We start from the raw sequence: 56,179 nt of genomic DNA on the forward strand, positions 1-56,179 counted from the left end.
CTGGGGCGCAGCGCTTGACGGGCATCCATGCCCGTCACCTCCCTCCGCAAGACCTGCGTTCGGCCTCCTGAAGTCGCAGTTGGCGTTGCCTGAACTACCGTGCGCTTAGAAGCAAAAGCAAAAGCAACGGCAAGGGCAAGGGCAAGGGCAAGGGCAAGGGCAAGGGCAAGATGCCGCAAGGCCGTTTGCGAACCACCACCGCCATACATTGTCCCTATACTCCGAAGCGCCGCTTCACACCACGACCTTCGCAGGTGGGTTTGCCATCGCGCTTGTGTCATCATGCTCCGACCGCCGGTTTAGCCTCTTTATAAGCCCCTATGAACAAATCCTACGCATTGCTGCTTGCCCTCGCCCTGCTTCAAGGCTGCCAGAGCCTGGCCCCGAAGACGGACGTCCAGACGCCCGCCGCCGACGCCGGCAAGAGCGCGGAAAAGCCCGTGGTGTACGGATCGTTCAAGCAGGACACCCTGTACAGCCTGCTAGTGGCGGAGCTGGCCGGCCAGCGCAACCGCTTCGACATCGCCCTGGCCAACTACGTGGACCAGGCCGAGAAGACCCAGGACCCGGCTGTCTCCGAACGCGCCTATCGCATCGCCGAGTACCTGGGCGCCGACGAACCGGCCCTGGACACCGCGCTGATCTGGGCCCGCAACGACCCGCAGAACCTCGACGCCCAGCGCGCCGCCGCCATCCAGCTGGCCCGCGCCGGGCGTTACGACGACTCCATGACCTACATGGAGAAGGTGTTGCAAGGCCAGGGCGATACCCATTTCGACTTCCTCGCCCTGTCGGCCGCCGAGACCGACCAGCATACCCGCGACGGTTTGATGCAAAGCTTCGACCGCCTGCTGGTGAAGTACCCCGAGAACAGCCAGCTGGTGTTTGGCAAGGCCTTGCTGCTGAACCAGGATGACAAGCCGCAACAAGCCCTCGACCTGCTCGAGGCCCACCCGCCACAGAATGGCGAGATCGCCCCGGTGCTGCTGCGTGCCCGCCTGCTGCAGGCCCTGGACCGCGGTCCGGAGGCCCTGCCGCTGCTGCGCGGCGCGATCCGCGACAACCCCGAAGACAAGCGCCTGCGCCTGACCTACGCGCGCACCTTGGTCGAACAGGACCGCATCGACGACGCCAAGGCCGAGTTCGAGAGCCTGCTCCAGCAATACCCGGAAGACGACGAGATCCGCTACTCGCTGGCCCTGGTGTGCCTGGAAACCAAGCACTGGAACGAGGCCGAAGGCTACTTGCAGGAGCTGGTCGAACGTGACGCCAACGTCGATGCCGCCCACCTCAACCTCGGCCGCATCCGCGAAGAACGCAGCCAGCCGGCAGCCGCCCTGCGCGAGTACGCCCTGGTCGGCCCCGGCCCGGACTACCTGCCGGCGCAACTGCGCCAGGCCGATATCCTGATTGCCAACGGTCGCAGCGCCGAGGCCTCGAAACTGCTCGCCGAGGCCCGCGAGGCGCAGCCGGACTACGCTATCCAGCTGTACCTGATCGAGGCCGAAAGCCTGGGCAACAACGGCAAGGAAACCCAGGCCGGCCAGGTACTGGAGCAGGCGATAAAACGCTACCCGGACGACCTCAACCTGCTCTACACCCGGGCCATGCTCGCCGAAAAACGCAACGATCTGGCGCAGATGGAAAAAGACCTGCGCGCCATCATTGCCCGCGAACCGGAAAACGCCATGGCCCTCAACGCCCTGGGCTACACCCTGGCCGACCGCACCACCCGCTACGGCGAAGCCAAGGCGCTGATCGAAAAAGCCCACCAGCTCACTCCCGACGACCCGGCCGTGCTCGACAGCCTGGGCTGGATCGCCTATCGCACGGGCAACCTCGAGGAAGCCGAGCGCCAACTGCGCCTGGCCTTCGAACGCTTTCCCGACCATGAAGTCGCCGCCCACCTGGGCGAAGTCCTCTGGGCCAACGGCAAACGCCGCGAAGCCCGCCAAGTCTGGGCCAAGGGCTTCGAAGCCCAGGCCGACAGCCCCATCCTGCGCAAGACACTGTTGCGCCTGACCGGATCCGAGAGCCTGTAAACCATGTTCCTGCGTCATTGCATCACCTTCACCCTCATCGCCCTGCTCGCCGGCTGCGCCGGTTTCGGCAGCAAGGAAGCCGTGCAGGGCCAGGGCAACCCGCAGCTGTGGCGCGAGCACAAGCAGCAGCTGGGCAATCTCGACGGCTGGCAGATCAACGGCAAGGTCGGCATCCGCGCCCCGCGTGATTCGGGCAGCGGCACGCTGTTCTGGCTGCAGCGCCAGGACTACTACGACATCCGCCTGGCCGGCCCCCTGGGCCGCGGCGCGGCACGCTTGACCGGGCGCCCCGGCGGCGTAGTGCTGGAAGTCGCCAACCAAGGTCGCTACGAGGCGGCTAACCCCGAGGCGCTGCTGGAAGAACAACTGGGCTGGCGCCTGCCGGTGTCGCACCTGGTCTGGTGGGTGCGCGGCCTGCCCGCCCCGGACAGCAAGAGCCAGCTGACCCTCGACGGCGACAGCCGCCTGGCCAGCCTCGCCCAGGACGGCTGGAAGGTCGAATACCTGAGCTATGTGGAGCAGAACGGCTACTGGCTGCCCGAGCGCCTGAAGCTGCACGGCGAGAACATCGACGTGACCCTGGTGGTCAAGGACTGGCAGCCACGCCAGCTGGGGCACTGATTCGATGCAAAAGCTGACACTGCCGGCCCCGGCCAAGCTCAACCTGTGGCTGCACATTACTGGGCGCCGCGCCGATGGCTATCACGAGCTGGAAACCGTGTTCCAGTTTCTCGAGCACGGCGACGAACTGAGCTTCGCCCTGCGCGACGACGGCCAGATCCGCCTGCAGACTGAAATTGACGGCGTGCCCCACGACAGCAACCTGATCGTCCGCGCGGCGCGGATGCTACAGGCACAGTCCGGCACAGCGCTCGGCGCCGACATCTGGCTGCGCAAGGTGCTGCCCATGGGCGGCGGCATCGGGGGCGGCAGCTCCGACGCGGCGACTACCCTGCTGGGACTCGCGCACCTGTGGCAGCTGGACTGGAACGAAGATCGCCTGGCGGCCCTGGGCCTTTCGCTCGGCGCCGATGTGCCGGTGTTCGTCCACGGACATGCTGCCTTCGCACAGGGTGTCGGCGAGCAACTGACCCCGGTCGACCCCGCCGAACCCTGGTATGTCGTGCTGGTGCCGCAAGTGTCTGTCAGCACAGCGGAAATTTTTTCGCATCCAGAGTTGACACGTGATTCCCTCCCCCTTAAGATGCGCCCCGTTCCCGAGGGAAACAGTCGAAATGACTGCCAACCGGTAGTAGAGCAACGGTATCCTGAAGTTCGCAATGCGCTGATTTCACTGGGTAAATTCACTGAAGCTCGAATGACCGGCACTGGAAGTTGTGTGTTTGGGGCCTTCCCAAGCAAAGCCGAAGCTGATAGAGTTCTGGCCCTTCTTTCAGAGACCCAAACAGGGTTTGTGGCGAAAGGAAGCAATATTTCGATGTTGCATCGCAAGCTGCAAAGTCTGATCAAGAAGTCGAGTTCATAAGAATTCGCAGCAACAGATACAGGGGCGTCGCCAAGCGGTAAGGCAGCAGGTTTTGATCCTGCCATGCGTTGGTTCGAATCCAGCCGCCCCTGCCATTTCTTATACTCATCCAGGTTACCCTCAGCCTTCAGGTACTGCGCGTGTCCAAGATGATGGTCTTCACGGGGAATGCAAACCCCGATCTGGCTCGGCGTGTCGTACGTCAGCTGCATATTCCACTGGGTGATGTTTCTGTCGGCAAGTTCTCCGACGGCGAAATCAGTGCTGAAATCAATGAAAATGTCCGCGGTAAGGATGTCTTCATCATTCAGCCCACCTGTGCCCCTACCAACGACAATCTGATGGAACTGGTAGTGATGGCCGACGCCTTCCGCCGCTCCTCAGCGTCGCGAATCACCGCCGTGATTCCTTACTTCGGATACGCCCGCCAGGACCGCCGTCCGCGTTCGGCACGTGTAGCCATCAGCGCCAAAGTCGTCGCTGACATGCTCACTGTCGTGGGTATCGACCGTGTACTCACCGTCGACCTGCACGCTGACCAGATCCAGGGTTTCTTCGATATCCCCGTCGACAACATCTACGGCTCGCCCGTACTGGTCGACGACATCGAAGACCAGCGTTTCGAGAACCTGATGATCGTTTCCCCGGACATCGGTGGTGTGGTGCGTGCTCGCGCCGTCGCCAAGTCCCTGGGCGTCGATCTCGGGATCATCGACAAGCGCCGCGAAAAGGCTAACCACTCCGAGGTTATGCACATCATCGGCGACGTCGAAGGACGCACCTGCATCCTGGTAGACGACATGGTCGACACCGCCGGCACCCTGTGCCACGCGGCCAAGGCCCTGAAAGAACACGGCGCTGCCAAGGTTTACGCCTACTGCACGCACCCTGTCCTGTCGGGCCGCGCGATCGAGAACATCGAGAAGTCGGTACTGGACGAGCTGGTGGTGACCAACACCGTTCCGCTGTCCGCCGCTGCTCAAGCCTGTGACCGTATCCGCCAGCTGGATATCGCACCGGTTGTCGCTGAAGCGGTACGCCGCATCAGCAACGAAGAATCGATCAGCGCGATGTTCCGCTAAGCGGAACACGTGTTGATATGAAGCGCCCCGCCCCAGCATTCGTTGGGGCGGGGCTTTTTTGCCATCCCCGTTGGCGCTGGTCGCAAACGCCCTCGGGGGGCTATTTTGGAGAAGCAAAATGACTGATTTCATCCTGAACGCCCAAGCGCGTACTGACCTGGGGAAAGGTGCGAGCCGCCGCCTGCGTCACTCCGCCAACATCCCTGCCGTTGTCTACGGTGGCGATAAAGAAGCCCAGTCCCTGACCATCGTGGCCAAGGAAATCGCCAAGCTGTTCGAAAACGAAGCTGCCTTCAGCCACGTTATCGAACTGAATGTCGACGGCGCCAAGCAGAACGTCGTGGTCAAGGCCATGCAGCGTCACCCGGCCAAAGGCTTCATCATGCACGCCGACTTCGTTCGCGTCGTTGCTGGCCAGAAGCTGACCGCCAAGGTCCCGGTTCACTTCGTCGGCGAAGAAGCCCCGATCAAGAAAGGCGGCGAGATCTCGCACGTCGTTTCCGAGATCGAAGTTTCCTGCGAAGCCAAAGACCTGCCTGAGTTCATCGAAGTCGACCTGGCCAACGCCGAAGTCGGCACCATCATCCACCTGTCGGACCTGAAAGCTCCGAAAGGCGTAGAGTTCGTTGCTCTGGCCCACGGTGATGACAAAGCTGTTGCCAACGTCCACGCCCCGCGCGTTGCCGCTGAAGCTGCTGAAGGCGCTGCCGAGTAATCCACTCGCACGCCGGCGTTGATCGGGTTACAGTGCCGCGCGCACCGTAACCCACCAACTCCAAGGAAGAGCCCCTGACGTGACCGCCATCCAGTTGATCGTCGGCCTGGGTAACCCCGGCCCCGAATACGAACAGACCCGGCATAACGCAGGGGCTCTTTTCGTTGAACGCCTCGCCAGCGCCCAGCGCGTCTCGCTGTCCGCTGACAAGAAGTATTTCGGCCTGACGGCTAAATTCAGCCATCAGGGCAACGATGTTCGCTTGCTGATCCCCACCACCTACATGAACCGTAGCGGCCAATCCGTGGCGGCTCTGGCCAATTTCTTCCGCATCAAGCCGGAAGCGATCCTGGTGGCCCACGACGAACTCGACCTGCCCCCCGGCGTCGCCAAGCTCAAGAGAGGCGGCGGCCATGGTGGGCACAACGGCCTGCGCGACATCATCGCGCAGCTCGGCAACCAGAACGACTTCCACCGCCTGCGGCTTGGCATCGGCCACCCGGGTGACGCCAAACTGGTCTCCAACTTCGTCCTGGGCCGCGCGCCGCGCGCCGAGCAGGAGAAGCTCGACGCCAGCATCGATTTTGCCCTCGGCGTGATGCCCGACGTGCTTGCCGGCGACTTTGCCAAGGCGATGCGCGAACTGCACAGCCAGAAGGCCTGACACTTTTAGATAGGGGAATACCCATGGGTTTCAATTGCGGCATCGTCGGCCTGCCCAACGTCGGCAAGTCCACCCTGTTCAACGCCCTGACCAAGTCCGGCATCGCGGCGGAGAACTTCCCCTTCTGCACCATCGAGCCGAACAGCGGCATCGTGCCGATGCCCGACGCACGCCTGGCCGCGCTGGCCGAGATCGTCAAGCCGAACCGCATCCTGCCGACCACCATGGAATTCGTCGACATCGCCGGCCTGGTCGCTGGCGCCTCGAAGGGTGAAGGCCTGGGCAACAAGTTCCTCGCCAACATCCGCGAGACCGACGCCATCGCCCACGTGGTGCGCTGCTTCGAAGACGAGAACGTGATCCACGTTTCCAACAGCGTCGACCCCAAGCGCGACATCGAGATCATCGACCTCGAACTGATCTTTGCCGACCTCGACAGCTGCGAGAAGCAACTGCAGAAGGTCGCCCGCAACGCCAAGGGCGGCGACAAGGATGCCCTGGCACAGAAGGCCATCCTGGAAAAACTGATCCCGCACTTCACCGAAGGCAAGCCGGCACGCAGCCTGATGAAGAACATGGCTGACGACGAGAAAGCCGTCATCCGCGGTTTCCACCTGCTGACCAGCAAGCCGGTGATGTACATCGCCAACGTTGCCGAAGATGGCTTCGACAACAACCCGCACCTGGATGTGGTCAAGGCCATCGCCGAGGAAGAAGGCGCGGTCGTGGTACCGGTGTGCAACAAGATCGAAGCCGAGATCGCCGAGCTCGACGACGGTGAGGAGAAGGACATGTTCCTCGAGGCCCTGGGCCTGGAAGAGCCTGGCCTGAACCGCGTGATCCGCGCCGGCTACGAGCTGCTCAACCTGCAGACCTACTTCACTGCCGGCGTGCAGGAAGTGCGTGCCTGGACCGTGCGCGTGGGCGCCACCGCGCCGCAGGCGGCCGGCGTGATCCACACCGACTTCGAGAAAGGCTTCATCCGCGCCGAAGTGGTGGCCTATGACGACTTCATCCAGTTCAAGGGTGAGAGCGGCGCCAAGGAAGCCGGCAAATGGCGCCTTGAGGGCAAGGACTACATCGTCAAGGATGGCGACGTGATGCACTTCCGCTTCAACGTCTGAGTACCGCTCGGTGCCCCGCGATGCATTTGTGCAGGGAAAAAATGAGTGTCAACGCGACTGACTGCCAGCACCTGTAGGCCGACGTGCTTCACTCACTTCCTGCAACCGGCTACACTCCCCCTTGCTTGAACCGGGATAACCGAAGCACTGCCTCGAAACCCGATGGACCTGACCCTTGCCGGTCAACCGTCGGGACAAATGGGTCCGGACCTTGGCCGGCCTGTTTATCGGAGGCAACACAATGAGCCCGCGTATCTGGCTGCTGGCCCTGGCGACGTTCGTCACGGGCATGGCAGAAAACATCACGGTCGGCATCCTGCCGGCCCTGGCCGATGGCCTGCAAGTCCCGCTCGGTATCGCCGGGCAGCTGACCACGGTGTTCTCCCTGAGCTTCGCCCTCGCCGCGCCCTTCTCTCCCCTGCTGACCACACGCCTGCCCTTGCGCCGCCTGCTGTGCGCCACCCTGGCGATCTTTGCCCTGTGCAACCTGGCAGCAGCCCTGGCGCCTGGCTATACCGCGTTGCTGGTGGCGCGCATAGGCATGGCCGCGACCAGCGCCCTGACCTGCCTGACTTGCACCCTGATGGCCACGCGCATGGTGCCCGAGGCCCTGCGTGGCCGCGCCATTGGGGTGACCTTCATGGGCATCTGCAGCTCGCTGGTGCTGGGGGTGCCGGCCGGAATGCTGCTGTGCGACGTGCTGGGCTGGCGTGGCGTCTTCACCGGGCTGAGCGTGCTGGCAATGGCAGTGCTGCTGATGGCCTGGCAAGGGTTGCCGCAGTTGCAGAGCAGCGAACGCATCGCCCTGCACAGCTATGTCCGCCATCTGCGCGACAGCCGCCTGATGGCAGCTCAGGGCGTGTCGTTGCTGATGATTGCCGGGCACTTCACAGTCTTTGCCTACCTGGCCCCCTATGCCCACCAGGTCGCCGACATTCCGCTGCAATGGCTGGCGGCAGTGTTCGCCGCCTTCGGCATCGCCGGTGTTTCGGGCGGCTATGTCGGCGGCTGGATGGCGGATCGGCTCGGCGCAGGCCGCTCCATCGCGCTGGCGCCGCTGCTCTATCTCGCCAGCTTGCTGGTACTGCCGTTGAGCGTGGGCACGCCAGGGTTGTTCCTGGCGACCATGATGCTCTGGGGCGGGCTGAGCTGGACCACCTCACCGGTGGTGCAGAGCTACCTGGCGACCCGTGGCCCGGACACCTTCCCGGCCGGCATGAGCCTGAACATGTCGGCCATGCACCTGGGCGTCGGGCTGGGTTCGGCCATCGGCGGCGTGGTGATCACCGGGGCGACGCTGGCGGCCACCCCCTGGGCCGGCGCCGCGCTGACCGCCTTGGCGGCGGGCCTGGCGTTCTGGTCGGCCCGCCCTCCTGCCGAGCCAGGCTTCAGCGAGCGCGAACCGGCGTAGCGGCCTGCTGCTCCTGCTCGAAGGCGTCGGCCAGGTAGTCGATCAGCTTGCGCACCGCGGGCATCAACCCGCGCCGGGAAGGGAACAGCGCCACCACCTCCCCTTCCCGTGGCGCCCAGTCGTCGAGAACATGCACCAGCCGCCCGTCAGCCAGGTCGGCGCGCACCGCCTCCTCGGGCAGCAGCACCGCGCCCACAGCGGCCAGGGCGGCCTCGCGCAGTACCGCGAGGTCGTCCGACACCACACGGGGGCGATGGCGCACGGCAGCCTCGGCGCCCGCAGGCCCGATCAGCATCCAGGTGGCGTCCTGCACATTGGCGCCCCAGTTCAGGCTCGGCAGAAGCTGGAGCCCTTCCGGCGACACGGGCCGCCCGTGTTCGGCCAGCAGGCCCGGCGCAGCCACCAGGCACTGACGGCTCGGGGCCAGGCGACGCATCACCAGCTCGCTGCTTTCCAGTGGCTGGTGTTGCACGCTCAGCACCAGGTCAAAGCCCTCGCCGATCACATCCACCCGGCGGTTGTAGCTCTTGACCAACAACTCGACCACCGGGCATTGCGCCATGAAGCGCGCCAGCATCGGCGCCAGGCGCGAATCGAGCAGCGCGGTGCTGCTGGCCAGGCGCACGATGCCACGGGGCTCGGCGCGGTTGCGCTCGACGGCATCCTCGGCGGCGACGGCCTGCTCGAGCATGCCCAGGCAATGGCGGTAATACTCCAGGCCTACCTCGGTCACCTGGAACTGCCGCGTGGAGCGCTGGATCAGGCGCACGCCCAGGCGCTCCTCGAGCTTGGCAACACGCCGGCTGAGGCGTGACTTGGGCAGGCCAAGGATGCGCCCGGCGGGCGCGAAGCCGCCGTGCTCCACCACCTTGGCATAGAGATAAAGGTCGTTCAGGTCGAACATCGGCAACACTCGTCCACGGCTCACCGCTGCATCATCCGCCATTCTCCAGGGATCGTCACAGGGGCCGTGGGCGTCACCAGGCCCAGGCCCCGGCAACGGGGCCCGGGCTGGCGGTCACTTGGCCAGCTTGCTGTAGCTGGTCATCAGGTTGCGGTAGTCGGGAATGTGGTTGGAGAACAGCGTGCCCAGCCCTTCGATGTCGTTGCGCCAGTCACGGTGCAGCTCGCAGGCCACGCCGAACCAGGTCATCAGCTGGGCGCCGGCGGCTTCCATGCGGCGCCAGGCCGAGTCGCGGGTCAGTTCGTTGAAGGTGCCGGAAGCGTCGGTGACCACGAACACCTCGAAGCCCTCCTCCAGCGCCGACAGCGCCGGGAAGGCCACGCACACCTCGGTGACCACGCCGGCGATGATCAGTTGCTTCTTGCCGGTGGCCTTCACCGCCTTGACGAAGTCCTCGTTGTCCCAGGCGTTGATGTTGCCGGGGCGGGCGACGTAGGGCGCCTCGGGGAACTGCTCCTTGAGCTCGGGTACCAGCGGGCCGTTGGGGCCGGTCTCGAAGCTGGTGGTGAGGATGGTCGGCAACTTGAAGTACTTGGCCAGGTCGGCCAGCGCCAGCACATTGTTCTTGAACCGGTCCGGGTCGATGTCGCGCACCAGCGACAGCAGCCCGGTCTGGTGATCGACCAGCAGTACCGCGGCGTTGTTCTTGTCCAGACGCTTGTATTGGAATGCCATGGTGGATCTCCTTGCTTGGATGGGAAACAGCCAGGTTCAGTTGCGTTGCGAGTCCAGTTGCTCATGGCCGGTGACGACGGCCTGGGCCTTGGCGTAGCTCTCGATCAACAGTTGATAGTGCGGGAACACCGCGCTGTAGGCCTCGGCCCACTGCGCGGCATCCGGGCGGTTCCAGGTGCGCTGCACCTCGGAGCAGACGGCGGCGGTGTCCATCGGCACCACGCCGGCCTGGACCACCCGCGCCAAGGTCACTTCCTGGGCCATCTTGGAGTAGGTGCCTGACGCGTCGATGACCGCGAACACCTGGTAGCCGGCTGCCACCGCGCTGATGCTGGGGAAGGCCATGCACACGCTGGTGATGGTGCCGGCGATGATCAGTTGCTTGCGCCCAGTGGCCTTCACCGCAGCGACGAACTCGGGGTTGTCCCAGGCGTTGATCTCACCTTTGCGGGCCACGTATTGCGCGTGTGGCGCAGCCTCGTGGATTTCCGGGATCAACGGGCCGTTGGGACCCTGGGGTACCGAGGCGGTGGTGATGACCGGGATCTTCGCCAGACTGGCGACCTTGGCCAGGGTGATGGCGTTGGCCCGCAGTTCGGTCATGGGCATGTCCTTGACCGTCTGGAACAGGCCACTCTGGTGGTCGATCAGCAGCATCGTGGCGTTGTCGGGGTCGATGCGTGGCACTTGGCCTTCGAAGTTGGCGGCTTGCGAGAAATTGCTCATCGTTCTCTCCTCTTGGTGTGAGAACAGGCCATCCTGGCCGCTGCGGTCGGACCGCGCCCCACACATCCACAGTGGGGACTATGAGAGTAGGCAACGCAGGCTGAACGAAGCGACCGTCAGTCGGCGGGCCGTGGCAAATGCCCGTGCGGCCTGTGGCCAGGCGGGCGGCAGGGCTAACGGTAGAGAGGCGAGATGCGGCCCGGTAGGCCCATGGGTGAACCCTCAGAGTTGCGCTGGGAGAACGATGATGAAATGCCAGCGCGCAATCACTGATCCGATGGATCGGCAATTTTCAGCAGCGCTTGGTCGATAACTTGGTCGGTTACTTGGTCGGTCAGCCCATTGGTTCACGATTTCCTGAACTGATTATTTGTCCACAGCGATTTTTCCCCCCGCCGGCCCCCACCAGAATCGCTTCACCAACAATCACAATAAACCGTGAGGCCACTCCCGTGGACCAGACACTCCAGGTACGGCAGGCCGCCGCCGACCTCGTCGCCGCCTTCGCCAGCAACGACACCGCCCGCTACTTCGCCTGCTTCAGCGAAGACGCCACCTTCCTCTTCCACACCTTGCCGCAACCGCTGCTGTCGCGCCGTGCCTATGAAGATCTCTGGGCCAGCTGGCAGGCGGACGGTTTCGCCGTGCTCGGCTGCGAGTCGAGCAATGCCCAGGTGAGCCTGCAGGGCGACGTGGCGATCTTCATGCACGACGTGGCCACGCGCCTGCGCGTCGCCGGCGAGACCCTCGACCTGAACGAGCGCGAAACCATCGTCTTGCGTCTGCACGGCGACCGCTGGTTGGCCTGTCACGAGCACCTGTCGGTCGTCTCGCCGGCCTGATCCCCTTTCAAGCGGCCCTGCCGCACTGCCATCGCACCCACAACAAGGCCGCCCGACGGCCGACAACATTCGCGCTGGAGCATTACCATGAGTCACTCGACCGGTATCGAGACCAATGGCGTCGAACAGATCCCCGACGATCAACGCGACGCCGCCCCGCTGGACCTGTTCCGCCTGATCTTCGGCGGTGCCAATACCTTCGCCACCGCCGTGCTGGGCAGCTTCCCGGTGCTATTCGGGCTGTCGTTCCAGGCCGGGGCCTGGGCGATCCTGCTCGGCGTCGGCGTGGGCGCGCTGATCCTCGCGCCGATGGGCCTGTTCGGCGCGCTCAACGGCACCAACAACGCGGTATCGTCCGGCGCGCACTTCGGTGTGCACGGGCGTATCGTCGGCTCGTTCCTGTCACTGCTGACCGCCGTCGCGTTCTTCTCGCTATCGGTATGGAGCTCCGGCGATGCCCTGGTCGGCGGCGCCAAGCGCCTGGTCGGCCTGCCGGAAACCGACCTGACCCTCGGCCTGGCCTATGGCCTGTTCGCGATACTGGTGCTGGTGGTGTGCATCTTTGGTTTTCGCTTCATGCTGTGGGTCAACAAGATTGCGGTGTGGGCCTCGAGCCTGCTGTTCCTGCTGGGCATCTTCGCTTTCGCCGGGCCCTTCGATGCGGGCTACGCCGGCAGCGTCAACCTCGGCCAGGCCGGCTTCTGGGCGGCGTTCGTCGGCGCGGCGATCCTGGCCATGAGCAACCCGGTGTCGTTCGGCGCCTTCCTCGGCGACTGGTCGCGCTACATCCCGCGGCAAACGCCCAAGTCGCGCATCATGCTGGCGGTGATCCTCGCCCAGGCCGCCACGCTGATCCCGTTCCTGTTCGGCCTGTGCACCGCCACCCTGGTAGCCAGCCAGGCACCGGACTACATCGCCGCCAACAACTACGTCGGCGGCCTGCTGGCGATCTCGCCGGGCTGGTTCTTCCTGCCGGTGTGCCTGATCGCGGTGATCGGCGGCATGTCCACCGGCACCACGGCGCTGTACGGCACCGGCCTGGACATGTCCAGCGTGTTCCCGCGCCTGCTCAGCCGCGCCGCCGCTACCCTGTTGATCGGCGTGCTGGCCATCGGCTTCATCTTCGTCGGCCGCTTCACCTTCAACCTGGTGCAGAGCGTGTCGACCTTCGCCGTGCTGATCATCACCTGCACCAGCCCGTGGATGGTGATCATGATCCTCGGCCTGATCACCCGCCGCGGCTTCTACCATGCCGACGACCTGCAAGTGTTCACCCGTGGCCAGCAAGGCGGCCATTATTGGTTCAACCACGGCTGGAACTGGCGCGGCATGGGCGCGTGGATCCCCAGCGCGGTGGTTGGCCTGTGCTTCGTCAACCTGCCCGGGCAGTTCGTCGGCCCACTGGGCGAGCTCGCCGGCGGCATCGACCTGAGCCTGCCGGTGACCCTCGGCATCGCCGCCGTGCTGTACCTGATCCTGCTCAACCTGTTCCCTGAACCTGCTGGCGTGTATGGCCCCCTGGGCCCGCGCTGGGTGCGTTGCAAAAGCACGCCGGTAAAGCCCGTGACCACTGCCGAAATGGCCTGACTGGAATCCGACCATGACCACTCCTCACTACATCGACGGCCGCTGGGTCGAAGGCCAGGGCAGCGACTGTATCGTTGTCCACAACCCGTCCGACGGCCAGGCGTTCGCCGAACTGATGGCCGCCAGCAGCGCCCAGGTCGACCAGGCCGTTGCCGCCGCGCGCCGGGCCCTGGCGGCCTGGAAGACGGTCAGCGCCACCGAGCGTGCCAACTACCTGCGCGGCTTCGCCGAACAGCTGGGCCAGCGCCGCGACGAATTGATCGCCCTGCAGATGCGCAACAACGGCAAGCCGCGCCACGAGGCCGAGATCGATCTCGACGACGCCATCGCCACCTTCGCCTACTACGCCGACCTGGCCGAGCAGTTACCGGCGAAGAACCGCGACGTACCCCTGGCCGCGCCGGGCTTCACCGCCCGCACCCGCCTGGAGCCGGTGGGCGTGGTCGGCCTGATCGTGCCGTGGAACTTCCCGCTGGTGACCAGCGCCTGGAAGCTCGCCCCGGCCCTCGCGGCCGGCTGCACCGTGGTGCTCAAGCCCTCCGAAATCACCCCGCTGATCGAGCAGGCCTACGGCCAGATCGCCGAGGTGCTTGGCCTGCCGGCCGGCGTGCTGAACATCGTGGGCGGCAAGGCCGAGACCGGCGCTGCGCTGAGCGGCCACAATGGCCTGGACAAGCTGTCATTCACCGGCAGCAACGGCGTCGGCAGCCAGGTGATGCGCGCCGCCGCGGCCCAGTGCCGGCCGGTAACGCTGGAGCTGGGCGGCAAGTCGGCCATCGTGGTGTTCGACGATTGCGATGTCGACCAGGCGGTGGAGTGGATCGTCGCCGGCATCACCTGGAACGCCGGGCAGATGTGCTCGGCCACCTCGCGCCTGCTGGTGCAGGATGGCATCGCCGATGCCCTGCTGCCGCGCTTGCAGGCGGCGCTGGCGGCGTTGCGCGTGGGCAACCCGCTCACTGAAGAAGTGGACATGGGGCCGCTGACCAGCCAGGCGCAGTGGCTCAAGGTCGCCGGCTATTTCGCCACCGCCCGCGAAGAGGGCCTGAAGTGCCTGGCCGGCGGCACCGCGCTGGACCGCGACGGCTGGTTCGTCAGCCCGACGTTGTATGTGGATGTACCGGTAAGCAGTCGCCTGTGGGGCGAAGAAATCTTCGGCCCGGTGCTGTGCGCGCGGCGCTTCGGCAGCGAGGCCGAGGCCATCGCCCAAGCCAACGACAGCCGCTTCGGGTTGGTCGCCACCGTGTGCTCCACCGACCTGGAGCGCGCCGAGCGCGTGGCCGATGCGCTGGAGGTGGGGCATGTATGGATCAACTCTGTGCAGGCGGTGTTTGTCGAAACCTCGTGGGGCGGCACCAAGGGCAGCGGGATCGGGCGTGAGCTCGGGCCTTGGGGGCTTTCGGGGTATCAGTCGGTGAAGCATGTGACGCGGTGTTTGGGGTGACTTTTAGGCGTCCCATTTAAGGGAATGGGTAGGCTGGCAGGTGTTCTGCGAGTTTTTCAGCGCCAATCGGCGAACACCTGCCCACCTTCACGCAATTGCATACAGAACCCCATCGCGGGGCAAGCCCGCTCCCACTCCGACATGTGCAAGCGGTAGGAGCGCACTGGCCCCGCGATTGGCCTTATGCCGGTTCGTCGGCCTGGCGCCCGTTCTCCTGCACCAGCACCATGCTCGCCGGCGACGACAGGGCGATGCCTTCCTCACGCAAGCGCCCGAGGATAGTGAACAACAGGTCGCTGCGCGTGCCCGATACCTGTCGAGGCGAAGCGACATAGCCGCTCACCCCGATGACCATGCCACTGCTGGTCAGATCCTTGAAGGTCACCGAGGTGGCCGGCGCGTCGAGGATCGACTCATGCTCCTTGTACGCCGCCAGCAGTACCTCGCGCACTTTCGCAGGGTCGGTCTCCAGCGGCAGCGTCAGGGTGATGCCCACCACCCCCAGGGCATTGGCCATGGTCACGTTGCGCACGTTCTGCGAAATGAACTGCGAATTGGGCACGATCACCGTCGAGCGGTCGGACATCTGGATTTCCGTGGCGCGCACGTTGATCCGGCGAATATCACCCTCGACACCGGCCAGGCTCACCCAGTCTCCCACTTTCACCGGGCGCTCGGTGAGCAGGATCAGGCCGGAGATGAAGTTCTGCACGATCTGTTGCAAGCCGAAACCGATACCCACCGACAGCGCACTGACTACCCAGGTCAGGCTGGTCAGGTTGATGTGCAGGGTGGACATCACCAGCATGGCCAGGAACAGGAAGCCCAGGTAGCCCACCAAGGTCACCAGCGAGGCGCGCATGCCGGCGTCCATGTCGGTTTCCGGCAGCAGGCGTTCGCTCAGCCAGCGCTTGACCACGCGAATGGCGAACCAGCCACCGAGGAAGATCGCCACGGCCAGGAAGATGTCCTGGGGCACGATGTTCAGGTTGCCCAGCACTTTGCCACCGGTGCCGTCCCAGTCCGCCAGGCTCAGCAGCAGCTCGCCCGGGCTGGTGCCCGATGGCATGAATATCAGCAACGCGGCGGCGAACAGCAGCAGTGTGCGGCCGATGCCAGCCAGCACCGTGCTGGCCTGGGCCTGGTGGCGTTGCTGCAGACCGAGCGCCGAGGCCAGCGCCAGGCCACCTGGCTGACGCGGCGACAGCAAGGTTTCGCACAGGTCGCCGAACACGGTCACCAGCAGGTAGGCGCAGGTCACCACCACACTGACCCACAGCAGCTTGGCGGTGAGGAAGTAGGCCAGCGTCAGGTAGCCAGCGAGCAGGGTCAGCAGGATAGCCGCCACCCAGACCACGATCACGAACGGGATCAACCCGGCCAGGCCCTTGGGACGCTCAAGGTCGTGCAAGCGATGGGCACGGCGATAGCGCAGCAGGGCCACGACGAACAGCAGCGACACCACCAGCGCGGTCAGGCCATTGGTGGCCAGGGTCAGCGCCAGGCTGGTGCCGATCACGCTGTTGATGCGTTCCTGGGTCAGCAGCACCATCAGCGCCAGGGCCAGCACTTTGGGGAACCAGCCCAAGGCGCTGGCCACCTCGTCGGCGATCGGCGGCAGGCGCCAGGACGGGCGCTGCAGCATCAGCATGGCGCGGCCCAGCCCCGAGATGAAGGCACTGAAGATCACCAGCGCAAGAATATGGTTAGTCAGGCTGGCCAGGTCGGCGCCAAGCTCCGCGCTGCTCTCCAGGCCCCAGCGCAGCAACGACACGGAGCCGGAGATAGTGCCCAGCGTAGCCAGGCTGACGCTCAGGGCCAGGGCGCTGCGGCGCAGACGGCCTTCGGGCAGCCAGCGGATCATGGCATCGGCCAGCAGGCGCTCCAGCAGCCGCCGCACCAGGGTCCAGACCAGCACCGCCGCCACCAGCGCGGTGATGAACAACCAGCGGTGTTCGGCACTGAAGGCGCTGGCCATGGCGTCCGACACCTCGCCGCGCAGGTCGCGCAGGCGCGCCACGTCGTCATCGGTGGGGCGGATCAGGCTCGACCAGAACGCCGGGCTCAACGGGCTGGCGGCGCGGCTGGTGATCTGCGAGTTGAACAGGCTGCGGCGCAGGTTGACGATCTGCGTGGACAGGTCACGGGCCGACTGCGTCAGCGTGGTGGCGTCCTTCTGCTCGGCGACCACCTTGTTCTTTTCGTCAGTGAGCTGCTTGCGCTGGCGGGTCAGGCTCTCGGCCTCCTCGGCCACGGGTGGGCCGAGCACGTTGAGCTGGTCGTCCAGGCGCTGCACGTCGGCGGTGCGCTGGGTGGCCAGCACATCGGCCTGGCGCTGCACCTGCAGGGCCGACTGGCGCAACTGCGCGAGCAGATCGTCGTTGGCGTTGCTGGTAACGCCCTGGCGGATCTGGTCGAGCCGCTCGCTCAACTCGTCCAGGCTGGCGTTCTCGTCCAGCACCTGCTGCTCGGCCACGGCCAGGCGCGATGCCGGCGTGGCCGGGGCAGCCCAGGCCGGGACGGCCAGGCATAACAACAGGGCGAAAATCCCCGCACAGAATCGGTCAAGGCTGACACGCCTCATCGAATGTTCCTCTACGCAACTCGACAGGGCGTGAATTCTACTCGGTCCGCGCGCTCAGGAGAGTGCCGTCTCTCGGTCCAGCAGTTGGCGCTTGCGCTCGATACCCCAGCGGTAGCCACTGAGGTCGCCGTCACGGCGCACCACCCGGTGGCAAGGAATCGCCACGGCGATCGCGTTGGCCGCGCAGGCCTGGGCCACCGCCCGCACCGCCTTGGGCGCGCCGATGCGCTCGGCGATGTCGGTGTAGCTGACCGTGGTCCCGGGCGGCACCTCGCGCAGCGCTTGCCAGACCCGCTCCTGGAACGCCGTGCCCTGCACATCCAGGGGCAACGCCAGGCCCAGCGCCGGCGCCTCGACAAAGCCGATCACCTCGGCCACCAGCCGCTCGAAAGTGTCATCGCCGCCGATCAGCCGGGCCTTGGGGAACTTGTCCTGCAGGTCCTTGAGCAAGGGCTCGGGCTCGTCACCCAGCAGGATCGCGCAAATGCCCCGCTCGCTCTGGGCGACCAGGATCGCCCCCAGCGAGCACTGGGCCACGGCAAAGTGGATGGTGGCACCCTGGCCGCCGGCACGGTACTCCCTCGGGCGCATGCCCAGCCGTTCGGCGGCGCTCTCGTAGAAGCGGCTGTTGGAGTTGTAACCCGCGTCGTAGATGGCCTCGGTGACGCTGTCGGCGGCATCCAGGCGCTCGCGTAGACGCTGGGCGCGAAAGGCCGAGGCGTAGGCCTTGGGGGTCAGGCCGGTCTCGGCCTTGAACAGCCGATGCAGATGGAAGGGGCTGACGTTCAGCTCGCTGCCGAGCTGGTCGAGGTTGGGCGCGGTTTCACTGGCCTCGATCAGGCGGCAGGCGCGGGCTACCAGGTCGGTGCGCCGACTGCCCTGCGCGGCCTTGCAGCGTTTGCAGGCGCGGTAGCCAGCTGCCTCGGCCTGGCCGGGGTCGGCAAAGTACTCGACATTCTCGCGCTTGGCCAGGCGCGACTTGCAGGCGGGCTGGCAGTAGACGCCGGTGGTGCGCACGGCATAGACGAAATGGCCGGTCGCGGCGGTGTCGCGGGACTGCACGGCGTGCCAGCGTTCAGCGTCGGTGGTGTAGGTGGTCGGGGCGTGGTTCATGGCGCCTCTCCTTGGTTCGATGCGCTGAGCTTGGCGGCTTGGCCGACAGTGAACACTCCGAATCTTGCGTTATCTTCAACGAACCCGCGATAGGGCCGTGCAGGCGGATGACACTTCAAGCCCGCCACAGGTACCAGGCCGCCACGGTCCGGTACGGGCTCCACGCCCCGCCCAAAACCCGCATCTGCGCGGGCGTCGGCGCCTTGTCCAGCCCCTTCATGCGCCGATACCCCTCGCGCACGCCGAAGTCGTCCACCGGCAGGATATCCGATCGCTCCAGGCTATAGATCAACAGCATTTCCACCGTCCAGCGCCCCACTCCGCGCAACGCTACCAGACGCTCGACCAGTGCGGCATCCGACATATGCAGCGCCTCTTCCCGGCTGGGCACCACACCCTCCACACGCGCCTGGGCGATGCCGTGAACCGTGGCAATCTTGCTCGCGGATAGCCCACAGGCGCGCATCGCCTCCGGCGTCACCGCCAGCAACTGTTTGGGCGAGGGAAACGCTCCTTCCGGGAACAGCGCCAGCAATCGCCCGAGGATCGCCTCGGCGGCCCGCGCGTGCAACTGCTGGTAGGCGATGGCCCGCACCAGCGCTTCGTAAGGCTCGCGCCCGGGGGTAGCCCGATGCAGACAGGGCCCCACGGCGGCAATATGCCGCGCCCAGTGCGCATCCTGCCCGGCCAGCCAGGCAACGGCAGCGTCAAAGGCCTGCGGGGAAAGATCTGCAAGGATCATCGTTGGCATTCGCATGGATACGATCTCCCAGCCTAGCCCAACCGTTCATCGGTGAAACGCTCAATCTTGCGCATCTAATCGCTGGCATACCATTGATCCGCCAGTAGCGCCGCGCATAGAATTGAGAACCATTAACAATCACATTATCCGGGCAGGCTCTCCAGACGATGCAGATCGAAGACACGCTGAAACCGGCCGAGGTCGATCTGCTCTATCAGGCCCATCATCGCTGGCTGCGCGGCTGGCTCGGGGCCCGGGTGGGTTGCCGGGAGAACGCCGCGGACCTGGCCCAGGACACCTTCGTGCGCCTGCTCAAGGCGCGCCAGGCCTCGCCACTCAAAGAGCCACGCGCCTACCTGAGCAGCATCGCCCGTGGCCTGATGATCGACCAGTTCCGCCGTCGCGCCCTGGAAAAGGCCTACCTGGAAAGCCTGGCCAACCTGCCGGAACAAGAGGCGCCCAGCGAGGAGCAACGCCTGTTGATCCTCGATACCCTCGAACGCCTCGACCTTGCCCTGCAACGCCTCAAGCCCCGGGCCCGCCAAGCCTTCCTGCTGGCCCAGCTCGACGGCCTCAGCCTGGCACAGATCGCCCAGCGCCTGGACGTTTCCCGGGCCACCGTGGAACGCGACCTGGCCAAGGCCCTGGGCGTCTGCTACCGGATGCGCCATGCCGACGCCTGACCAGATACCGACCCAGGCCCAGGTCGACCAGGCCATCGAATGGCTGGTCAAACTGCGCTACGACAGCCCCGGCCCACGTACCGAACAGCAGTTCCAGCGCTGGCTGGCCAGCCACCCGCAGCATGCCCAGGCCTGGCAGCGGGTCAGCAGCCTCGGTGACGAACTGGCCAGCCTGCCAGCCGAGCTGAGTCGGCAGACCCTCGCCGGTACCGAGCGCCGACGCATGAGCCGGCGCGACCATCTCAAGCTGCTGTCGGTATTGGCACTGGGCGGCGCCGCTGGCTGGGCGGCGCGTGAACCGCTGGGCCTGTCCGGCTGGATGGCCGACAGCCGCACCGCCACCGGCGAGCGCCGTGAACTGCTCGGCAGCGACGGCAGCCTGATCCGCCTGAACACCGCCAGTGCCATCGACCTGCGCTACAGCGCCGACCAACGCCGGCTGACCCTGCTGCGCGGCGAAGTCAGCCTGGACAGCAACGTCAATGACAACCGTCCGTTCAGCATCGACACCCCGGTTGGCACCCTCGGCACCCAAGGCGGCCAGCTGCTGCTGCGCGAGAACGACCAGGGCCTGCTGGTGGCCGTGCGCCGAGGCGAGGTGACGTTGTTCCCCGCCTCCAGCGCCGCACATTCGGTCAAGCCTGGCGAGGTGCTGCAGGTGTTCGCCCAGGGCGACTATCGGCCCGCCACCGTGCATGGCGACCCCTGGGGCTGGACCGACGGCGTACTGAGCGTGCAGCAGATGCCCCTGGGCGAGTTCATCGACGAGCTGTCGCGCTACCGCCCCGGCTTATTGCGCTGTGCGCCGGAGGTGGCCGGGCTGAAGGTTTCCGGCACCTACCAGCTGGCCGACACCGATCAGGTCCTGCTGCTGGTCGCCCGCAGCCTGCCGGTGCGCGTCGACTACCGCACACGCTATTGGGTAAGCATCGGCGCCGCCTGAACAATTGATGAAAATAAATGAGGTGGAATCTCATTCTCGTCCGGCCTGAAGGAAAACAAGCCCGAACAGTGGTCTGACAACCTTCAGGAGCGCTTCATGATTCACCCGTGTTCCCCTCGCAATGCCACCCTGCGCCATGCCATCCACGCTGCCGCCCTCGGCCTGGGCATGGCCTGCGCTGGCGTGCTGCCGACAGTCGCCGTCGCCGCGCCCGCCAGCCAGAGCCAGCAGCGCGACTGGAACATCCCGGCCGGCCCGTTGGCTGCCGCGCTGGACCAGCTGGCGCGCCAGGGTGGGCTGAACCTGTCGTTCGACGCCGGCAGCCTGCAGGGCAAGGCCACTCAAGGCGTGCAGGGCCGGCATGACAGTGCGCAGGCATTGCAGATTCTGCTGCAGGGCAGCGATGTGCAAGTCCAGCAGGAAAGCGACAAAAGCTTCCTGCTGATACCTGCCCTGGAGGTGGGCGATGCCCTGCAACTGGGCGCCACCAGCATCTCCAGCAACCGCCTGGGCGAGACCACCGAGCACAGCGGCTCCTATACCACTGGTGCGGTGACCATCGGCAAGACGCCGCAGAGCATCCGCCACACCCCGCAATCGGTGACCGTGGTCACCCGCCAGCGCATCGACGACCAGAACATCACCAACCTCACCAACCTGCTCGAGCAGACCCCTGGGGTGGTGGTCAACCTGACCGACAGCGAGCGGGTGCAGTACTACTCACGCGGCTACCAGATCGACGCCATCCAGTACGACGGCGCCACCGTGGTGCAGAGCAGCGGCGGTGGTTCGTTCATCCAGAGCGATTCGGCGATCCTCGACCGCGCCGAGGTGTTGCGCGGCGCCACCGGCATGCTGCGCGGCGCCGGCAACCCCTCCGGCACCGTCAACCTGGTGCGCAAGCGCCCCACCTATGAGTTCCAGGGCGAAGGCAGCGTCACCCTCGGCACCTGGGATGCCCAGCGCTACGTCGCCGACCTTTCCGGCCCCTTGACCGAAACTGGCAACGTGCGTGGCCGGGTGATCGCGGTGCATGACGAGAAGGACCACTTCCAGCAATCGCGCCAGGAGCGCAAGGATGTGCTGTACGGGGTCATGGCCTTCGATCTCGACGACAGCACCACCCTGACCACTGGCCTTGAGTGGACCCAGCTCGACGCCACCGGCGCCTGGGGCAACCTGCCGGCTGACTACGACGGCTCGCCATTGCCGTTCGGCCGCAGCACCTACCTGGGCGCCGACTGGAACCGCTGGAACCGCAGCAACCTGCAGACCTTCGCCGAGCTCGAGCACCGTTTCGACAACGACTGGACGCTCAAGCTGATGGCCCAGCGCACCCACTTCGAGCTGGACGACAACGGCTTCAAGCAGACCTACTTCAGCCGTGCCACCGGCACCGCCAACCCGACCCGCAACCCTTACCTGATGAGCTACCAGGTCACCGAAGGCGATGGCGGCGAGAGCCTGCAGAACAACCTCAGTGCCACCCTCAACGGCCCGTTCGACCTGCTCGGTCGCAGTCACGAGCTGATGCTGGGCGTCGAACGCATCCGCAACGACTCCTACGCCTCGGCCACCAACAATGTGCAATCGGGCGTGTTCGACATCCGCACCTGGGACCCGAAGACCAGCCTGGCCAACCCGAGCATCGACATCACCGCCCACCCGGTGCGCACCCGCACCACCCAGGAAGGCGCCTATGCCACCTGGCGCATCTCCCTGGCCGATCCGCTCACCGCGATCATCGGCGCCCGCGCCAACTGGTACGACTACGAGCAGGAAAACAACACCAAGGCCAACGGCAAGTTCAGCGTCGACAACGAGATCGTGCCGTACGCCGCGCTGATCTACGACCTCAACGAGAACTTCAGCACCTACGCCAGCTACACCGAGATCTTCAACCCGCAGACCAACACCGATGCCGCAGGCTCCGTGCTCGAGCCGGTCACCGGCGAAGCCTACGAGACCGGGATCAAGGGTGAGTTCTACGAGGGCCGGCTGAACACCTCGCTGGCGTTCTTCCGCATCTACCAGGTCGGCAACGCACTGGACGACCTCAGCGGGCCGAACCCGTGCCTGCCCAACTACACCAGCGGCTATTGCAAGGTCGCCGCGGGCAAGAACCGCAGCCAGGGCTTCGAGCTGGAGATTTCCGGCGAAGTGCTGCCGGGCTGGAACATGACCGGCGGCTACACCTACAACACCACCGAATACCTAAAGGACACCACCGGCAACAACGGCAACCCGATCCGCACCACCGACCCCAAGCGCATGCTGCGTCTGTTCACCAGCTATCGCCTGCCGGGTGAGCTGCAGGCCTGGACCGTGGGCGGCGGCGTGCAGGCGCAGAGCGCCATCTACAACCGCAGCGGCACAGCCGAAGCTTCGCAGTCGGGGTATGCGGTGTACAACGCGATGGTGAACTACCGCTTCAACGACAACTATTCGTTGCAGTTGAACGCCAACAACCTGTTCGACAAGAAGTACTACCGCCAGGTGGCGCCAACGCCGACCGGGTACTACTGGGGCGACCCGCGCAATGTGTCGGTGACCTTGCGCGGAACGTTCTGAGCTGCCGCGCGATGGCTGGGGTCAGTCCGCCACCGCCTGAAGCTTGCCCGCCCGGCGATAGGCCTGGCGGGCGAAGCACACGAACAGCCCCGCCATCAGCGCCAGCGCCATGGGCAAGCCATGGGGCGCCACGTCCATCGCCGCGCCGCTGACCAGCGGCCCAACCAGGCTGCCGACGCCCCACAGCAAGCCGACGCTGGCGTTCGCCGTGACCAGGTCCTGGCCTTTGAAGCGCTGCCCGATCAGTACCAGCGCCAAGGTATAGATGCCCCCCGCCACCGCGCCGAGCACCACCAGCAGCGGCCATAGCAGCCAGGTCATCTGCAGCAGCCAGGGCAAGGCGATGCCGATACTCATCGCCACCAGCCCGCACACCAGGTGCAGCCCGGTACGCTCGACCCGGTCGGCGAGCCAGCCCAGCGGCAGCTGGAAGAGCATGTCGCCGGCGAACACCACGGTCACCATCAGCGCCGCCACGCCCACGGCGAAACCATGGCTGGTGGCGTACACCGGCAGCAGCGACAGCACCACGGCATCGAAGAACGAGAAGAACAGCACCGCCACGCACAAGGCCGGGGCCACACGGAAGAAACCGGCCAGGCCGAAGCTCTTGGCGTCTTCCTCATGCTCGACATGATCGTTGGGCACGGTGAACAGGATGCACAGCAAGGCCAGGCCATAACAGAGGGTGACCACGCCGGTCAGCCATGGGCTATTGGCGCCCAGCAGCGCCAGCAACGCTGGGCCAAGTACCTGGAAGCCGGTGAAGCTGGTGGCATACAGCGCCATGATCTTGCCGCGGTTGTGCTCCGGGCACAGCTCGTTGACCCACGACTCGCCAAGGATGATCGCGATGCCCATGCCGATGCCCAGCCCAAGGCGCAGCAGCGCCAACCACAGCATCGAGTCGAAGGCCCACTCGAGCAAGGCGATGCTCAGGGTGCACAGGCTGAAGCTGAGCAGGTAGATGACGCGGCGGGTCAGGTACTTGCAGCAGGCATCGACCATGAACGCCGAGAGCATCATGCCCGCCGCCGGGATCGCCGAGATGATGCCGATCTCCAGCGTCCCCGCCCCCGCCTCGTGCAGGCGCAACGACACCAGCGGCAGGCTCGCCCCGAGGCTGAAACCCACCACCGACACGGCGAACAACAGGCCCGCCAGCAAACGCATGTTCATGTACCACTCCTTGCAAGCCGGCGCGCAGGGGCTCTGGCCCTGGCCGACTGGAAAATCCGCTGAAAGATGTTCGAACGCAGACGCCCGCCGTCACGCCGGGAAGGCGCGCTACGCAGGGGCGCGGATCAGTTCAGGGCAAGGTGTGGCGAGAAGGTGAAGGCGAACAGCACGCTGCGTCGACGCTTGAGCACCGTGTCGCTCGGCCACGCGCGGCGCGCTGTCGGGGCGACAGGCTGGCGGTGTGGGCGAAAACTACGGGTACGGCGCATTGCATCGGCTACGCAGGAATTGAGGAGGCGGCACTCTAGGCCAAGGTGATCCGGACCGTCAATCGCCACAGTGGCTTCGCCCTCTCTGTGGATGCCGCCGCGCTACAACGCCCGCTGAAAGTCTTGAGCGGAGAAGTGGTGATTTTTTAAGACTTTCCCCATTCCCTGTAGTCCATTTCCCAAACATACTCCCAAGCCCTTTCAAGCCATTGCGGTGCTCTGGGTTGGCCTCTAGTCTCGGGCGGTCGCTGCACATTCAGCGATCGACTTTGACAGGTCGACTAGTCAAACCAAACGGCTTTGCCTTCTATGGCTGCTGTGCATGGGGCACTTCATGTGCGCCGGGTTTTGGTTTGCCTACCGGTCTGTCAACCCATGTACAGCTGCCACCCTCTTGTTTGACAGCAAGCGTGTAGTGGCCCACTTAATAGGCTAACCAACATGCTAAAGATCGTCCCCGATCCACCCCACAACCCTCACTCTCTCGAAGACACCCTCATCCAGGCCACCGAGTACGCCCTGTGCGCCTTGACCGTGGCCCATCATGCCGTGCAGCTCAAGCCCAAGTCGCCGGCCGCCGTGTTGATGATGGCGTCGATGCATGAAATGGAGTCGCTGCGTGTGTTGCTCGAAGCGGCATTGATCCAGGTGCAGATGCCGGCACAGGCGCCGACGCTGCATTAGGCACCGACCATTTCAGGGAGAACAATCATGACCACAGACGACATCCACACCACCGTCGGCAAGACCAAGTTCTACCAGGGCGAAGGCATGACCGAACCGCTGTTCTGCATCGAACCCGGCATCCCTTGCCAGCACGCCCGCGATCAGGCCTCGGAGTTGATGGGCTGCGTGCGCGACCTGACCATCACCGGGATCATGGAAGAAAAGCCCCAGCTGCTCTGGGCGTCGTATTACCTGAGCGCGTTGGCCAAGGCGCTGATGGATGATGCCGAGCTAGGCATGAAGCGCTGACACCTCAAAAGCATCGCGCAGGCAAGACGCCTGAGCGCACACGTCTGGGCGCCGGCTTGTCGCGGCGGCGAAAGGGGCGCACAGCGCCCCTACCCTCTCAGCGCTTGCCGGTGGAAGGCAAGAACACCGCCAGCAATCCAAACAACGGCAGGAACGAGCAAACCCCGTACACATACTCGATCCCACGCAGGTCGGCCACATACCCCAGCAGCGCCGCGCCGATCCCGCCAAACCCGAACATCAGCCCGAAGAAGATCCCGGCGATCATCCCGACATTGCCCGGCACCAGCTCCTGGGCATACACCACGATGGCCGAGAACGCCGAAGCCAGGACGAAACCGATCACCACGCTGAGCACGGTGGTCCAGAACAGGTCGGCATAGGGCAGCGCCAGGGTGAACGGTGCCACGCCCAGGATCGAGAACCAGATCACCGCCTTGCGCCCGATGCGGTCGCCGATGGGCCCGCCAAAGAAGGTGCCCGCCGCCACCGCGCCGAGGAACAGGAACAGATGCAGCTGCGAACTGGCCACCGACAGCTGGAACTTCTCGATCAGGTAGAAGGTGAAGTAGCTGGTGAAGCTGGCCATGTAGAAGTACTTGGAAAACACCAGCAGGCCCAGCACCACCAAGGCCATGATCACCCGCTGGCGCGAGATGCCGTGGGTGGCCTGCACCGCCTTGCGCGCCTTGGCCTGGTTCAGGTGCTCCTTGTACCAGCGGCGCAGCATCAGGGTCACGGCAAAGAACAACAGCCCGGCCACGCCGAACCAGGCCACGTGGGTCTGACCGAAGGGAATGACGATTGCCGCCGCCAGCAAGGGGCCAAGGGCGGAGCCTGCGTTGCCGCCAACCTGGAAGCTCGACTGGGCCAGGCCGAAGCGCCCGCCCGAGGCCAGGCGGGCAATGCGCGAGGTCTCCGGGTGGAAGGTCGAGGAGCCGATGCCCACCAGCGCCGAGGCCAGCAGGATCATCGGGAAGCTGCCAACGAAGGCCAGCATCACGATGCCCACCAGGGTGCACAGGGTGCCCAGCGGCAACAGGTTCGGTGTGGGCCGCTTGTCGGTGAAGAAGCCCACCCACGGCTGCAATAACGAGGCAGTGATCTGGAAGGTCAGGGTGATCAGGCCGATCTGGGCGAAGCTCAGGTTGTAGTTGGCCTTGAGCATCGGGTAGATCGCCGGCAGAACCGCCTGGATCAGGTCGTTGATCAGGTGCGCCAGGGCGCAGAAACCAATGATGCTCATCACCAGCGGCGTGGCCGGGTTTGCCGGGCTACTCGCGCTGGAAGTCGGTGTGCTGCTGATGGCCATGGGCTGGATGTCCGTCTGCGGGTTGGGATCCGATTATCGTGAAACAAATAGATACGAAGCTACCTTTTTATTTACGCGAGCCTTCCATCCGACACGTACTTGTAAATAATTCTCAATATATTTAGCATCCTTTCTCCTCTTCCCTGTGAACGCTGGGCAAAACCGCCCGCCCTCTGCGAGCAGACCGATCCCATGAGCCCGATGCCCGCCTTGCAGCCCACGCCCGACCCCGAGCAGGAAGCCCTGGGCTGGTTCTCACGCCTGCGCCAACCCGGCTGTGACGAGGCCCTGCGCCAGGCGTTCGCCAGCTGGTGCCAGGACCCGCTCAACGCCAGGGCCTATGCCCAGCTCGAAGCTTACTGGCAGCAGTTGCAGGTGCCGGCAGCCCGGCCACGACCACGGGTCGCCAAGGTGCGCCGCAGCCGTGCCGGGCTGTGCCTGGCGCTGCTGTTCCTGATGCTGGTGGCGGCACTCGCCTGGATTTACTGGCCGCTGATGCAGCGCCTGGGCAGCGAATTGCACACCGACAGCGGCGAACGCCGCAGCGTGCGCCTGGCCGACGGCTCGACCCTGCACCTGGACAGCGCCAGCGCGATGAATGTCGACCTGCGTGGCCGCACCCGCCAACTGCACCTGGTGCAGGGCCAGGTCTACCTGGAGGTGAGGCTCGATGGCCGGGCCATGGAGGTGCAGGTCGATGACACCCGGATCCAGGTGTTCGGCACTCGCCTGCAGATCGCCCGCCATGCCGAGTACGACGAACTGGTGGTGCTCAGCGGCAAGGCCGCGGTCCTGCAGGGCGGTGACCAGCGCATGGTCAGCGCCGGCGAACGGGTGACGTTCAGTGAATCCCGCATCAATTCCGTCGAGAAGATCGACGCCAAGCTGGTCGATGCCTGGCGCAACGGTCAGTTGAAGGCCCGGAACCTGCCGCTGGGCGAAATATTGGAGCGCCTGGCCAACTACCGTGGCCAGCGTGTCTGGATGATGAACGAGCCAACGGCCTACCAGCGGGTCAGCGGTGATTTCGACCTCGACCACCCGGCGCAGAGCCTCGAGCGCCTGGCCGCCGATCAGCAATTGCGCCTGCACAACCTGTTTGGCCACTGGCTGATCGTGCGCTGAAGCGCCCTTCTCGGCTAAGCGTTTGAAAGGTTGGAAAATTTTTTTGAAAACGTTGTTGACAGGATCGCGATTCGAGCTAATAATGCGCGCCAAGTTGGCTACATAGCTCAGTTGGTTAGAGCATAGCATTCATAATGCTGGGGTCCGGGGTTCAAGTCCCTGTGTAGCCACCACCTTTTAAAAGGGCTTATCGAAAGATAAGCCCTTTTTCTTTGCCCGCGAAAACGTTACTTCACTCCCGCCACCACCACGGCCAACCCCAGGCCGATCAAGGCCACCCCGATTACCCGGTCAACCGTGCGCTGACGCTCGATCATCGCCGCACGCAATCGCGCACTGGAGAAGAACACCGCCACCAGGCTGAACCAGGCCCAATGGGCGAACGACATGAACGCACCATAGGCGAAGTCCAGCGCCAGCGGGCTGCCCGGCCGCACTACCTGGGTATAGGCGCTGACCACGAACAGCATGGTCTTGGGGTTCAAGGCGTTGGTCAGAAAGCCCGTGCGCAACGCGCTCGCCACGCTGGACGCACCTCGCGACAGGCCGTCTAGCTCAATGCGCGTGGTATTGGTCAGCGACTTGTAGCCCAGGTAGAGCAGGTAGCCCGCCCCTACCACCTTCATGGCCAGGAACAGTGTGGGGGTTTGGCTGATGATCACGGCAATGCCAAGCACGGTGTACAGCACATGCACCTGCACACCCAGGGCGATGCCCGCCGCAGCGGCGAGACCGGCCGTGCGGCCTTGCGCGTAACTGCTGCGGGTAACCATGGCGAAGTCGGCACCAGGACTGATGACGGCCAGGATGGTGAACAGGGCAACGGCGATGAGTTCGTTCACAAACAGGGATCCTCGATGAAAATTCACGGAAGATGGGATTATCCTGTTACCTGGAACGAGTAAAAATCGATTTATAGTCTGGCTGATCTGCTAGTTTTACTCACCTATCTGCATTGAATCGACTGGCCTATCGCGGGGCAAGCCCGCTCCCACGCGTGGGAGTGGGCTCGCCCCGCGATAAAGCCGGAACAGGCCAGCCCATGAAACTGCCTCCCCTTACCGCCTTTCGCTACTTCGACATCGCCGCCCGCACTGAAAGCTTCGTGCGCGCCGCCGAGCACCTGCACGTCACCCACGGCGCCGTCAGTCGCCAAGTGCGCCTGCTCGAGGAAAGCCTCGGCGTGGCACTGTTCGAACGGCGCAACCGGGCAATCTTTCTCACCCCCGCCGGGCGCGAGCTGCACAGCACCACCCAGTCGATCTTCGAGCAATTGGAGGGCGCCGTGCAGCGCCTGCAACAGCAGGCTGAAGACAACGTGCTGGTGGTCTCCTGCGAGCCGACCATCGCCATGCGCTGGCTGATCCCGCGCCTGCCGCGCTTTCACGCCGCACACCCCGACCTGCAACTGCACCTGGTGGCGGCCGGCGGGCCGGTGGACTTCGCCCGTGGCGGCATCGACCTGGCACTGCGCCGGGACGACTTCCACTGGGATCGTCAACTGCACAGCCTGAAAATCTGCGATGAATGGATCGGGCCGGTAGCAAGGCCAGACCTCAACGGCCAACGCCTGCTCCATAGCAGCACTCGCCCCGATGCCTGGGCGACGTGGCTGCGCCTGAGCGGCCAGCACCTCCCGCACAGGACACGCAGCGACTTCGAGCACTTCTACCTGTCGCTGCAGGCCGCCAGCGCCGGCATGGGGATGGCCATCGCCTCGGCACTGATGGTGTGCGATGAGCTGAGCAACGGCCAGATGGAGGCCCCTTTCGGCTTTTTGCGCGACGGCTCCAGCTATCACCTGCTTAGCCCGCTACCACTGGACGACGGCAGCAAGCGCCAGCGCTTCGCCCAGTGGGTCGGTCAGGAATGTCGTATCTGCCTCGCTCACCTGGGCTTGCTGCAGAACGACGAACCGGCCCCGCCATCGCCGCCCCAGGTGCGATAGCCGGCCGTGTCGATATGGATGCGCCCCGAGGGGTAACGGCCAAGCCCCATGTTCCAGGCCCGGCCGTGCTGCTGCCAGAAACGACACAGCGGGTTCGGGTCGGCCCAGGACGGCAGCAGCAGGTCGACGGCGAAGGCGCGCATGTGCGCGCTGCTCGGCGCGCCGCCGGCACAGGCATTGAGCCGGGGATCGCGGTAGGCCGACACCACTTCGAACTGACGCAGGACACCCTGCTGGTCCAGGGTCTGGATCAAGGCCAGCGTCGAGCGCACCGCCGGCCAATGGCTCGCCGGCGGCACCGCGAAGGGTGAAGCCTGGCACAGGCGCCAGTCCGAGGCCGAGCGCAGCAACTGATGGATCGGCACCACGCCATACAGCCGGGCGTCCACCAGCATTTCACGAAACCGGCGGTTCTCGTGGTCCCCGGCCCACTGGGCGAACATCCACACATCGCGTTCATCGGCCTGGACCGTACCCAGCCCGATCAGCGCGCTAGCCAATAGCCATATCCTGGCGCTTTTCATTCCCCCACCTCTTCATCCACCATGGGCGGTCCGCCGTCCTGGCGGCCACTGACAAGGAGTTAAGCATGCACAAGATTGCTGTATCGGGCCTGGCCGCCCTCGCCTTCAGCGGCCTGGCCATGGCCGACGCGCAGATCGACCTGGGCGATGCCCAGCGGGTCACCCGGTTGTTCGCCTACCCCAACAACTGCAACGTGATCTGCTACCGCGACTGGTCACTGGAGAAGACCGTCGAGCACTACCTCACCCAGAGCGTGCAGCGCGACGGCTATGCCAATGCCAAGGTCACGGTGAACCGCGACAACGACAAGCTGCACGCCAGCATCACCGACGTACCGGCGAGCTACGCCGAGCCCTTGCGCAAGCTGCTCGACAGCGGCGAGCTGGCCTACCAGGGCGCCACCCGCCTCAACCAGAAAGGCGGCTGGGACTATAGCTGGTACCTGTTCCTGCCCTTGGGCATGGCCCTGGAGAATCGCCGCAGCATCGAGTTGCTGCACTTCCCGCCGGACTATTCGCTGACCCGCTACCAGGACTACCTCAAGTCCAACACCACCGACCGCTGGGCGGAGCTTCTGACCTTCAATGGTGTCGAGGCTACCCAGACCCCGGCCTACCAGACCATCGTCGACATCGCCCCGATCGCCGCGCCGGCCAGCGCCGGCAAGGACCTGGAAGGGGTCTACAGCTACTTCAACGACTACCAGGTGCGCATGGTCAAGGAAGTGGCCCTGACCCACGATGGCAAAGGCGCCTTGCCGATGGTCGCGTTCGGCGCGCCGGTACGGGCCTGGATCCAGCAACAGTATGGGCCGAAGGTGAACGTGCTCGGCCTGGTGAGCATCAGCCCCGAGGCCAACAGCGCCAAGGTGCCCGTGCTCGGCGCCAACCACCCGAGCGCGATCTGGTACGCCGCCGACCCGAAAAGCTACGACGGCGACCAGGACAAGGCCGACGCGGCCGGTTTGAAGATGATGGGCCAGGACCTCTCCGCAGCCTGCTGGCAGGCCGGCATGGGGCGCAACCCCCAGGCCGATGCCAAGCTCACCCTGGATGCCTGCACCAGCAAGTGGCAGGTCACCCAGAAGAAGCAGACCTGCGAACTGTTCTATCGCACCATTCGCGAGATGACCCCGGAGCAGGCGGCAGCCAAGTGCAATACCGGGGCGGTGACGCGCAGCTTGCGAGATCTGCGTAAACCAATCGAAGTGCAGCACCCAGAGATCTGAGTCACTTGCACAAGGGGCCGCGTAGCGGCCCCAACACAAGACAGCGTGCGAAATCAGTCTTCGAGCAGCGTACAGGCCATCACCAGCGCATCTTCCCGCCCACCCGCCATCGGGTAGTAGTCACGGCGCCGACCGACTTCATTGAAGCCATAGCGCTCGTACAAGCGATACGCCGACTGGTTGCTGGCGCGCACTTCCAGGAAACACTCGCGACCATTGAGCTGGTAGGCCCGCGCCATCAGGTGTTCGAGCAGGCGCAGGCCCAGGCCACAGCCCTGGTTTTCCGGCTTGACGGTAATGTTGAGCAGGTGCGCCTCATCGATGATCACGTTGATCACGCCGTGGCCGACCTGCTGCTGGCCGTCGAACATCAGCCACACTTCATAGGACTTCAGTGCATCTTGAAAGATGCCGCGGGTCCAGGGATGGCTGAAGGCGGCATATTCGATCTTCAGCAGGGTATCCAGATCCGCCTCGGTCGCCGGGCGGAAACTGATCGAGTCACTCATTCAACACATTTCCAGCGCGCCATCAGCTGGCGCATGGCTTTCCAGACGTCCGCCTTGCGCTGCGGCTCGTCCATCAACAGTTCAAGGCCGGGCAAGGCCCAGGCATCGCCGAGCAGGTCGACCTTGAGTTCTCGGTAATAGGCTTCGTCGTCGGCCTGGCCGGCGAAGCGAATGGCCGGCAGGCCGATCAGCCACAGGCAGGCGCACGGCGCCTCTTCCAGGCGCGCGGCGATAAAGCCCTGGACAAAGTCCCGGGCGGCGTCCGGGCCCTGGTCCATGTTGCCGCGCATCAGCAACGGCCAGCGTACTGGCTCGCCAATGATCTGCGGGGCGTCCGGCAGGCCGGCGGCGCGTAGCATGTCCTTGAGCAGCAGGTAGGACGGGTCGCGACTCTGGAACGGCTGGCCGGTGGCCAGTTCCACCAGCAGCAGACAGTCGCCGGCACGCAGCAACTGCAGGGCGAAGCGTGGCGGTGGCACAGGCGCCGGACGCGGCGCGGGGAGCTCTGCCTCGGCCTCGACCGGCTTGGCGGCGGGTTTCGGCGCACTGCCCGGGCGCGGGATCTCGATCTTCGGCCTCTCGGCACGCGCCTGAGGGGCTGCCGGGGTGGCGCTCGGCGCAGCTGCAGGAGCGGCCGGTCTCACCTCGAAGTCAACCTCATCGACCGGCGCCACCGGTAACAGCAGCTCTGGCCGCGACGGCGCGGCGAACGGCAGTTCGGCGCGCGGCAGCCAGTGCACCACTTGCATGGCGGACAGGTAGGCGCGGCGGCGGGACTCGATCAGCAAGGCGCGGGTATCCGGTGGACGAAATCAGGCAGGCATTCTAACGCCGTTGCCCAGGATGCGCCGCAACAGATTGTCAGCCATCGCGGGACAAGCCCGTCCCCAAGGCCCCTGGTGGGCCGGTGAATCCCCCCTTGAGCCTCAGGGTTATCCCCATAACAGACCAAGGGGTGAAATCCTCCCCCCCAGATGCAGTACAATCGCCGCTTTTATTTGGCAACGAGTCGACCCGCCAATGATCGAACCCAAGCGCGTCCTGCGCGCCCTAGCCGAACACTGGGCCTTGATCGAGCCGCTGTGCGAGCGCTTCGACCAGGGCACCCTGAGCCTGGTCGAGCTGCGCCAGCAACTGGCCCGCCAGCAGGTGGAAAGCACCCCGCAGGACATCACCCAGCTGCTTGACGTGTGGATCCGCCTGGACATCCTGGTCCCGGTGGCCAAAAGCCCCAACCGTTTCGAGCTCAACGCGCAGATCCACGACTTCCTCGCCTACCTGCGCCGCGAGCACCGGCTGGGCCTGTGCCTGGAGATCGAGGCCTACCTGCGCCACCTGGAGCGCCTGGCCGGGCATATCCAGGACGCCTTCGACAACCGCGACAGCGACGACCTGGCGCGCCAGCTGCGCCTGCTCGACATGCGCGTGCGCGATGTACTGAAGAAGCTCGACAACGACGAGCAGGCGCTGGTGGCCGTGGCCGAGCGGGCCAAGACCAGCAACCGCCAGATCCCCCTGCGCCAGCGCTACGCCGAAGTACTGGCGACCTGGGACGAATACGTCGAGCCGATGATCCAGCTGGTCAACGCCGATGGCGCCTTCGAGCAGGGCGTGCGCAAGGTCGAGACCGTGCTGCTGCGGCTGCTGGGCGAGCAGGCGCGCCTGGGGCATCTGGTCGACGACGACATGCTGCTGCGCACCCACGCGCGCATCCTCGAGATGCAGACCAGCGCCCAGCTGACCCTGCGCCACGCCCGCGAACTGCTGCTGCCGCTGCGTGAAGAGGCGCGCCGGCACAACGCTGTTACCCGAGGCGCCGCCCTGGCCCTGTCGGTGATCCGCAAGAAGGGCATCGACGCCGTGCCGCAGGCGGCCATGCCGATGTTCACCCGCCCGCAGAGCACCTTCCTCGGCAGCGCCAGCCAGGTCGAGGCCTACGTTTACGCCCTGGCCCGCTTCGAGCCCAAGCCCGCGCGCTTCCCCAAGGCGCACAAGACGCAAAAGGGCCCGCTGCCCCGCGCCCCGCGCACGGTCAAGGAAATGCTCGAGCGTTGCGAAGACGCCCTGCCGCTGCCGGACCTGATGGTCTGGTTGCTGGAGCAGGAGCCTGAAGGCGCCACCGACGAACTGCTGTACTGGTTCTCGCGCCTGTCGCGCGAGAAGCGCTTCAGCCGCGAGCGCCTCGATCGCCAGCAATACCTCACCCGCGAACACCTGGTCAGCCTGCGCTCCTTCGCCCTGACCTCCAGCCGCGACAAGCCGGCGACCACGACCGAATCCACCGCGAGCCCCACCCATGCATCTTGATCTTTCCGAACTGTCCCAGCTCGCGCCGATCTTCCGCGAGCTGTTCAAGGGCTTCCACGTCAGCCGCCGCGACCCGGAGCTGTACGCCCAGCTGTCGAACTTCCAGGACCAGTACCGCACCCTGTTCAAGGCCCTGGGCTTCGAGCTGGTGTGCGATACCCGCGGCTTCTACTATTTCGTCCCCGAGCAGGCCGCCGCGCAGGTCAACAAGACCGCCCAGCGCCTGTCGCTGTTCACTTTCATCCTGGTCGAGCACCTCGCCGACCAGGGACGTGACCCGATGGCCGTGCTCGACGGTGGCAGCATCGGCCGCGACGAACTGCCGTCGCTGCTGGACAAGTACCGCGACCTGTTCCTGCAGGCCGAAGTGCAGACCGTCGACGAGCTCGAAGAAAAGATCATGCGCCGCATGAGCCAGCTCGGCTTTGCCCATGAGGAAGGCGGCATCTACCGCTTCCTGCCGCCGATGCACCGTTTCCTCGACGTCTGCCTGTCGGTCCAGCAGGACCGCGACCTGGCCGCCACCCTGCACAGCGACCTGCCGCTGCCGGTACCCGTGCTGGTGGTGGAAGAGACGCCCGAAGAACTCAACCGCACCGACGACCCGCTCGACCTCACCCCGTTCGACGGCGAGGAAAGCGAAGAGGATGCCCTGGCCCGGGCGATCCGCGAAGAGCAACAGGAGATTGACGCATGAGCCAGGAACGCTACGGCATCCGCCGCTTCGCACTGCTCAACACCGCCGGCTACAGCCTCGGCCTGTTCCCCCTGGAACACCCGCTGTCGGTCTATGGCGCCAACAACCTGGGTAAATCGGCGTCGATCAACGCCCTGCAGTTCCCGATCCTGGCGCGCATGTCCGACATGAGCTTTGGCAAGTACAGCCTGGAGCAGTCGCGGCGCTTCTACTTCGCCAGCGACACCAGCTACATCCTCACCGAACTGAACCTGCCCCACGGCCCGCACGTGATCGGCGTGGTCGGCCGCGGGCCGGGTGGCGGCTTCGGCCACCAGTTCTTCGCCTACCAGGGCGAACTGGACCTGGCCCACTACCAGAAAGACGATACCTGCCTGCGCCAGAAAGAGCTGTTCACCAACCTCGAGCGCCATGGCCTGAAGGCCTACGAGCTCAAGCCGGACGAACTGCGCCGGCTGCTGGTCGGCGGCCACACCTCGGTGCCGCTGGACCTGACACTGATCCCGCTGCGCTCGACCAGCGAACAGAGCCTGAAGACCTTCCGCGCGCTGTTCATCAACCTGCTGCACATGCGCGAAATCACCGCCGCCAAGCTCAAGCAGCTGTTCCTCGACGCCTTCGAACACAGCCTGCGTTCAGGTAGCGTCGACTACATCGCCGCCTGTGAAGAGGCGTTCCGCGACGTACGCCGCATGGAGGGCGACTACAACGCCCTGGTGGCTGCCGGCCCGCTGGTCGAGGCCCTGGCCGGCGGCGTGGCCCAGCGCGACATCCTGCGCGGCAAGCTGCACCGCATCTCGCCGCTGCTCGACAACCTGCTGGGCACCTGGCAGGAATACGCCATGGCGCGCAAGGAAGAGCTGGTAATCCAATCCGAGCACTACCGTGGCGAGCAGGACCGCCTGCAGAACGACCAGCGCGGCGGCACCCAGGAGCTGATGCGCCTGGAGCGCGAGATCACCGGCATCCAGCGCTGGCTGGGCGAGCTGTCGGTGCTCAAGCACCGCTTCGCCCTGGTCACCGACGTCAAGGTACTGGAGCAGCAGCTGCTGGCCGCCAAGGACGCCCACGATGAACTGGCCGGCGCCCTGGCCCAGTCGCGGCAGTTCTCCGCCGAGGACCTCGACGAGCGCGTGCGCGACCTGGAAAAACGCGTCAAGGCGGTCAAGCAGCAGCTCGACCACGCCGACAACAACAGCTACGCCCGCCTGCGCGAAGAGTTCTCGCAGCAGGACGTGGACCGCCTGATGCGCCTGTTCAACGGCGCGCTGTTCAGCCTGCCGATGGGTGACCGCGGCATCGAGCTGGACGACAGCGACGTGTGGGTGAAAACCCTGGAAGGCGTGCTCGACCGCTTCAAGGGCGAGCGCTTCGAAGTGCCAGGCCTGTCCATCGACATCTCGCACATTGACCCACCCGCGTTGCAGGCCTTGGCCGACCGCGCCGCCCTGCGCGACCAGAAGGAACGCCTGGAGAAAGAGCTCAAGCAGCTCAAGACCCAGCAAGCCGTGGCCCTCGACCGCGCCGCCAGCAAGGCGCAGACCGAGGCGCTGTACCAACAGGTGCTGGACGCGCAGAAGGCCCTGGAGGACTTCCGCCGCACCGAAACCCTGGCCGCCGAAGAGCCGGAAAAAATGGAGCAGTTGGGCCAGCTGGAAGCGGCCCAGGACGAGCTCAAGCGCTCCAGCGACGCCTTCACCGAGCGCGTCCAGCAGCTGTCGGCCAAGTTGCAACTGGTGGGCCGACAGATCGCCGACCTGGAAGCCAAGCAGCGCACCCTGGAAGACGCCCTGCGCCGTCGCCAACTGCTGCCGGCCGACCTGCCGTTCGGCACGCCGTTCATGGAGGCGATCGACGACTCCATGGACAACCTGCTGCCGCTGCTCAACGACTACCAGGACAGCTGGCAGGCCCTGCAGCGCGTGGACAACCAGATCGAGGCGCTGTACGCCCAGGTGCGCCTGAAGGGCGTGGCCAAGTTCGACAGCGAAGACGACATGGAACGCCGCCTGCAGCTGCTGATCAACGCCTACTCGCACCGCACCGAGGAAGCGCTGACCCTGGCCAAGGCCCGCCGCGCCGCGGTCACCGACATTGCCCGGACCCTGCGCAACATCCGCAGCGACTACGACAGCCTCGAGCACCAGCTGGCGCTGTTCAACCGCGAGATCAACAAGCGCCAGGTGTCGAACCTGGAGAGCTTCCGCGTGGTGCTGGCACCGAACAAGGAAGCGCTCAAGCACATCGACCAGATCATCCACAGCGCCGGCCAGTACGAGGAAGGCGAGACCCTGTCGGTGTTCGACCTGACCCAGAGCGCCGAGCAGGATCACAAGAACGAAGAGGCCAAGGAGTACCTGGCGCGGCTGGTGGCGGCCAACCACAACCAGCTGGGCCTGAAGGACCTGTTCGAACTGGCCTTCGAGATCACCAAGATCAACAGCCAGCCGGTGATCCACGCCGACATCGATGGCGCCGCGTCCAACGGCACCACCATGACCATCAAGGCGCTGACCAACATGTATCTGTTGCTGCACCTGATGGACCGCGACCTGGCCGGGCGCATTCGCCTGCCGTACTACCTCGACGAAGCGGCGGACATCGACGAACGCAACCAGGCGGCGCTCCTGGAAACCAGCCAGCAGTTGGGCTTCGTGCCAATCCTGGCGAGCGTGAAGCCGCAGGTGTCGGCGCGGGTGGCAATCGATCTGGAAGGTGGCAGCGGGCCGAATGGCATCTACATCGACGAGGCGGACTGGAAGTACATCAGCCGTCGCGATGAGGTGAAGGCGATCGTGCGCGAGGATGAGGCCGAGGAACTGGCCTGATTAGGTGTATGGGGCCGCTTTGCGGCCCTTTCGCCGCGGTTCGTCGCCACGACAAGCCGGCTCCCACGGGAATTGAGGCTGACAAGGTCTCTGTGGGAGCTGGCTTGCCAGCGAAAGGAGGCCGAAGGCCTCCCAATATTCAGGCGGCTATCGCTGCGCCCAAGGCACAATCGGAATCGCCGTCACCGCATTCTGCGGGCTGCCTTCGATCACGCGGTCGCTGTACACCAGGTACACCAACGTGTTGCGCTTCTTATCGAGGAAACGCACCACCTGCATGGTCTTGAACACCAGCGAGGTGCGTTCCTTGAACACCTCCTCGCCATCCTTGAGTTCACCCTTGAACTGGATCGGCCCAACCTGACGGCAGGCAATCGACGCCTCGGCACGGTCCTCGGCCAGACCCAACCCACCTTTCAGGCCGCCGGTTTTGGCCCGCGACAGATAGCAGGTCACGCCATCGACCTTCGGGTCGTCGAACGCCTCGACCACGATGCGGTCATTCGGCCCGACGAACTTGAACACGGTGGATACCTGGCCGATTTCCTCGGCCCCGGCCAGCATCGGCAGCGCCAGCGCGGCGGCGGCAATCAATCCTTTAAGCACTTGCATCTCCTTCAGACCAACACCAGGTTGTCGCGGTGCACCAGCTCGGGCTCGGCGCTATAGCCCAGCAGGCTCTCGATGGCATCGGACGGCTGACCGATAATCTTCTGCGCCTCCAGGGCGCTGTAGTTGGCCAGGCCACGGGCCACTTCCAGGCCGTCGGGGCCGACGCAGACCACCATCTCGCCACGGCGGAAGCTACCTTGCACGGTCTTCACGCCGACCGGCAGCAGGCTCTTGCTCGATTCGCGCAGGGCCTTAACGGCGCCAGCGTCGAGCACCAGGGTGCCACGGGTCTGCAGATGGCCGGCCAGCCACTGCTTGCGCGCGGCGAGCATGCCGCGCTCGGGCGACAGCAGGGTGCCCAGGCGTTCACCGGCCTTGAGGCGGTCGAGCACGCGCTCGATACGGCCACCGATGATGATGGTGTGCGCGCCGGAACGGGCGGCCAGGCGCGCGGCGCGCAGCTTGGTCTGCATGCCGCCACGGCCCAGGGCGCCACCGGTGCCGCCGGCCACGGCGTCCAGCGCCGGGTCATCGGCGCGGGCTTCGTAGATCAGCTGGGCCTCGGGGTTGTTGCGCGGGTCGGCGTCGAACATGCCGTCACGGTCAGTGAGGATCACCAGCAGGTCGGCTTCAACCAGGTTGGCCACCAGCGCCGCCAGGGTGTCGTTGTCGCCAAAGCGGATTTCGTCGGTGACCACGGTATCGTTCTCGTTGATCACCGGCACCACGCCCAGGTCGACCAGGGTACGCAGGGTGCTGCGGGCGTTGAGGTAACGCTTGCGGTCGGAAAGGTCGTCGTGGGTCAGCAGGATCTGCGCGGTGTGCTTGCCGTGCTCGCCGAAGCTCGACTCCCAGGCCTGCACCAGGCGCATCTGGCCAAGCGAGGCGGCGGCCTGCAGCTCGTTCATCGCGCTCGGTCGCGTGGTCCAGCCCAGCTGGCTCATGCCCGCCGCCACGGCCCCGGAGGAGACCAGCACCAGTTCCACGCCCGCTTCACGCAGGGCCACCATCTGCTCGACCCACACCGCCATGGCGCCCCGGTCGAGGCCCTTGCCGTCGGCGGTCAGCAGCGCGCTGCCGATCTTCACGACCCAGCGCTTGGCGCCAGTCACCTTGCTTCGCATCTTCTCTTCCAACCTATGTCGAATCTGTAGATACCTTGGATACAAAAACGCCGCTCCAGAGAGCGGCGTTTAGTGTACTGCAACCGATCAGTCGCGCACGTAAATGATTTCCGGGCCGTCTTCGTCGTCCTCGAAATCATCCCAGTCGTCATCGTCGCCGATGTCGTGCACGCTCTTGACGCCGGTGCGACGCAGGGTGCGGGCGTCGTCCAGGGCCTGCAGCTGGGCACGGGCTTCGTCTTCGATACGCTGGTCGAGCTCGGCCAGCTCTGCGGCGTAGGCCGGGTCGTTGGCCAGGCGGTCGGCGCGGTCTTCGAGATAGCGCATCAGGTCATGGCTGAGCTTCTCGGTGCCCTGCTTGGCGATAGCCGAGATCACGTACACCGGGCCATCCCAGTTCAGGCGCTCGACCACTTCCTTGACGCGCTCGTCACGCTCGTCGTCCATGATCATGTCGGCCTTGTTCAGCACCAGCCAGCGCTCACGGTCGACCAGCGCCGGGCTGAACTGCGCCAGCTCGTTGATGATCACCTCGGCGGCGTCGGCCGGGCTGCTGCCATCCAGCGGCGCCAGGTCGACCAGGTGCAGCAGCACGCGGGTACGGGCCAGGTGCTTGAGGAAGCGGATACCCAGGCCCGCGCCTTCGGAGGCGCCTTCGATCAGGCCGGGGATGTCGGCGATAACGAAGCTCTTCCAACGATCGACGCTGACCACGCCCAGGTTCGGCACCAGGGTGGTGAACGGGTAGTCGGCGACCTTCGGCTTGGCAGCCGAGACCGAGCGGATGAAGGTGCTCTTGCCGGCGTTCGGCAGGCCCAGCAGACCGACGTCGGCCAGGACCTTCATTTCCATCTTCAGGTCGCGCTGGTCGCCCGGCTTGCCTGGAGTGGTCTGGCGCGGCGCACGGTTGGTGCTCGACTTGAAACGGGTGTTGCCCAGGCCGTGCCAGCCGCCTTGGGCGACCATCAGCTTCTGGCCCGGGGTGACCAGGTCACCGATCACTTCCTGGGTGGAGGCGTCGATCACGGTGGTGCCGACCGGCACGCGCAGGAACAGGTCCTCGCCCTTCTTGCCGGTGCAATCTGTGCTGCCGCCGTTCTGGCCGCGCTGGGCCTCGTGGTGGCGGGTATAGCGATAGTCGACGAGGGTGTTGAGGTTCTCGTCGGCCACCATGTACACCGAGCCGCCGTCACCGCCGTCGCCGCCGTTGGGGCCACCGTTCTCGATGAATTTCTCGCGGCGGAAGCTCATGCAACCGTTGCCGCCGTCACCGGCCTTAACCCGGATCGATACTTCGTCTACAAACTTCATTCAAAACCGCCTCTCGTCGGACGACGAGTCGAAAACCAGAAAACCATGAGGCTCTTGCAAAGATGAGCGCGGCGGCCCCGTACGAACCAGAAACCAACGCCGGCAGCCCATTCAAACAGCTTTGCAAGAGGCTCACCACAAACGAAAAAGCCCCGTCGCATGACGGGGCTTCTGGAGCGACGTCGCGATTAAGCGGCGACGATGCTCACGTAACGGCGCATGAACTCGCCTTTCTTCTCGAACTTGATCACGCCTTCGATCTTGGCGAACAGGGTGTGATCCTTGCCCATGCCAACGCCGTAGCCAGCGTGGAATTCGGTGCCGCGCTGACGGACGATGATGTTGCCAGGCTTGATGACCTGACCGCCATACATCTTCACGCCAAGGCGTTTCGATTCTGAGTCGCGACCGTTACGAGTACTACCACCAGCCTTCTTGTGAGCCATGGTTCAATTCTCCAATAAATTCAGGGGATCGGGGCGATTAAGCCTGGATACCGGTGATTTTGATTTCGGTGAACCACTGGCGGTGGCCCATGCGCTTCATGTGGTGCTTACGACGACGGAACTTGATGATGCGAACCTTGTCGTGGCGGCCTTGCGAAACGACTTCGGCCACTACTTTAGCACCAGCAACAACTGGAGCACCGATGGTGACTTCTTCACCGTTGGCGACCAGCAGAACGCGATCGAAGGTCACGGATTCGCCAGTGGCGACTTCCAGTTTCTCGATCTTGAGGAATTCACCTTCAGCGACTTTGTACTGCTTGCCGCCGGTAACGATTACTGCGTAAGACATGGTATTTCTCCGATAATCCTGCTCACCCAGCGCTTTATATGATGAGTATTGGCTGGCATGGCTGCACAGGGCTGGAACGGCCCGGTGCAATTGCGTAAGGCAGGTGCTGCCCAGGAAGTTAGGGTGCGCGATTGTACGCAACCCCATAAATGCTTGCAAGTACCGGCCCGGGGCCACGGCCACCGCGCCTTGACACACCGGTACCTGCGACCTAGCATGCCGCGCAACCTCAATGGAGCAGCCGATGCAACCCCAAACCTTCTACCGCGCGGTAGCTGATGACTTCAGCGCCGTCGACGAGATCATCAAGAAGCAGCTGACCTCGCGCGTGCCGCTGGTATCGAAGATCGGCGACTATATTACGTCCGCCGGCGGCAAACGCCTGCGCCCACTGCTGGTGCTGCTGTGCGGCAAGGCCCTGGGCCGCGAGGGCGACGACCTGCGCCTGCTGGCGGCGACCATCGAGTTCCTGCACACCGCCACCCTGCTGCACGACGACGTGGTCGACATGTCCGGCATGCGCCGTGGCCGCTCCACCGCCAATGCCCTGTGGGGTAACGCGCCGAGCGTGCTGGTGGGCGATTTCCTCTATTCGCGCTCGTTCGAGATGATGGTCGAGCTGGGCTCGATGCCGGTCATGCAGATCCTCTCCAAGGCCACCCGGGTGATCGCCGAAGGTGAAGTGCTGCAGCTGTCGCGCGTGCGCGACGCCAGCACTACCGAGGAAATCTACATGGACGTCATCCGCGGCAAGACCGCGATGCTGTTCGAAGCCTCGACCCACAGCGCCGCGGCCCTGGCCGGCGCCACGGACGCGCAGCGCGAAGCCCTGCGCACCTTCGGCGACCACCTGGGGGTGGCCTTCCAGCTGGTCGACGACCTGCTCGACTACAAGGGCGACTCCGAGACCCTGGGCAAGAACGTCGGTGACGACCTGGCCGAAGGCAAGCCGACCCTGCCGCTGATCTACACCATGCGCGAAGGCACCGCGGAGCAAGCCGCGCTGGTGCGCCAGGCGATCCAGAAGGGTGGCCTGGAGGACCTGGAGCAGATCCGCATCGCCGTCGAGGCATCCGGCGCCCTGGACTACACCGCGCAGATGGCCCGCGACTACGTCGCCCGCGCCATCGCCTGCCTGGAAGTGCTGCCGGCCAGCGAGTACCGGGATGCACTGGTCGAGCTGAGCGAGTTTGCAGTAGCGCGTACGCACTGATACATCGCATCACCCCTATCGCGGGGCAAGCCCGCTCCCACGCCAGCACATCATGGCGTGGGAGCGGGCTTGCCCCGCGATGCTTTTGTGCAGGAAATCACTAAACCCTATACAATGTGCGCCTTTACCCGCCTGTACTTGAAAGGAAAAGCCGTGAGCACTCTGCCACCCTGCCCCCAATGCAACTCCGAATACACCTATGAGGATGGCACCCAACTGATCTGCCCCGAATGCGCCCACGAGTGGTCGGCCAACGGCGAAGCCGAAGCCGCCAGCGACGACGTGGTGAAAAAGGATTCGGTCGGCAACGTCCTGCAGGACGGCGACACCGTTACCGTGATCAAGGATCTCAAGGTCAAGGGTTCGTCCCTGGTGGTCAAGGTCGGCACCAAGGTCAAGAACATCCGTCTGTGCGACGGCGACCACGACATCGATTGCAAGATCGACGGTATCGGCGCGATGAAACTCAAGTCCGAGTTCGTGCGCAAGGTCTGATCGCCTGCCCTACGGGGCTGCCCAACGGGCGGCCCTGACAGATCCTGCAACAGGATCGCCGGGACCATTCGGAAGAATTCTTCCAATAGTCTCTTGCTATTTTGATAATAAGAATTATTCTCATTGGAACCGCTATCCAAGGAGAGTAGCCATGACCTATCTGATCGACGCCTGGCTCGACCGCCCCCACCCTTACCTGCGTATCCTGCATCGCGAGACTGGCGAAGTCTGCGCCGTGCTCGAGGAAGACGCGCTCGATGAACTGCGCGACCAGGGCGACCTGGACCTCATGGGGCTGAATTCGAGTGAGCCAGGAGTGCTCAAGGAGCTGGTGAGGAACCTGTTCCTGTTTTGCTATGCGCGGGCATTGCGCCCGGGGGGAACGGATTGGAACTGAATTTAGCAGGCCTGCCCCCATCGCCGGCAAGCCGGCTCCCACACTGATCGCAACGACCTAAGGTCTTGTGCTGTTCCTGTGGGAGCGGGCTTGCCCGCGAATAGGCCGCAGAGCGGCCCCGAAGGTATTACAGAACGTCGAGCAGCTCGACGTCGAACACCAGGGTGCTGTGCGGCGGGATGCTGCCGACGCCCTGGGCGCCGTAGGCCAGCTCGCTCGGCACGTACAGGCGCCATTTGCTGCCGGCATTCATCAGTTGCAGGGCCTCGGTCCAGCCGGCAATCACGCCGCCAACCGGGAATTCGGCAGGCTGGCCACGATCGTAGGAGCTGTCGAACACGGTGCCGTCGATCAGGGTGCCGTGGTAGTGAGTACGCACGTTGTCTTCGCGGGACGGCTTGGCGCCGTCGCCTGCGGTCAGCACTTCGTACTGCAGGCCCGAGGCCAGGGTCACGATGCCTTCACGCTTGGCATTGTCAGCCAGGAATTCCTTGCCGGCGGCAGCGGCGGCTTCGGCCTTGGCAGCAGCTTCGGCCTGCATCACTTCACGGATGACCTTGAAGGCCGCCGACAGGTCTTCTTCGCTGACGCGGCTGTCGGCGCCGTTGAAGGCGTCGGTCAGGCCGGCGACGATGGCGTCCAGGTTGACGCCCGGTGGCGGGTTGTCGCGCAGCTGGCCACCCAGCTGACGGCCGATGCCGTAGCTGACGCGGGATTCGTCGGTGGACAGATTGAGTTCGGACATTGGCGTGCTCCGCTTGAGGGCGCACTGCATCCGCGCCCTGATGAAAAGGGCGAGCAGCCTAGCACACTGGCGCCGCGCGAAGCAGCTACCAGGCCGAACGCTGGGAAATCGGGACTTTGAGGTCTTCTTCCGGGTGCGTGCCCATGCCGCACATCTCGTCCTGCACGGACCAGTGCACCAGGTTCAGCGACAGCTGGGGGATCGATTGCAAAAGCAGGCGCGCATCCTCGACCGAATGCACGCGCAAGCGTTGACCACGCGGGTCGTCGAGTGGGTGGGCGCGGCCCTTGACCCGGGCCTCGAGCAGGTAATCACCGCCTTCGATGGCGATCAGGTTGAGTTCGTCGACATGGCCAGCCCTGGCCTCGGTATTGAGCTGATGCAGGTTCATGGGCGCACCTCGCTGCGGGAACCACGCATGAGTGCTCATTTTTTGTACAGACCTGCTAAAAGTACAAGCCACCATCCGTCAGGAGCTGAAAAGCATCGCGGGGCTAGCCCGCGATGAGAGCAGACGATCAGTGCTTGGTGATGCGATCCAGGTAACCCATGACGAATGCCGAAATGACGAAGGTCATGTGGATGATCACATACCACATCAGGTAGTCGGTGGAGATGTTCTGCGCATCCATGAACACCCGCAGCAGGTGGATCGAGGAAATGGCGACAATCGACGCGGCGACCTTCATCTTCAACGACGAGGAATCCATCTTGCCCAGCCAGTTGAGCTTTTCCTTGCTCTCGTCAATGTCCAGCTGCGAGACGAAGTTCTCGTAACCGGAGATCATCACCATTACCAGCAGGCCGCCAACCAGCGACATGTCGATCAGCGACAGGATCACCAGGATCAGGTCGGCTTCGGCGAGGGTGAAGACATTGGGCAGGACATGGATGATTTCCTGGAAGAACTTCAAGGCCAGTGCCAGCAGGCCCAGTGAGAGGCCGAAGTAGATCGGGGCGAGCAGCCAGCGCGAGGCATACATCGCGTTTTCGAGGATACGTTCCATGGACAGTAGGGGACTCGTGAGGTGACTGGAAAAGCGAGCGCGAGTATATCCAGCCACCTGTGACAGCAAAAGCCTGCGGTCAGTTGCCGCAGGCCCGATACATCCTCGATACCCTATCGCCGGCAAGCCGGCTCACACAGGTCAAGTGTGTGGCAGCTTGCGGGCAATGAGATCATTGGATCAGGTTTCGGGATGGAACTGATAATCCCCAAGGTTCCGGCAACGTTCACCATTGATCCGACGCAACTGCGCCTGCAGGTGCAGGCACCAGATCTGCGGATCTTCAGCGACCTGATAGCCATGAAGGGTAAGGCTGTCGACGATGGCGTTCATCACCGATTCGGCCACCATCGGCCCATGGAAAGGGCCCTGGGCCTTGATCGCCGAGGGTTGTTCACCGGCCATGCCGGCGGCGAACAGCAAGGTCCACATGCCATTGTCCCCGGCCAGCGGACGGATGCTGCATTCGATGCGGGTCACCAGGCCCAGGCACTGGCGGGTGAGGCTGAGGTTGCGCATGGCGGCGTCCCCTCTGTAAAGCCCTGTTCAGCCTGAAACCATCAGGCTGTTTCCATCCTGAACCCTGACAACGTCCTTAAGTTCCACTGTAGCCGAGCCGAGGCGAAAGTTGGAAAACTGGCGCTGAACGGTAGCACTTCGCCTCCAGCGCCAGTTTATTGACTTAGGCGGGCTTGGCCTGGGCGATGACCTCCTCCAGGCGCTCTTTCTCGGCTTCCTTGATTTCTTCCTCGCTGATCATTTCGGCAATCACCCGCAAGCGCTCGACCACCCGGGCGTTGACACTACCCTCGGCGAACTCGCCCTTGTCATCCATCTCACCAGCCTCCTCGCCAACCAGCAGGCTCAAGGCTTCGTCGGCCTGGCTTACGGCATAGACATGGAAGCGACCGGCCTCGACCGCCTGCACCACCCGCTCATCGAGCATCAGCGTGGCGACGTTGGCACGCGGGATGATCACCCCTTGCTCACCGGTCAGGCCACGGGCTTCGCAAAGACGGAAGAAGCCTTCGATCTTCTCGTTGACCCCACCGACCGCCTGCACCTCGCCAAACTGGTTGATCGAACCGGTAATGGCGAAACACTGCTTGAGCGGGGTGCGCGACAACGCCGAGATCAGCGTGCACGCCTCCCCCAGCGAGGCGCTGTCACCATCGACGTAGCCGTAGGATTGCTCCAACGCGATGCTCGCAGAGATCGCCAGGGGGAATTCCTGGGCATAGCGGCTGCCCAGGTAGCCGGTGAGGATCATCACACCCTTGGAGTGGATCGGCTGCCCCAGGTTGACCTCGCGCTCGATGTCGACGATGCCGCTGCCGCCCGGGTAGACGGTGGCAGAGATGCGCGCCGGCATGCCGAACGCCGAATCTCCGACCTCGAGCACGGTCAAGCCGTTGCACTTGCCGATTGCCGCGCCTTCGGTGTCGATCAGGATGATCCCGGCGAGCATGTCGTCGAGCACCCGCTGCGACACCCGTCCGGTGCGCTGGGCCTTGGCCTTGAGCGCCCGCTCGATGTGGCCGGCGTCGGTCATGCTCTCGCTGGCCAGCTGGCGGATGAAGTCGGCCTCGCTGACCAACTGGAACAGGTCGCCAATACGCGCCGACAAGCGCGACTGGTTCTCGGCCAGGCGAGCACTGTAGGTGGCCAGGCGCGCCACCGCATCGCTGGTCAGCGGCGCCATGCCTTCCTCGTTGGTGCGGGTGCGCAGCAACTGGGCGAACTGCTCCAGGTTCTCGTCGACCATGGGCATGTCTTCATCGAAGTCCACCAGCACCCGGAACATCTCCTGGAAATCCGGGTCATGGTCCTGCAGCGCGTAGTACAGCTGGCGCGAGCCGATGATCACCAGCTTGACGCTGAGCGGGATCACCTGCGGCGTCAGGCTCACGGTGGCGACACGGCCCAGTTCACCCAGCGGCGACTCCATCTTCAGTTTGCGCGACTGCAAGGCACGCTTGAGCGCGTCCCAGACAAAGGGCTCGCCGAGCATCTTCTCGGCTTCAAGAATCAGGAAGCCGCCATTGGCGCGGTGCAACGCACCGGCGCGAAGCTGGCGATAGGAGGTGTACAGCGCCCCCTGGTCGGTGCTGTATTCGATGCGACCGAACAGGTTGTCGTAGGTCGGATGCGGCTCGAACACCACCGGAGCTCCACCTTTGCCCGGGTGGCCGACCACCAGGTTGGGCGCGTACTGCTCCTCTAGCATCTTGCGCGCCACCGCGTCGGTCTTGCTGTCATCGACCAGTTGCTCGACCACGGTGCGCAGCAGGTTCAATTGCAGCGATTGCAGGTAGGCGCACACCGCGGCGTTTTCCGCGTACTTTTCCGACAGCGGCGCCAGCAGCGGCTGCAGGGCGAGGGTGATGGTCTCCTCGTTAAGCTGGCGCAACTGGTTGTTCGATTCACGTTTCCATTGCGGCAGGCTGGAGAGCTCCTCGTTCAGGCGCTCCTCGAGTTCGGCGATGTCTTCGTGGAAGCGCTCGCGCAACTCCTCAGGCAGTTGGGCGAATTCGGCTTCGTCCAGCGCCTTGCCATCGGCCATGGGGGTAAAGGCGACATTGCTGCTGTCGCGGTACAGCGCCACGTCCTTCTCCAGCGAGGCACGCTCGATCACGTCCAGCGCCCGGTCATAGCGCTGGTTGAAGGCGCGGTCGATGGCGCTCTTCTTCTGCTGGTAGGAAGGGTGCTCGAACACCGCCGGGAACGTGGCCAACAGGTTGTCGATCAGGCCGTTCATGTCGGCGAGGAACGCCTGGGCGCTGCCAGCCGGAAGTTCCAGCGCGCGTGGCTCGCGGGAGTCCTCGAAGTTGTTGACGTACAGCCAGTCGGCCGGGGTGTGCTGGCGCTTGCCCTCGGCCTTGAGGTAACGCTTGACGAAGGAGAACCGGCCCGTGCCGGGCTCGCCCATCACATACACGTTGTAACCGGGGCGCGGCATCGCCACGCCGAACTGCAGGGCCTCGACGGCACGCTCCTGGCCCAGCACACCACGAAACGGCTCCAGATCGTCGGTATTGGAAAAGGCAAACTGTTCAGCGGAGAAACGCCGGGTCAGGGCTTCTGGCGCGAGACGCAGGCGCGAGGCGACAGGATCGGGCATTGGGTTTCCTTACTTCGGCGGGGCGGATGAAAGGCATTCTGGCGCTGCCAGCGCGCAGCGGCAAGGCTCCGTGGGACTTTATGTCACAGCCCAAGCCAGGCAATCACGCAAGCAATTTTTCGCAATAAACAACGCAACCTTTGGATCGTGCCTAAACTCCAAGCTGCGCAGGGGGATGGAAATCCTCCCGCCCTGGCAACCGCGTTGCCAGAACCCTGACCATTGGTACGTCACTTGAGAAAGAGAACAACGCTATGAAACGGATTCTTCTGGGTACTCTGTTCGCCGCTGTCTCGATCAACGCCATGGCCGAAGCGCCAGGCGGCCCGAACTGCGGCTGGGGCAACCTGCTGTTCGAGGGCCAGCGCGGCACGCCGGCCCACTTCCTGGCCTCCACCACCAACGGCACCTCCGGCAACGCAACCTTCGGCATGACCTCGGGCACCAACGGCTGCTCGACCAAGGCCGCACTGACCTATGGCGGCAAATCCTGGTTCGCCATGAACGGCATGATGAACGAGCTCTCCGAAGACATGGCCCAGGGCCAGGGCGAAGCCCTGACTACCTACGCCGTGGTCCTCGGTGTGGCGCCTGAAGACCGCGCGCATTTTGCCGCCGTCACCCACGAGCACTTCCAGCAGATCTTCAGCAGCGCCGACGTGACTGCCGAGGCTGTCCACTCCAACACCCTGGCGGTGCTCAAGAGCGATCCGCAACTGGCCAAGTACGCCACCGAGGCCTGAGTACCACGCCTCCCGCCCCGGTACCGGGGCGGGTTTGGCGCTTCACCTTCGGCATCATCAGGATGTAGTTGCCCGACATGCTCAAACGCCTCGCTTCCCTGGCGCTGATTGTCAGCGCACCGCTTCATGCCACCCCACAGCTTGACCCGGCCCGCGTCCAGCAGTTGGCGGCCACGCCATACTGGATCGCCATCGGACACTACGAGACTGCCAAGCTTGGTGGTTGGCGCAGCTATGTGGACGACCCGCGCTTCTTTCTCGCCGAGGATGGCGCGCACCACCCGGATCAGGAGCTGCAGGCCACGGTCGCCGCGCTGTATGCCCCGGCCAGCCTGGGCGACAAGCACGCCCAGTGCGTGTTCCCCGCGCGGACCCGCTGGCTGCGCGAACAACTGGCCCTCACCGATCTGCCGAGCCCGGCCTGCCAGGAATTCGATACCTGGTACAAGTCGATCGACCCGCACAGCGCGGCGCTGATCTTCCCGGCGGCCTATCTCAACAGCCCGTCGTCGATGTTCGGCCATACGCTGCTGCGCATCGACCAGTCCAATACCCGGCGTGACGACACCACGCTGCTGAGCTACGCGATCAACTTCGGCGCCTACATCGAGGGCAGCGACAACAGCATCCTCTATGCCTGGAAAGGCCTGATGGGCGGCTATCCCGGGCTGTTCGCGATGATGCCCTACCAGGAAAAGCTGTCCGAGTACCGCAGCCTGGAAAACCGCGACCTGTGGGAGTACCAGCTGGACCTGACGCCCGAAGAGACCGGGCGCATGGTCGAGCATGTGTGGGAACTCAAGCAGATCAAGTTCGACTATTTCTTCTTCGACGAGAACTGCTCCTATCGTCTGCTGGAGCTGTTGCAGGTGGCACGCCCCAGCCTGGACCTGACCTCGCAGTTCCCGCTGACCGCCATCCCTACCGACACCGTGAAGGCGGTGAAACAGTCCGGGCTGGTGGCGGACGTGCGCTACCGCCCGTCCCGCGAGCGTGAACTGCTGGCCCGTGCCGAGCCGCTGGACCATGAAGAAAAGCAGCAGGTGCTGGCCATCAGCGCCGACACCGCGCAGTTGCAAAGCCCCTCTTTCACCGCCCTGCCCCGTGACCGCCAGGCGCTGGTGCAGGATGCCGCCTATCGCCTGGAACGCTACCGCGCCAATGGCCAGGAACGTGATCCGGCCCAGGCCGGCCGCAGCTATGAACTGCTCAGGGCGATCAACCGCAACCCGCCGCCGCCATTGCAGATCGAGCGGCCCGGCCTGCCGGAGGACGGCCACCAGTCGCGCACCTGGCAACTGGGGGTGGGTACCCGCGAGGACCGCGCCTACGCCGAGTATGGCCTGCGCATGGCGTACCACGACCTCAACGACAACATGGACAGTTTCCCCCTCGGCGCGCAGATCGAGATCCTGCAACTCAAGCTGCGCCAATACGAGGGCAACGACTGGCAGGTACAACGCCTGGACCTGGCCACCATCCGCTCGCTGACACCGCGCAACGAACTGCTCAAGCCCTGGTCGTGGCAGGTCGCCGGTGGCCTGGAACGCGTGCCGGGCAAGCATGACGACGAGGTGCTGGTCAGCCATGTCAACGGCGGCGCCGGCGGCACCTGGCAACTGGGTGACGACTTGCTGGGCTTTGCCCTGGGCACGGTGCGGGTCGAGCATCACAACGACTTCGCCGAATTCATCTCGCCCGCCGCCGGGTTCAACGGCGGGCTGTTGTGGCGCAACCCGCTGGGCAACCTGACGCTTGAGGCAAAGGGTGATTATTTCACCAACGGCGAAGTGCGGCGCAGCGTGAGCCTGAACCAGCAGTGGGAGATTAGCCGCGACCTGGGCTTGCGGTTGAGTGCCTCGCGACAGTTCAGCCACCTGGCCACGGCGCAGAACGAGGTGATGCTGGAGTTGAAGTGGTATCAGTACTGAGCACCTGGGCCGCTTTGCGGTCCCAGTCCCGGTGCAATCCTTCGACAGCGTTTTGACATCGTGCCAACAATTCCCGACCTAGACTTTGCGGTATCAATCCGAGGGTCCTGTGGTCATGTCGCGGTACTGGTTAGGCTTGTGCTTCTTGCTGCTGGCGGGTTGCGAAACCACCCATGAACAGATGGTCAACCAGGGCTACCCGCCCGCCTACGCCGACGGCTTTCAGGACGGTTGCAGCAGCGGTCGCCAGGCCGCCGGGCTGATGGCCGGGGACTTTCGCAAGGATGTCCCGCGCTACCTGCACAACCGCCAGTACGAAAGCGGCTGGGACGACGGCTTTCGCCAGTGCCACGCCATGCAGTCCAACGAAGACCTGCGCGAGTATCGCGAACGCTATTGGGACGAGCGTGACCGCGACTGGCAGCAAGAGAAGGATCAAGGCGCCGCACGCGCCTATCGCCGCAATTGACGTCGCAAACGGACAACTATTGAAACCCGCAGCCTGCCACCATGGTCTCCAGCACAAGGAGGCCAACCATGAGCCGAGCATTCGTCAATGAAGACCAGGCCGCCGCCCAGGCCAGCCAGCCGGTCGAGCGCCTGGTCAGCGATCAGCCCAACTACGTCACCGCCAACGGCCTGGCACAGTTGCAGCAGCGAGTGGCCGCGCTCAATGCATTGCACGCCGAGCTGCAGGCCGAGGGCGATACCGACAAGCAGCGGCTGGCCGATACCGAGCGTGACCTGCGCTATTTCACCGCCCGGGTACAGAGCGCGCAGGTGGTACCTGCTGCAACGTCCACGGAGAAAGTGCAGATCGGCAGCCTGGTGCGGTTCGTCGATGAGCATGACCAGGAGCATCAGGTGCAACTGGTGGGCGAGGATCAGGCCGATGCCGCCCAGGGATTGGTCAACTGGGGCTCGCCGCTGGGGCGGGCGCTTCTGGGGGCCGGGCCTGGAGATGAAGTGTTGTGGCGACGGCCAGCGGGGGACCAGATGATCGAGGTGCTGGCCATTCTGGGTGAGTGCTGAAATCACCGCAGCCGCTTCGCGCCCCTTTCGGCGCGAAGCGGCCCCAGGTTATCGAATCAGACCACGCCCTGGGCCAGCATCGCGTCAGCTACCTTGACGAAGCCGGCGATGTTGGCGCCCTTGACGTAGTTGATGCTGCCATCGGCCTCTTCGCCATAGTGCACGCAGGCATGGTGAATCGACTGCATGATGTGGTGCAGCTTGCTGTCCACCTCCCCGGCCGTCCACAGCAGGCGCATGGCGTTCTGCGACATCTCCAGGCCAGACACGGCCACGCCGCCGGCATTAGACGCCTTGCCCGGCGCGTACAGGATGCCGGCCTCGATGAAGATATCCACAGCCTCCAGGGTGGTCGGCATGTTGGCCCCTTCGGCTACGCAGATGCAGCCATTGCGCAACAGGGTACGGGCGTCTTCGGCGCCCAGTTCGTTCTGCGTCGCGCACGGCAGGGCGATATCGCATGCCAGGCTCCAGGGCGTCTGGCCTTTGCGGAACTCCAGACCGAACTGCTCGGCCAGCTCGCTGATGCGGCCGCGCTTGACGTTCTTCAGCTCCATCACGGCCTCCCACTGGGCGTCGGTCAGGCCGGCTTCGGCGTACAGCGTGCCTTCGGAATCGGACAGCGAGATCACCTTGCCGCCCAGGTCCATGACCTTGCGCGCCGCGTACTGGGCGACGTTACCGGAACCTGAGATCGCCACGCGGCGACCGTCGATGCGCTGGTCGCGGCGCTTGAGCATCTCTTCGGCGAAATACACGCAGCCGTAGCCGGTGGCCTCCGGGCGGATCAGGCTGCCGCCATAGGTCATGCCCTTGCCGGTCAGCACCGAAGTGAACTGGTTGGCCAGGCGCTTGTACTGGCCGAACAGGAAGCCGATCTCGCGGGCACCGACGCCGATGTCACCCGCTGGCACATCCAGGTCGGCGCCAATGTGACGGTACAGCTCGCTCATGAACGCCTGGCAGAAGCGCATCACTTCGGCGTCGCTCTTGCCCTTCGGGTCGAAGTCCGAGCCGCCTTTGCCGCCACCCATGGGCAGCGAGGTCAGCGAGTTCTTGAACACCTGCTCGAAGGCCAGGAACTTGAGCACGCCCAGGTTGACCGACGGGTGGAAGCGCAGGCCGCCCTTGTACGGGCCGATGGCGCTGCTCATCTGGATGCGGTAGCCGCGGTTGACCTGGACCTTGCCCTGGTCATCGACCCACGACACCCGGAACAGCACGGCGCGCTCGGGTTCGACCATGCGTTCGAGAATGCCTGCCTGCAGGTAGTGAGGGTTGGCTTCTAGGAAAGGCCACAGGCTGCGCAGCACCTCCTCCACGGCCTGGTGGAATTCGGGCTGGGCCGGATCGCGCTGTTGCAGTCGGGCCAGGAAATCGTCGACAGATTCGATCATGGTAGACATCTCACCAAGAGAGGGATTGTTTTTGGTTTTTTCGGGAATGTACCAAGAACCAATCGCACTGGAACAGGGCGCAATGTCGTTTTTATGAAATTAATTGGTGCGTTTTCTATAACTGTATACAAGTTTTTCACTGTACTCGTGAACGCGCACTTGCTCCCTGCTCTCCTGTAACGCAGCAACCGCGGGGCAAGCCCGCTCCCACGCCAGCCATCCCAGTGCCTGTACGCCGGGCACAAAAATGGGGCCCCTGAGGGCCCCATCGTTGTGCAGCGAAAACCGGCTTACTGGGCCAGTTTCTTGTGACGCACGCGGTGCGGCTGGGCAGCAGCGTCGCCCAGGCGCTTCTTGCGATCGGCTTCGTACTCGGTGTAGTTGCCTTCGAAGAACACCACGCTGGAGTCGTCTTCGTACGCCAGGATGTGGGTGGCCACACGGTCCAGGAACCAACGGTCGTGGGAAATCACGATGGCGGCGCCCGGGAAGTCCAGCAGGGCTTCCTCCAGCGAACGCAGGGTTTCGACGTCGAGGTCGTTGGACGGTTCGTCGAGCAGCAGGACGTTACCGCCCTCCTTCAGGGTCAGGGCCAGGTGCAGGCGGCCACGCTCACCACCGGAGAGGTCCTTGACGAACTTCTGCTGGTCGCCGCCCTTGAAGTTGAAGCGGCCGACGTAGGTACGCGACGGGATCTCGTAGCTGCCGATGCGGATCTGGTCGGAGCCGTCGGAGATCTGCTGGAACACGGTCTTGCTGCCGTCCAGGTCCTCGCGGCTCTGGTCGACGCAGGCCAGCTGCACGGTTTCACCGATCTCGATGCTGCCCGAGTCCGGCTGCTCCTTGCCCATCAGCATGCGGAACAAGGTCGATTTACCGGCACCGTTACCACCGATCACGCCAACGATGGCGCCCTTGGGCATGGCGAACGACAGGTTGTCGATCAGCACGCGATCACCGTAGCCCTTGGTGACGTTCTTGAACTCGATGACCTTGTCGCCCAGGCGCGGACCTGCCGGGATGTAGATCTCGTTGGTCTCGCTGCGCTTCTGGAACTCCTGCGACTGCATCTCTTCGAAGCGCTGCAGACGGGCCTTTGACTTGGACTGGCGGGCCTTGGCGCCTTTGCGCACCCACTCCAGTTCCTCTTTCATGGCCTTCTCGTGGGCGCTCTGCTGCTTGGATTCCTGCGCCAGACGGTCCGACTTGGCTTCCAGCCAGCCCGAATAGTTGCCTTCGTACGGGATGCCGGCGCCGCGGTCCAGCTCGAGGATCCAGCCGGCGACGTTGTCGAGGAAGTAACGGTCGTGGGTGATCGCCACCACGGTGCCGGGGAAGTCGTGCAGGAAGCGCTCCAGCCAGGCTACCGAGTCGGCGTCCAGGTGGTTGGTCGGTTCGTCCAGCAGCAGCATGTCGGGGGCCGACAGCAGCAGGCGGCACAGGGCCACGCGGCGCTTCTCGCCACCGGACAGGTGCTCGATCTTCGCCTCCCAGGCCGGCAGGCGCAGGGCATCGGCGGCGACGTCCAGCTGGCGCTCGAGGTTGTGGCCGTCGGCGGCCTGCAGGATGGCCTCGAGCTTGGCCTGTTCAGCGGCCAGCTTGTCGAAGTCGGCATCCGGGTCGGCGTAGGCGGCGTAGACCTCATCCAGGCGAGCCTGGGCGTCCTTGATCACGCTGACCGCTTCCTCGACCACTTCACGCACGGTCTTGCTCGGGTCCAGCTGCGGCTCCTGGGGCAGGTAGCCGACGTTGATGTCGGGCATCGGACGGGCTTCGCCGTCGAATTCCTTGTCGACGCCCGCCATGATCCGCAGCAGGGTCGATTTACCCGCGCCGTTCAGGCCCAGCACGCCGATCTTGGCGCCCGGGAAGAACGACAGGGAAATGTTCTTGAGAATTTCCCGCTTCGGCGGCACGACCTTGCTCAGCCGATGCATGGTGTAGACGTATTGA

Annotated in this window: 54 protein-coding genes and 2 tRNA genes (1 of these 56 cut by a window edge); 31 read left to right on the plus strand and 25 right to left on the minus strand. The window is 64.7% G+C overall.

The features are described from left to right. The first annotated feature begins 320 nt into the window (after nt 1-320). The 9 genes from AC3WL2_RS19825 to AC3WL2_RS19865 all read left to right on the plus strand — a co-directional run bounded on the left by AC3WL2_RS19825 (nt 321) and on the right by AC3WL2_RS19865 (nt 8,524). Nucleotides 321-2,042: a tetratricopeptide repeat protein gene (locus AC3WL2_RS19825; protein WP_102683835.1), complete on the plus strand. Its 1,722-nt coding sequence runs from the start codon at nt 321-323 to the stop codon at nt 2,040-2,042. Nucleotides 2,043-2,045: 3 nt separating this feature from the next. Further along, a complete protein-coding gene (lolB, locus tag AC3WL2_RS19830; protein WP_102683836.1) occupies nt 2,046-2,663 on the plus strand; it encodes a lipoprotein insertase outer membrane protein LolB in 618 nt (205 codons plus the stop codon). A 4-nt stretch (nt 2,664-2,667) separates the two neighbouring features. Then, on the plus strand, nt 2,668-3,528 hold the full coding sequence (ispE, locus tag AC3WL2_RS19835) for a 4-(cytidine 5'-diphospho)-2-C-methyl-D-erythritol kinase (RefSeq protein ID WP_102683837.1): 861 nt from the start codon (nt 2,668-2,670) through the stop codon (nt 3,526-3,528). A gap of 20 nt (nt 3,529-3,548) precedes the next feature. Beyond that, a tRNA-Gln gene (locus AC3WL2_RS19840) sits at nt 3,549-3,623 on the plus strand. A gap of 45 nt (nt 3,624-3,668) precedes the next feature. Further along, entirely contained in the window at nt 3,669-4,610 is a 942-nt protein-coding gene (locus AC3WL2_RS19845; protein ID WP_016391678.1) for a ribose-phosphate pyrophosphokinase, read from the plus strand. A gap of 118 nt (nt 4,611-4,728) precedes the next feature. After that, nucleotides 4,729-5,325: a 50S ribosomal protein L25/general stress protein Ctc gene (locus tag AC3WL2_RS19850; protein WP_046857141.1), complete on the plus strand. Its 597-nt coding sequence runs from the start codon at nt 4,729-4,731 to the stop codon at nt 5,323-5,325. A gap of 79 nt (nt 5,326-5,404) precedes the next feature. Further along, nucleotides 5,405-5,989, plus strand: a complete 585-nt coding sequence (gene pth, locus AC3WL2_RS19855) for an aminoacyl-tRNA hydrolase (RefSeq protein WP_023629555.1) — start codon at nt 5,405-5,407, stop codon at nt 5,987-5,989. A 23-nt stretch (nt 5,990-6,012) separates the two neighbouring features. Beyond that, nucleotides 6,013-7,113, plus strand: coding sequence for a redox-regulated ATPase YchF (gene ychF / locus AC3WL2_RS19860; protein WP_023629554.1), 1,101 nt, complete (start codon nt 6,013-6,015; stop codon nt 7,111-7,113). A gap of 241 nt (nt 7,114-7,354) precedes the next feature. Then, on the plus strand, nt 7,355-8,524 hold the full coding sequence (locus tag AC3WL2_RS19865; protein WP_102683838.1) for an MFS transporter: 1,170 nt from the start codon (nt 7,355-7,357) through the stop codon (nt 8,522-8,524). Here the strand turns inward: AC3WL2_RS19865 and AC3WL2_RS19870 are convergent. From AC3WL2_RS19870 to AC3WL2_RS19880, 3 genes are all read right to left on the minus strand, one after another. After that, complete coding sequence (locus tag AC3WL2_RS19870) at nt 8,502-9,428, minus strand: LysR substrate-binding domain-containing protein (protein ID WP_102683839.1); 927 nt, start codon at nt 9,426-9,428, stop codon at nt 8,502-8,504. The two genes, AC3WL2_RS19865 and AC3WL2_RS19870, sit on opposite strands and share 23 nt — an antisense overlap. A 114-nt stretch (nt 9,429-9,542) precedes the next feature. Next, nucleotides 9,543-10,163 carry an isochorismate family cysteine hydrolase YcaC gene (gene ycaC / locus AC3WL2_RS19875; protein WP_023632674.1) on the minus strand — a complete coding sequence of 207 codons (621 nt, stop codon included), beginning with the start codon at nt 10,161-10,163 and terminating at the stop codon, nt 9,543-9,545. Nucleotides 10,164-10,199: 36 nt separating this feature from the next. Then, nucleotides 10,200-10,889 (minus strand): hydrolase, encoded by a 690-nt coding sequence (locus tag AC3WL2_RS19880; protein ID WP_102683840.1) that lies wholly within the window; start codon nt 10,887-10,889, stop codon nt 10,200-10,202. Between the two features lie 452 nt (nt 10,890-11,341). Between AC3WL2_RS19880 and AC3WL2_RS19885 the strand changes: the two genes are divergently transcribed. The 3 genes from AC3WL2_RS19885 to AC3WL2_RS19895 all read left to right on the plus strand — a co-directional run bounded on the left by AC3WL2_RS19885 (nt 11,342) and on the right by AC3WL2_RS19895 (nt 14,762). Continuing rightward, the gene (locus tag AC3WL2_RS19885; protein ID WP_102683841.1) at nt 11,342-11,731 is read left to right on the plus strand and encodes a YybH family protein; all 390 of its coding nucleotides are present in this window, start codon (nt 11,342-11,344) and stop codon (nt 11,729-11,731) included. Between the two features lie 87 nt (nt 11,732-11,818). Continuing rightward, nucleotides 11,819-13,318, plus strand: coding sequence for a purine-cytosine permease family protein (locus AC3WL2_RS19890; RefSeq protein WP_102683842.1), 1,500 nt, complete (start codon nt 11,819-11,821; stop codon nt 13,316-13,318). A 13-nt stretch (nt 13,319-13,331) separates the two neighbouring features. Beyond that, nucleotides 13,332-14,762, plus strand: a complete 1,431-nt coding sequence (locus AC3WL2_RS19895) for an aldehyde dehydrogenase family protein (RefSeq protein ID WP_102683843.1) — start codon at nt 13,332-13,334, stop codon at nt 14,760-14,762. Nucleotides 14,763-14,943: 181 nt separating this feature from the next. Here AC3WL2_RS19895 and AC3WL2_RS19900 read toward each other — a convergent pair whose 3' ends face one another. From AC3WL2_RS19900 to AC3WL2_RS19910, 3 genes are all read right to left on the minus strand, one after another. Continuing rightward, nucleotides 14,944-17,346: a DUF3772 domain-containing protein gene (locus AC3WL2_RS19900; RefSeq protein WP_102683844.1), complete on the minus strand. Its 2,403-nt coding sequence runs from the start codon at nt 17,344-17,346 to the stop codon at nt 14,944-14,946. 54 nt (nt 17,347-17,400) lie between these two features. After that, the gene (gene ada / locus AC3WL2_RS19905) at nt 17,401-18,459 is read right to left on the minus strand and encodes a bifunctional DNA-binding transcriptional regulator/O6-methylguanine-DNA methyltransferase Ada (RefSeq protein ID WP_102683845.1); all 1,059 of its coding nucleotides are present in this window, start codon (nt 18,457-18,459) and stop codon (nt 17,401-17,403) included. A gap of 115 nt (nt 18,460-18,574) precedes the next feature. Continuing rightward, entirely contained in the window at nt 18,575-19,201 is a 627-nt protein-coding gene (locus tag AC3WL2_RS19910) for a DNA-3-methyladenine glycosylase family protein (protein ID WP_102683880.1), read from the minus strand. 167 nt (nt 19,202-19,368) lie between these two features. Between AC3WL2_RS19910 and AC3WL2_RS19915 the strand changes: the two genes are divergently transcribed. From AC3WL2_RS19915 to AC3WL2_RS19925, 3 genes are all read left to right on the plus strand, one after another. Further along, nucleotides 19,369-19,884, plus strand: coding sequence for a sigma-70 family RNA polymerase sigma factor (locus AC3WL2_RS19915; protein WP_102683846.1), 516 nt, complete (start codon nt 19,369-19,371; stop codon nt 19,882-19,884). Beyond that, nucleotides 19,871-20,827, plus strand: coding sequence for a FecR domain-containing protein (locus tag AC3WL2_RS19920; RefSeq protein ID WP_102683847.1), 957 nt, complete (start codon nt 19,871-19,873; stop codon nt 20,825-20,827). The genes AC3WL2_RS19915 and AC3WL2_RS19920 overlap by 14 nt, the downstream gene beginning before the upstream one ends. A 96-nt stretch (nt 20,828-20,923) precedes the next feature. Beyond that, the gene (locus AC3WL2_RS19925) at nt 20,924-23,398 is read left to right on the plus strand and encodes a TonB-dependent siderophore receptor (RefSeq protein ID WP_102683848.1); all 2,475 of its coding nucleotides are present in this window, start codon (nt 20,924-20,926) and stop codon (nt 23,396-23,398) included. 21 nt (nt 23,399-23,419) lie between these two features. Here AC3WL2_RS19925 and AC3WL2_RS19930 read toward each other — a convergent pair whose 3' ends face one another. Together AC3WL2_RS19930 and AC3WL2_RS19935 are read right to left on the minus strand one after the other, a co-directional pair. Next, nucleotides 23,420-24,577, minus strand: coding sequence for an MFS transporter (locus tag AC3WL2_RS19930; protein ID WP_102683849.1), 1,158 nt, complete (start codon nt 24,575-24,577; stop codon nt 23,420-23,422). Nucleotides 24,578-24,702: 125 nt separating this feature from the next. After that, nucleotides 24,703-24,846: a hypothetical protein gene (locus AC3WL2_RS19935; protein ID WP_173862445.1), complete on the minus strand. Its 144-nt coding sequence runs from the start codon at nt 24,844-24,846 to the stop codon at nt 24,703-24,705. A 441-nt stretch (nt 24,847-25,287) separates the two neighbouring features. Between AC3WL2_RS19935 and AC3WL2_RS19940 the strand changes: the two genes are divergently transcribed. Both AC3WL2_RS19940 and AC3WL2_RS19945 read left to right on the plus strand, forming a co-directional pair. Next, on the plus strand, nt 25,288-25,530 hold the full coding sequence (locus AC3WL2_RS19940; RefSeq protein ID WP_102683850.1) for a hypothetical protein: 243 nt from the start codon (nt 25,288-25,290) through the stop codon (nt 25,528-25,530). Between the two features lie 27 nt (nt 25,531-25,557). Next, the gene (locus tag AC3WL2_RS19945; protein ID WP_102683851.1) at nt 25,558-25,821 is read left to right on the plus strand and encodes a DUF3077 domain-containing protein; all 264 of its coding nucleotides are present in this window, start codon (nt 25,558-25,560) and stop codon (nt 25,819-25,821) included. A 97-nt stretch (nt 25,822-25,918) separates the two neighbouring features. Here AC3WL2_RS19945 and AC3WL2_RS19950 read toward each other — a convergent pair whose 3' ends face one another. Beyond that, the gene (locus AC3WL2_RS19950; protein ID WP_102683852.1) at nt 25,919-27,133 is read right to left on the minus strand and encodes an MFS transporter; all 1,215 of its coding nucleotides are present in this window, start codon (nt 27,131-27,133) and stop codon (nt 25,919-25,921) included. A gap of 201 nt (nt 27,134-27,334) precedes the next feature. Between AC3WL2_RS19950 and AC3WL2_RS19955 the strand changes: the two genes are divergently transcribed. Both AC3WL2_RS19955 and AC3WL2_RS19960 read left to right on the plus strand, forming a co-directional pair. Then, on the plus strand, nt 27,335-28,258 hold the full coding sequence (locus AC3WL2_RS19955) for a FecR family protein (protein WP_102683853.1): 924 nt from the start codon (nt 27,335-27,337) through the stop codon (nt 28,256-28,258). A 96-nt stretch (nt 28,259-28,354) separates the two neighbouring features. After that, a tRNA-Met gene (locus tag AC3WL2_RS19960) sits at nt 28,355-28,431 on the plus strand. Between the two features lie 54 nt (nt 28,432-28,485). Here the strand turns inward: AC3WL2_RS19960 and AC3WL2_RS19965 are convergent. Further along, complete coding sequence (locus AC3WL2_RS19965; protein ID WP_102683854.1) at nt 28,486-29,100, minus strand: LysE family translocator; 615 nt, start codon at nt 29,098-29,100, stop codon at nt 28,486-28,488. A 200-nt stretch (nt 29,101-29,300) separates the two neighbouring features. Here AC3WL2_RS19965 and AC3WL2_RS19970 point away from each other — a divergent pair, with 200 nt between their 5' ends. Beyond that, complete coding sequence (locus AC3WL2_RS19970) at nt 29,301-30,206, plus strand: LysR substrate-binding domain-containing protein (protein ID WP_102683855.1); 906 nt, start codon at nt 29,301-29,303, stop codon at nt 30,204-30,206. Here AC3WL2_RS19970 and AC3WL2_RS19975 read toward each other — a convergent pair. Further along, nucleotides 30,146-30,730 (minus strand): YcbK family protein, encoded by a 585-nt coding sequence (locus tag AC3WL2_RS19975; RefSeq protein ID WP_177431937.1) that lies wholly within the window; start codon nt 30,728-30,730, stop codon nt 30,146-30,148. The two genes, AC3WL2_RS19970 and AC3WL2_RS19975, sit on opposite strands and share 61 nt — an antisense overlap. Before the next feature lie 65 nt (nt 30,731-30,795). Between AC3WL2_RS19975 and AC3WL2_RS19980 the strand changes: the two genes are divergently transcribed. Further along, nucleotides 30,796-31,959: a hypothetical protein gene (locus AC3WL2_RS19980; protein WP_102683856.1), complete on the plus strand. Its 1,164-nt coding sequence runs from the start codon at nt 30,796-30,798 to the stop codon at nt 31,957-31,959. Nucleotides 31,960-32,012: 53 nt separating this feature from the next. Here the strand turns inward: AC3WL2_RS19980 and rimI are convergent, their stop codons facing one another. Continuing rightward, nucleotides 32,013-32,468, minus strand: coding sequence for a ribosomal protein S18-alanine N-acetyltransferase (gene rimI, locus AC3WL2_RS19985; protein ID WP_046857177.1), 456 nt, complete (start codon nt 32,466-32,468; stop codon nt 32,013-32,015). Continuing rightward, nucleotides 32,465-33,256, minus strand: coding sequence for an energy transducer TonB (locus AC3WL2_RS19990; protein WP_102683857.1), 792 nt, complete (start codon nt 33,254-33,256; stop codon nt 32,465-32,467). The genes rimI and AC3WL2_RS19990 overlap by 4 nt, the downstream gene beginning before the upstream one ends. Before the next feature lie 232 nt (nt 33,257-33,488). Here AC3WL2_RS19990 and mksB point away from each other — a divergent pair, with 232 nt between their 5' ends. From mksB to mksF, 3 genes are read left to right on the plus strand one after another with little or no spacing between them, the layout of a single operon-like run. Further along, entirely contained in the window at nt 33,489-34,775 is a 1,287-nt protein-coding gene (gene mksB, locus AC3WL2_RS19995) for an Mks condensin complex protein MksB (protein WP_046857179.1), read from the plus strand. Continuing rightward, entirely contained in the window at nt 34,765-35,472 is a 708-nt protein-coding gene (mksE, locus tag AC3WL2_RS20000) for an Mks condensin complex protein MksE (RefSeq protein ID WP_046857180.1), read from the plus strand. Before mksB ends, mksE begins: the two co-directional genes overlap by 11 nt. Beyond that, nucleotides 35,469-38,300 carry an Mks condensin complex protein MksF gene (gene mksF / locus AC3WL2_RS20005; RefSeq protein WP_102683858.1) on the plus strand — a complete coding sequence of 944 codons (2,832 nt, stop codon included), beginning with the start codon at nt 35,469-35,471 and terminating at the stop codon, nt 38,298-38,300. The genes mksE and mksF overlap by 4 nt, the downstream gene beginning before the upstream one ends. Before the next feature lie 147 nt (nt 38,301-38,447). On the opposite strand, the gene AC3WL2_RS20010 is transcribed toward mksF, so the two are convergent. The 5 genes from AC3WL2_RS20010 to rplU all read right to left on the minus strand — a co-directional run bounded on the left by AC3WL2_RS20010 (nt 38,448) and on the right by rplU (nt 42,145). Further along, nucleotides 38,448-38,912, minus strand: a complete 465-nt coding sequence (locus tag AC3WL2_RS20010; RefSeq protein ID WP_102683859.1) for a CreA family protein — start codon at nt 38,910-38,912, stop codon at nt 38,448-38,450. Between the two features lie 5 nt (nt 38,913-38,917). Further along, on the minus strand, nt 38,918-40,036 hold the full coding sequence (gene proB, locus AC3WL2_RS20015; RefSeq protein ID WP_102683860.1) for a glutamate 5-kinase: 1,119 nt from the start codon (nt 40,034-40,036) through the stop codon (nt 38,918-38,920). A gap of 87 nt (nt 40,037-40,123) precedes the next feature. Beyond that, on the minus strand, nt 40,124-41,347 hold the full coding sequence (cgtA, locus tag AC3WL2_RS20020) for an Obg family GTPase CgtA (protein WP_023631407.1): 1,224 nt from the start codon (nt 41,345-41,347) through the stop codon (nt 40,124-40,126). A 188-nt stretch (nt 41,348-41,535) separates the two neighbouring features. After that, nucleotides 41,536-41,793: a 50S ribosomal protein L27 gene (gene rpmA, locus AC3WL2_RS20025; RefSeq protein WP_003247464.1), complete on the minus strand. Its 258-nt coding sequence runs from the start codon at nt 41,791-41,793 to the stop codon at nt 41,536-41,538. Between the two features lie 37 nt (nt 41,794-41,830). Next, a complete protein-coding gene (gene rplU, locus AC3WL2_RS20030; protein WP_003247466.1) occupies nt 41,831-42,145 on the minus strand; it encodes a 50S ribosomal protein L21 in 315 nt (104 codons plus the stop codon). Nucleotides 42,146-42,389: 244 nt separating this feature from the next. Between rplU and AC3WL2_RS20035 the strand changes: the two genes are divergently transcribed. The 3 genes from AC3WL2_RS20035 (at nt 42,390) to AC3WL2_RS20045 (ending at nt 44,250) form a co-directional block, all read left to right on the plus strand. Further along, nucleotides 42,390-43,358, plus strand: a complete 969-nt coding sequence (locus AC3WL2_RS20035; RefSeq protein WP_102683861.1) for a polyprenyl synthetase family protein — start codon at nt 42,390-42,392, stop codon at nt 43,356-43,358. 153 nt (nt 43,359-43,511) lie between these two features. Further along, entirely contained in the window at nt 43,512-43,853 is a 342-nt protein-coding gene (locus tag AC3WL2_RS20040; protein WP_046857186.1) for a zinc ribbon domain-containing protein YjdM, read from the plus strand. Between the two features lie 151 nt (nt 43,854-44,004). Next, a complete protein-coding gene (locus tag AC3WL2_RS20045) occupies nt 44,005-44,250 on the plus strand; it encodes a PA4570 family protein (RefSeq protein WP_038707330.1) in 246 nt (81 codons plus the stop codon). A gap of 127 nt (nt 44,251-44,377) precedes the next feature. Here AC3WL2_RS20045 and bamJ read toward each other — a convergent pair whose 3' ends face one another. The 5 genes from bamJ to AC3WL2_RS20070 form a co-directional block, all read right to left on the minus strand. Continuing rightward, nucleotides 44,378-44,995, minus strand: coding sequence for a BamJ family beta-barrel-assembly machinery protein (bamJ, locus tag AC3WL2_RS20050; RefSeq protein WP_102683862.1), 618 nt, complete (start codon nt 44,993-44,995; stop codon nt 44,378-44,380). An 85-nt stretch (nt 44,996-45,080) separates the two neighbouring features. Further along, the gene (locus AC3WL2_RS20055; protein ID WP_102683863.1) at nt 45,081-45,386 is read right to left on the minus strand and encodes a DUF6482 family protein; all 306 of its coding nucleotides are present in this window, start codon (nt 45,384-45,386) and stop codon (nt 45,081-45,083) included. Nucleotides 45,387-45,513: 127 nt separating this feature from the next. Continuing rightward, entirely contained in the window at nt 45,514-46,002 is a 489-nt protein-coding gene (locus tag AC3WL2_RS20060; RefSeq protein ID WP_023631146.1) for a TIGR00645 family protein, read from the minus strand. Nucleotides 46,003-46,182: 180 nt separating this feature from the next. Beyond that, nucleotides 46,183-46,521 carry a PA4575 family protein gene (locus AC3WL2_RS20065; protein ID WP_023631147.1) on the minus strand — a complete coding sequence of 113 codons (339 nt, stop codon included), beginning with the start codon at nt 46,519-46,521 and terminating at the stop codon, nt 46,183-46,185. Between the two features lie 163 nt (nt 46,522-46,684). Next, complete coding sequence (locus AC3WL2_RS20070) at nt 46,685-49,123, minus strand: Lon protease family protein (protein WP_102683864.1); 2,439 nt, start codon at nt 49,121-49,123, stop codon at nt 46,685-46,687. A gap of 254 nt (nt 49,124-49,377) precedes the next feature. Between AC3WL2_RS20070 and AC3WL2_RS20075 the strand changes: the two genes are divergently transcribed. The 4 genes from AC3WL2_RS20075 to AC3WL2_RS20090 all read left to right on the plus strand — a co-directional run bounded on the left by AC3WL2_RS20075 (nt 49,378) and on the right by AC3WL2_RS20090 (nt 52,829). Next, entirely contained in the window at nt 49,378-49,866 is a 489-nt protein-coding gene (locus tag AC3WL2_RS20075) for a DUF3015 domain-containing protein (RefSeq protein WP_102683865.1), read from the plus strand. Between the two features lie 77 nt (nt 49,867-49,943). Beyond that, entirely contained in the window at nt 49,944-51,797 is a 1,854-nt protein-coding gene (locus AC3WL2_RS20080; RefSeq protein WP_102683866.1) for an Lnb N-terminal periplasmic domain-containing protein, read from the plus strand. Between the two features lie 115 nt (nt 51,798-51,912). Beyond that, a complete protein-coding gene (locus AC3WL2_RS20085; protein ID WP_102683867.1) occupies nt 51,913-52,266 on the plus strand; it encodes a hypothetical protein in 354 nt (117 codons plus the stop codon). 68 nt (nt 52,267-52,334) lie between these two features. Continuing rightward, a complete protein-coding gene (locus AC3WL2_RS20090; RefSeq protein WP_102683868.1) occupies nt 52,335-52,829 on the plus strand; it encodes a GreA/GreB family elongation factor in 495 nt (164 codons plus the stop codon). Between the two features lie 56 nt (nt 52,830-52,885). Here AC3WL2_RS20090 and gdhA read toward each other — a convergent pair whose 3' ends face one another. Both gdhA and ettA read right to left on the minus strand, forming a co-directional pair. Next, nucleotides 52,886-54,226, minus strand: a complete 1,341-nt coding sequence (gene gdhA, locus AC3WL2_RS20095) for an NADP-specific glutamate dehydrogenase (protein ID WP_102683869.1) — start codon at nt 54,224-54,226, stop codon at nt 52,886-52,888. 290 nt (nt 54,227-54,516) lie between these two features. Beyond that, nucleotides 54,517-56,179: the 3' portion of an energy-dependent translational throttle protein EttA gene (ettA, locus tag AC3WL2_RS20100; RefSeq protein ID WP_038707327.1), read on the minus strand. Its footprint extends 5 nt past the window's final position; only the last 1,663 of its 1,668 coding nucleotides appear in the window; its start codon lies beyond the right edge, outside the window; its stop codon occupies nt 54,517-54,519.

This window comes from Pseudomonas sp. FW305-96, assembly GCF_058783825.1.

Coding starts and splice junctions, on each gene's coding strand:
- AC3WL2_RS20080 (WP_102683866.1), top strand. CDS start 49,944: ATGCTCAAACGCCTCGCTTCCCTGGCGCTGATTGTCAGCGCACCGCTT.
- AC3WL2_RS19975 (WP_177431937.1), bottom strand. CDS start 30,730: ATGAAAAGCGCCAGGATATGGCTATTGGCTAGCGCGCTGATCGGGCTG.
- AC3WL2_RS20035 (WP_102683861.1), top strand. CDS start 42,390: ATGCAACCCCAAACCTTCTACCGCGCGGTAGCTGATGACTTCAGCGCC.
- AC3WL2_RS19825 (WP_102683835.1), top strand. CDS start 321: ATGAACAAATCCTACGCATTGCTGCTTGCCCTCGCCCTGCTTCAAGGC.
- mksF (WP_102683858.1), top strand. CDS start 35,469: ATGAGCCAGGAACGCTACGGCATCCGCCGCTTCGCACTGCTCAACACC.
- mksE (WP_046857180.1), top strand. CDS start 34,765: ATGCATCTTGATCTTTCCGAACTGTCCCAGCTCGCGCCGATCTTCCGC.
- rimI (WP_046857177.1), bottom strand. CDS start 32,468: ATGAGTGACTCGATCAGTTTCCGCCCGGCGACCGAGGCGGATCTGGAT.
- AC3WL2_RS19950 (WP_102683852.1), bottom strand. CDS start 27,133: ATGGCCATCAGCAGCACACCGACTTCCAGCGCGAGTAGCCCGGCAAAC.
- AC3WL2_RS19880 (WP_102683840.1), bottom strand. CDS start 10,889: ATGAGCAATTTCTCGCAAGCCGCCAACTTCGAAGGCCAAGTGCCACGC.
- mksB (WP_046857179.1), top strand. CDS start 33,489: ATGATCGAACCCAAGCGCGTCCTGCGCGCCCTAGCCGAACACTGGGCC.
- AC3WL2_RS19945 (WP_102683851.1), top strand. CDS start 25,558: ATGACCACAGACGACATCCACACCACCGTCGGCAAGACCAAGTTCTAC.
- ada (WP_102683845.1), bottom strand. CDS start 18,459: ATGAACCACGCCCCGACCACCTACACCACCGACGCTGAACGCTGGCAC.
- ychF (WP_023629554.1), top strand. CDS start 6,013: ATGGGTTTCAATTGCGGCATCGTCGGCCTGCCCAACGTCGGCAAGTCC.
- AC3WL2_RS19850 (WP_046857141.1), top strand. CDS start 4,729: ATGACTGATTTCATCCTGAACGCCCAAGCGCGTACTGACCTGGGGAAA.
- AC3WL2_RS19895 (WP_102683843.1), top strand. CDS start 13,332: ATGACCACTCCTCACTACATCGACGGCCGCTGGGTCGAAGGCCAGGGC.
- cgtA (WP_023631407.1), bottom strand. CDS start 41,347: ATGAAGTTTGTAGACGAAGTATCGATCCGGGTTAAGGCCGGTGACGGC.
- AC3WL2_RS20070 (WP_102683864.1), bottom strand. CDS start 49,123: ATGCCCGATCCTGTCGCCTCGCGCCTGCGTCTCGCGCCAGAAGCCCTG.
- ycaC (WP_023632674.1), bottom strand. CDS start 10,163: ATGGCATTCCAATACAAGCGTCTGGACAAGAACAACGCCGCGGTACTG.
- AC3WL2_RS19890 (WP_102683842.1), top strand. CDS start 11,819: ATGAGTCACTCGACCGGTATCGAGACCAATGGCGTCGAACAGATCCCC.
- AC3WL2_RS19915 (WP_102683846.1), top strand. CDS start 19,369: ATGCAGATCGAAGACACGCTGAAACCGGCCGAGGTCGATCTGCTCTAT.
- rpmA (WP_003247464.1), bottom strand. CDS start 41,793: ATGGCTCACAAGAAGGCTGGTGGTAGTACTCGTAACGGTCGCGACTCA.
- lolB (WP_102683836.1), top strand. CDS start 2,046: ATGTTCCTGCGTCATTGCATCACCTTCACCCTCATCGCCCTGCTCGCC.
- AC3WL2_RS19925 (WP_102683848.1), top strand. CDS start 20,924: ATGATTCACCCGTGTTCCCCTCGCAATGCCACCCTGCGCCATGCCATC.
- rplU (WP_003247466.1), bottom strand. CDS start 42,145: ATGTCTTACGCAGTAATCGTTACCGGCGGCAAGCAGTACAAAGTCGCT.
- AC3WL2_RS19870 (WP_102683839.1), bottom strand. CDS start 9,428: ATGTTCGACCTGAACGACCTTTATCTCTATGCCAAGGTGGTGGAGCAC.
- AC3WL2_RS19865 (WP_102683838.1), top strand. CDS start 7,355: ATGAGCCCGCGTATCTGGCTGCTGGCCCTGGCGACGTTCGTCACGGGC.
- AC3WL2_RS19920 (WP_102683847.1), top strand. CDS start 19,871: ATGCCGACGCCTGACCAGATACCGACCCAGGCCCAGGTCGACCAGGCC.
- AC3WL2_RS20055 (WP_102683863.1), bottom strand. CDS start 45,386: ATGAACCTGCATCAGCTCAATACCGAGGCCAGGGCTGGCCATGTCGAC.
- AC3WL2_RS20065 (WP_023631147.1), bottom strand. CDS start 46,521: ATGCGCAACCTCAGCCTCACCCGCCAGTGCCTGGGCCTGGTGACCCGC.
- AC3WL2_RS20010 (WP_102683859.1), bottom strand. CDS start 38,912: ATGCAAGTGCTTAAAGGATTGATTGCCGCCGCCGCGCTGGCGCTGCCG.
- gdhA (WP_102683869.1), bottom strand. CDS start 54,226: ATGATCGAATCTGTCGACGATTTCCTGGCCCGACTGCAACAGCGCGAT.
- AC3WL2_RS19935 (WP_173862445.1), bottom strand. CDS start 24,846: ATGCGCCGTACCCGTAGTTTTCGCCCACACCGCCAGCCTGTCGCCCCG.
- AC3WL2_RS19900 (WP_102683844.1), bottom strand. CDS start 17,346: ATGAGGCGTGTCAGCCTTGACCGATTCTGTGCGGGGATTTTCGCCCTG.
- AC3WL2_RS20090 (WP_102683868.1), top strand. CDS start 52,335: ATGAGCCGAGCATTCGTCAATGAAGACCAGGCCGCCGCCCAGGCCAGC.
- AC3WL2_RS19980 (WP_102683856.1), top strand. CDS start 30,796: ATGCACAAGATTGCTGTATCGGGCCTGGCCGCCCTCGCCTTCAGCGGC.
- bamJ (WP_102683862.1), bottom strand. CDS start 44,995: ATGTCCGAACTCAATCTGTCCACCGACGAATCCCGCGTCAGCTACGGC.
- AC3WL2_RS20060 (WP_023631146.1), bottom strand. CDS start 46,002: ATGGAACGTATCCTCGAAAACGCGATGTATGCCTCGCGCTGGCTGCTC.
- ispE (WP_102683837.1), top strand. CDS start 2,668: ATGCAAAAGCTGACACTGCCGGCCCCGGCCAAGCTCAACCTGTGGCTG.
- proB (WP_102683860.1), bottom strand. CDS start 40,036: ATGCGAAGCAAGGTGACTGGCGCCAAGCGCTGGGTCGTGAAGATCGGC.
- AC3WL2_RS19940 (WP_102683850.1), top strand. CDS start 25,288: ATGCTAAAGATCGTCCCCGATCCACCCCACAACCCTCACTCTCTCGAA.
- AC3WL2_RS19910 (WP_102683880.1), bottom strand. CDS start 19,201: ATGATCCTTGCAGATCTTTCCCCGCAGGCCTTTGACGCTGCCGTTGCC.
- AC3WL2_RS20075 (WP_102683865.1), top strand. CDS start 49,378: ATGAAACGGATTCTTCTGGGTACTCTGTTCGCCGCTGTCTCGATCAAC.
- AC3WL2_RS20085 (WP_102683867.1), top strand. CDS start 51,913: ATGTCGCGGTACTGGTTAGGCTTGTGCTTCTTGCTGCTGGCGGGTTGC.
- AC3WL2_RS19970 (WP_102683855.1), top strand. CDS start 29,301: ATGAAACTGCCTCCCCTTACCGCCTTTCGCTACTTCGACATCGCCGCC.
- AC3WL2_RS19930 (WP_102683849.1), bottom strand. CDS start 24,577: ATGAACATGCGTTTGCTGGCGGGCCTGTTGTTCGCCGTGTCGGTGGTG.
- AC3WL2_RS20045 (WP_038707330.1), top strand. CDS start 44,005: ATGACCTATCTGATCGACGCCTGGCTCGACCGCCCCCACCCTTACCTG.
- AC3WL2_RS19955 (WP_102683853.1), top strand. CDS start 27,335: ATGCCCGCCTTGCAGCCCACGCCCGACCCCGAGCAGGAAGCCCTGGGC.